This window comes from Thalassobius sp. Cn5-15, assembly GCF_022347685.1.
In the GTDB taxonomy this organism is placed as follows: Bacteria; Pseudomonadota; Alphaproteobacteria; order Rhodobacterales; family Rhodobacteraceae; genus Thalassobius.
Genome location: NZ_JAKRGF010000003.1, coordinates 113,191 through 168,578, shown reverse-complemented (window position 1 = coordinate 168,578; position 55,388 = coordinate 113,191). Strand labels below are relative to the sequence as shown.

The 55,388-nt window shown below is 58.9% G+C and carries 59 protein-coding genes (1 of these 59 running past the window's edge); 25 read left to right on the top strand and 34 right to left on the bottom strand.

What is annotated here, in order from left to right; genetic code table 11:
* Together MHM86_RS08945 and MHM86_RS08940 are read right to left on the bottom strand one after the other, a co-directional pair.
* Positions 1-439: the beginning of a Na+/H+ antiporter NhaA gene (locus MHM86_RS08945; RefSeq protein ID WP_239198093.1), read on the bottom strand. 809 nt of this gene lie to the left of the window's left edge; the window shows 439 of its 1,248 coding nt (coding positions 1-439); the start codon lies at positions 437-439; the stop codon falls past the left edge of the window.
* Positions 440-570: 131 nt separating this feature from the next.
* Entirely contained in the window at positions 571-1,191 is a 621-nt protein-coding gene (locus MHM86_RS08940; RefSeq protein WP_239198091.1) for a uracil-DNA glycosylase family protein, read from the bottom strand.
* A gap of 75 nt (positions 1,192-1,266) precedes the next feature.
* Between MHM86_RS08940 and MHM86_RS08935 the strand changes: the two genes are divergently transcribed.
* Positions 1,267-2,058, top strand: a complete 792-nt coding sequence (locus tag MHM86_RS08935) for an SseB family protein (protein ID WP_239198089.1) — start codon at positions 1,267-1,269, stop codon at positions 2,056-2,058.
* A 70-nt stretch (positions 2,059-2,128) separates the two neighbouring features.
* Here MHM86_RS08935 and MHM86_RS08930 read toward each other — a convergent pair whose 3' ends face one another.
* Both MHM86_RS08930 and MHM86_RS08925 read right to left on the bottom strand, forming a co-directional pair.
* Positions 2,129-3,058, bottom strand: coding sequence for a glyoxylate/hydroxypyruvate reductase A (locus tag MHM86_RS08930; RefSeq protein ID WP_239198087.1), 930 nt, complete (start codon positions 3,056-3,058; stop codon positions 2,129-2,131).
* Positions 3,055-3,477 (bottom strand): VOC family protein, encoded by a 423-nt coding sequence (locus MHM86_RS08925; RefSeq protein WP_239198085.1) that lies wholly within the window; start codon positions 3,475-3,477, stop codon positions 3,055-3,057. The genes MHM86_RS08930 and MHM86_RS08925 overlap by 4 nt, the downstream gene beginning before the upstream one ends.
* A gap of 96 nt (positions 3,478-3,573) precedes the next feature.
* Here MHM86_RS08925 and MHM86_RS08920 point away from each other — a divergent pair, with 96 nt between their 5' ends.
* A complete protein-coding gene (locus MHM86_RS08920) occupies positions 3,574-4,413 on the top strand; it encodes a LysR family transcriptional regulator (protein ID WP_239198083.1) in 840 nt (279 codons plus the stop codon).
* A gap of 30 nt (positions 4,414-4,443) precedes the next feature.
* Here MHM86_RS08920 and rodA read toward each other — a convergent pair whose 3' ends face one another.
* The 5 genes from rodA to MHM86_RS08895 are packed head-to-tail and all read right to left on the bottom strand — an operon-like array spanning position 4,444 to position 10,027.
* On the bottom strand, positions 4,444-5,583 hold the full coding sequence (rodA, locus tag MHM86_RS08915) for a rod shape-determining protein RodA (protein ID WP_239198081.1): 1,140 nt from the start codon (positions 5,581-5,583) through the stop codon (positions 4,444-4,446).
* A complete protein-coding gene (gene mrdA / locus MHM86_RS08910) occupies positions 5,580-7,526 on the bottom strand; it encodes a penicillin-binding protein 2 (protein ID WP_239198079.1) in 1,947 nt (648 codons plus the stop codon). Before mrdA ends, rodA begins: the two co-directional genes overlap by 4 nt.
* Positions 7,523-8,062: a rod shape-determining protein MreD gene (locus tag MHM86_RS08905; protein ID WP_239198077.1), complete on the bottom strand. Its 540-nt coding sequence runs from the start codon at positions 8,060-8,062 to the stop codon at positions 7,523-7,525. Before MHM86_RS08905 ends, mrdA begins: the two co-directional genes overlap by 4 nt.
* The gene (mreC, locus tag MHM86_RS08900; protein ID WP_239198075.1) at positions 8,055-8,951 is read right to left on the bottom strand and encodes a rod shape-determining protein MreC; all 897 of its coding nucleotides are present in this window, start codon (positions 8,949-8,951) and stop codon (positions 8,055-8,057) included. Before mreC ends, MHM86_RS08905 begins: the two co-directional genes overlap by 8 nt.
* A 29-nt stretch (positions 8,952-8,980) precedes the next feature.
* Positions 8,981-10,027 carry a rod shape-determining protein gene (locus MHM86_RS08895; protein WP_239198645.1) on the bottom strand — a complete coding sequence of 349 codons (1,047 nt, stop codon included), beginning with the start codon at positions 10,025-10,027 and terminating at the stop codon, positions 8,981-8,983.
* Between the two features lie 264 nt (positions 10,028-10,291).
* On the opposite strand from MHM86_RS08895, the gene MHM86_RS08890 reads away from it, so the two are divergent.
* Positions 10,292-11,077, top strand: a complete 786-nt coding sequence (locus tag MHM86_RS08890) for a 23S rRNA (adenine(2030)-N(6))-methyltransferase RlmJ (RefSeq protein WP_239198073.1) — start codon at positions 10,292-10,294, stop codon at positions 11,075-11,077.
* A gap of 21 nt (positions 11,078-11,098) precedes the next feature.
* Here MHM86_RS08890 and MHM86_RS08885 read toward each other — a convergent pair whose 3' ends face one another.
* The gene (locus MHM86_RS08885) at positions 11,099-11,995 is read right to left on the bottom strand and encodes a zinc-ribbon domain-containing protein (RefSeq protein WP_239198071.1); all 897 of its coding nucleotides are present in this window, start codon (positions 11,993-11,995) and stop codon (positions 11,099-11,101) included.
* A 278-nt stretch (positions 11,996-12,273) separates the two neighbouring features.
* On the opposite strand from MHM86_RS08885, the gene MHM86_RS08880 reads away from it, so the two are divergent.
* The 4 genes from MHM86_RS08880 to MHM86_RS08865 are packed head-to-tail and all read left to right on the top strand — an operon-like array spanning position 12,274 to position 15,223.
* Positions 12,274-12,951: an ATP-binding cassette domain-containing protein gene (locus tag MHM86_RS08880; RefSeq protein WP_239198069.1), complete on the top strand. Its 678-nt coding sequence runs from the start codon at positions 12,274-12,276 to the stop codon at positions 12,949-12,951.
* Positions 12,948-13,850, top strand: a complete 903-nt coding sequence (locus MHM86_RS08875) for an ABC transporter permease (RefSeq protein ID WP_239198067.1) — start codon at positions 12,948-12,950, stop codon at positions 13,848-13,850. Before MHM86_RS08880 ends, MHM86_RS08875 begins: the two co-directional genes overlap by 4 nt.
* On the top strand, positions 13,850-14,578 hold the full coding sequence (locus tag MHM86_RS08870; RefSeq protein WP_239198065.1) for a 1-acyl-sn-glycerol-3-phosphate acyltransferase: 729 nt from the start codon (positions 13,850-13,852) through the stop codon (positions 14,576-14,578). The genes MHM86_RS08875 and MHM86_RS08870 overlap by 1 nt, the downstream gene beginning before the upstream one ends.
* A gap of 39 nt (positions 14,579-14,617) precedes the next feature.
* Positions 14,618-15,223, top strand: coding sequence for a pyridoxamine 5'-phosphate oxidase family protein (locus MHM86_RS08865; protein WP_239198063.1), 606 nt, complete (start codon positions 14,618-14,620; stop codon positions 15,221-15,223).
* Positions 15,224-15,593: 370 nt separating this feature from the next.
* Here the strand turns inward: MHM86_RS08865 and MHM86_RS08860 are convergent, their stop codons facing one another.
* The 9 genes from MHM86_RS08860 to MHM86_RS08820 form a co-directional block, all read right to left on the bottom strand.
* A complete protein-coding gene (locus tag MHM86_RS08860) occupies positions 15,594-15,944 on the bottom strand; it encodes a hypothetical protein (RefSeq protein WP_239198061.1) in 351 nt (116 codons plus the stop codon).
* A 45-nt stretch (positions 15,945-15,989) separates the two neighbouring features.
* Positions 15,990-17,378 carry a dihydrolipoyl dehydrogenase gene (lpdA, locus tag MHM86_RS08855; RefSeq protein WP_239198059.1) on the bottom strand — a complete coding sequence of 463 codons (1,389 nt, stop codon included), beginning with the start codon at positions 17,376-17,378 and terminating at the stop codon, positions 15,990-15,992.
* Between the two features lie 119 nt (positions 17,379-17,497).
* A complete protein-coding gene (locus MHM86_RS08850) occupies positions 17,498-18,550 on the bottom strand; it encodes a glycosyltransferase family 2 protein (protein ID WP_239198057.1) in 1,053 nt (350 codons plus the stop codon).
* A gap of 6 nt (positions 18,551-18,556) precedes the next feature.
* The gene (gene odhB / locus MHM86_RS08845; protein ID WP_239198055.1) at positions 18,557-20,065 is read right to left on the bottom strand and encodes a 2-oxoglutarate dehydrogenase complex dihydrolipoyllysine-residue succinyltransferase; all 1,509 of its coding nucleotides are present in this window, start codon (positions 20,063-20,065) and stop codon (positions 18,557-18,559) included.
* 3 nt (positions 20,066-20,068) lie between these two features.
* On the bottom strand, positions 20,069-23,035 hold the full coding sequence (locus tag MHM86_RS08840) for a 2-oxoglutarate dehydrogenase E1 component (protein ID WP_239198053.1): 2,967 nt from the start codon (positions 23,033-23,035) through the stop codon (positions 20,069-20,071).
* Between the two features lie 151 nt (positions 23,036-23,186).
* Positions 23,187-24,074, bottom strand: coding sequence for a succinate--CoA ligase subunit alpha (sucD, locus tag MHM86_RS08835; protein WP_058317207.1), 888 nt, complete (start codon positions 24,072-24,074; stop codon positions 23,187-23,189).
* A 5-nt stretch (positions 24,075-24,079) separates the two neighbouring features.
* On the bottom strand, positions 24,080-25,273 hold the full coding sequence (gene sucC / locus MHM86_RS08830) for an ADP-forming succinate--CoA ligase subunit beta (protein ID WP_239198051.1): 1,194 nt from the start codon (positions 25,271-25,273) through the stop codon (positions 24,080-24,082).
* A 342-nt stretch (positions 25,274-25,615) separates the two neighbouring features.
* Positions 25,616-26,578 carry a malate dehydrogenase gene (mdh, locus tag MHM86_RS08825; protein ID WP_058317210.1) on the bottom strand — a complete coding sequence of 321 codons (963 nt, stop codon included), beginning with the start codon at positions 26,576-26,578 and terminating at the stop codon, positions 25,616-25,618.
* 270 nt (positions 26,579-26,848) lie between these two features.
* Entirely contained in the window at positions 26,849-27,169 is a 321-nt protein-coding gene (locus MHM86_RS08820; protein ID WP_239198049.1) for a hypothetical protein, read from the bottom strand.
* Positions 27,170-27,382: 213 nt separating this feature from the next.
* Between MHM86_RS08820 and MHM86_RS08815 the strand changes: the two genes are divergently transcribed.
* The 13 genes from MHM86_RS08815 to MHM86_RS08755 all read left to right on the top strand — a co-directional run bounded on the left by MHM86_RS08815 (position 27,383) and on the right by MHM86_RS08755 (position 36,777).
* On the top strand, positions 27,383-28,237 hold the full coding sequence (locus tag MHM86_RS08815) for a CoA ester lyase (RefSeq protein WP_239198047.1): 855 nt from the start codon (positions 27,383-27,385) through the stop codon (positions 28,235-28,237).
* A 58-nt stretch (positions 28,238-28,295) separates the two neighbouring features.
* Positions 28,296-28,841, top strand: coding sequence for an NnrU family protein (locus MHM86_RS08810; protein WP_239198045.1), 546 nt, complete (start codon positions 28,296-28,298; stop codon positions 28,839-28,841).
* Between the two features lie 38 nt (positions 28,842-28,879).
* Positions 28,880-29,083, top strand: coding sequence for a DUF1737 domain-containing protein (locus MHM86_RS08805; RefSeq protein ID WP_239198043.1), 204 nt, complete (start codon positions 28,880-28,882; stop codon positions 29,081-29,083).
* Positions 29,084-29,088: 5 nt separating this feature from the next.
* Positions 29,089-30,120 (top strand): MaoC family dehydratase, encoded by a 1,032-nt coding sequence (locus tag MHM86_RS08800; protein WP_239198041.1) that lies wholly within the window; start codon positions 29,089-29,091, stop codon positions 30,118-30,120.
* Positions 30,121-30,435: 315 nt separating this feature from the next.
* The gene (sdhC, locus tag MHM86_RS08795) at positions 30,436-30,825 is read left to right on the top strand and encodes a succinate dehydrogenase, cytochrome b556 subunit (RefSeq protein ID WP_239198039.1); all 390 of its coding nucleotides are present in this window, start codon (positions 30,436-30,438) and stop codon (positions 30,823-30,825) included.
* 11 nt (positions 30,826-30,836) lie between these two features.
* On the top strand, positions 30,837-31,208 hold the full coding sequence (locus MHM86_RS08790; RefSeq protein ID WP_239198037.1) for a succinate dehydrogenase, hydrophobic membrane anchor protein: 372 nt from the start codon (positions 30,837-30,839) through the stop codon (positions 31,206-31,208).
* Between the two features lie 19 nt (positions 31,209-31,227).
* Positions 31,228-33,042, top strand: coding sequence for a succinate dehydrogenase flavoprotein subunit (gene sdhA, locus MHM86_RS08785; protein WP_239198035.1), 1,815 nt, complete (start codon positions 31,228-31,230; stop codon positions 33,040-33,042).
* 14 nt (positions 33,043-33,056) lie between these two features.
* Positions 33,057-33,449: a hypothetical protein gene (locus MHM86_RS08780; RefSeq protein ID WP_239198033.1), complete on the top strand. Its 393-nt coding sequence runs from the start codon at positions 33,057-33,059 to the stop codon at positions 33,447-33,449.
* A 119-nt stretch (positions 33,450-33,568) separates the two neighbouring features.
* Positions 33,569-34,351 (top strand): succinate dehydrogenase iron-sulfur subunit, encoded by a 783-nt coding sequence (locus tag MHM86_RS08775; protein WP_239198031.1) that lies wholly within the window; start codon positions 33,569-33,571, stop codon positions 34,349-34,351.
* A 182-nt stretch (positions 34,352-34,533) separates the two neighbouring features.
* Positions 34,534-35,313 carry a 2OG-Fe(II) oxygenase gene (locus MHM86_RS08770; protein WP_239198029.1) on the top strand — a complete coding sequence of 260 codons (780 nt, stop codon included), beginning with the start codon at positions 34,534-34,536 and terminating at the stop codon, positions 35,311-35,313.
* Positions 35,314-35,439: 126 nt separating this feature from the next.
* A complete protein-coding gene (locus MHM86_RS08765) occupies positions 35,440-35,598 on the top strand; it encodes a hypothetical protein (protein WP_239198027.1) in 159 nt (52 codons plus the stop codon).
* Positions 35,599-35,688: 90 nt separating this feature from the next.
* Positions 35,689-35,907, top strand: a complete 219-nt coding sequence (locus tag MHM86_RS08760) for a hypothetical protein (protein ID WP_239198025.1) — start codon at positions 35,689-35,691, stop codon at positions 35,905-35,907.
* A 24-nt stretch (positions 35,908-35,931) separates the two neighbouring features.
* Positions 35,932-36,777, top strand: a complete 846-nt coding sequence (locus tag MHM86_RS08755) for a DUF1989 domain-containing protein (protein WP_239198023.1) — start codon at positions 35,932-35,934, stop codon at positions 36,775-36,777.
* Between the two features lie 131 nt (positions 36,778-36,908).
* Here the strand turns inward: MHM86_RS08755 and deoD are convergent, their stop codons facing one another.
* From deoD to MHM86_RS08735, 4 genes are all read right to left on the bottom strand, one after another.
* Positions 36,909-37,613, bottom strand: a complete 705-nt coding sequence (gene deoD / locus MHM86_RS08750; protein ID WP_239198021.1) for a purine-nucleoside phosphorylase — start codon at positions 37,611-37,613, stop codon at positions 36,909-36,911.
* A 12-nt stretch (positions 37,614-37,625) separates the two neighbouring features.
* On the bottom strand, positions 37,626-38,066 hold the full coding sequence (locus MHM86_RS08745; protein ID WP_239198019.1) for a GNAT family N-acetyltransferase: 441 nt from the start codon (positions 38,064-38,066) through the stop codon (positions 37,626-37,628).
* 45 nt (positions 38,067-38,111) lie between these two features.
* Positions 38,112-38,264, bottom strand: coding sequence for a hypothetical protein (locus tag MHM86_RS08740; protein ID WP_239198017.1), 153 nt, complete (start codon positions 38,262-38,264; stop codon positions 38,112-38,114).
* Positions 38,265-38,339: 75 nt separating this feature from the next.
* Positions 38,340-40,319, bottom strand: a complete 1,980-nt coding sequence (locus tag MHM86_RS08735; protein ID WP_239198015.1) for a protein meaA — start codon at positions 40,317-40,319, stop codon at positions 38,340-38,342.
* A 185-nt stretch (positions 40,320-40,504) separates the two neighbouring features.
* Here MHM86_RS08735 and MHM86_RS08730 point away from each other — a divergent pair, with 185 nt between their 5' ends.
* From MHM86_RS08730 to MHM86_RS08710, 5 genes are all read left to right on the top strand, one after another.
* Positions 40,505-41,866, top strand: a complete 1,362-nt coding sequence (locus MHM86_RS08730; protein WP_239198013.1) for a 1-acyl-sn-glycerol-3-phosphate acyltransferase — start codon at positions 40,505-40,507, stop codon at positions 41,864-41,866.
* A 137-nt stretch (positions 41,867-42,003) separates the two neighbouring features.
* Positions 42,004-43,293: a crotonyl-CoA carboxylase/reductase gene (ccrA, locus tag MHM86_RS08725; RefSeq protein ID WP_239198011.1), complete on the top strand. Its 1,290-nt coding sequence runs from the start codon at positions 42,004-42,006 to the stop codon at positions 43,291-43,293.
* A 119-nt stretch (positions 43,294-43,412) separates the two neighbouring features.
* A complete protein-coding gene (locus MHM86_RS08720) occupies positions 43,413-43,763 on the top strand; it encodes a hypothetical protein (protein WP_239198009.1) in 351 nt (116 codons plus the stop codon).
* A gap of 9 nt (positions 43,764-43,772) precedes the next feature.
* Entirely contained in the window at positions 43,773-45,317 is a 1,545-nt protein-coding gene (locus MHM86_RS08715) for an ATP-dependent RecD-like DNA helicase (protein WP_239198007.1), read from the top strand.
* Positions 45,314-46,033 (top strand): SDR family oxidoreductase, encoded by a 720-nt coding sequence (locus tag MHM86_RS08710; RefSeq protein WP_239198005.1) that lies wholly within the window; start codon positions 45,314-45,316, stop codon positions 46,031-46,033. The genes MHM86_RS08715 and MHM86_RS08710 overlap by 4 nt, the downstream gene beginning before the upstream one ends.
* Positions 46,034-46,042: 9 nt before the next feature.
* Here MHM86_RS08710 and MHM86_RS08705 read toward each other — a convergent pair whose 3' ends face one another.
* The 11 genes from MHM86_RS08705 to MHM86_RS08655 form a co-directional block, all read right to left on the bottom strand.
* A complete protein-coding gene (locus MHM86_RS08705; protein WP_239198003.1) occupies positions 46,043-46,807 on the bottom strand; it encodes a TIGR02186 family protein in 765 nt (254 codons plus the stop codon).
* Entirely contained in the window at positions 46,807-47,733 is a 927-nt protein-coding gene (locus MHM86_RS08700) for a sulfite exporter TauE/SafE family protein (RefSeq protein ID WP_239198001.1), read from the bottom strand. The genes MHM86_RS08705 and MHM86_RS08700 overlap by 1 nt, the downstream gene beginning before the upstream one ends.
* A 204-nt stretch (positions 47,734-47,937) precedes the next feature.
* Positions 47,938-48,948 (bottom strand): ABC transporter permease, encoded by a 1,011-nt coding sequence (locus MHM86_RS08695; protein ID WP_239197999.1) that lies wholly within the window; start codon positions 48,946-48,948, stop codon positions 47,938-47,940.
* Positions 48,949-48,952: 4 nt separating this feature from the next.
* A complete protein-coding gene (locus MHM86_RS08690; protein WP_239197997.1) occupies positions 48,953-50,050 on the bottom strand; it encodes an ABC transporter permease in 1,098 nt (365 codons plus the stop codon).
* Positions 50,050-51,591, bottom strand: a complete 1,542-nt coding sequence (locus MHM86_RS08685; protein WP_239197995.1) for an ABC transporter ATP-binding protein — start codon at positions 51,589-51,591, stop codon at positions 50,050-50,052. Before MHM86_RS08685 ends, MHM86_RS08690 begins: the two co-directional genes overlap by 1 nt.
* The gene (locus MHM86_RS08680) at positions 51,588-51,953 is read right to left on the bottom strand and encodes a nuclear transport factor 2 family protein (RefSeq protein WP_239197993.1); all 366 of its coding nucleotides are present in this window, start codon (positions 51,951-51,953) and stop codon (positions 51,588-51,590) included. The genes MHM86_RS08685 and MHM86_RS08680 overlap by 4 nt, the downstream gene beginning before the upstream one ends.
* 70 nt (positions 51,954-52,023) lie before the next feature.
* Positions 52,024-53,028, bottom strand: coding sequence for a BMP family protein (locus MHM86_RS08675; protein WP_239197991.1), 1,005 nt, complete (start codon positions 53,026-53,028; stop codon positions 52,024-52,026).
* Positions 53,029-53,201: 173 nt separating this feature from the next.
* Entirely contained in the window at positions 53,202-53,624 is a 423-nt protein-coding gene (locus tag MHM86_RS08670; RefSeq protein WP_239197989.1) for a GNAT family N-acetyltransferase, read from the bottom strand.
* Entirely contained in the window at positions 53,624-54,238 is a 615-nt protein-coding gene (tsaB, locus tag MHM86_RS08665) for a tRNA (adenosine(37)-N6)-threonylcarbamoyltransferase complex dimerization subunit type 1 TsaB (protein WP_239197987.1), read from the bottom strand. The genes MHM86_RS08670 and tsaB overlap by 1 nt, the downstream gene beginning before the upstream one ends.
* Complete coding sequence (locus MHM86_RS08660; protein ID WP_239197985.1) at positions 54,228-54,791, bottom strand: NifU family protein; 564 nt, start codon at positions 54,789-54,791, stop codon at positions 54,228-54,230. Before MHM86_RS08660 ends, tsaB begins: the two co-directional genes overlap by 11 nt.
* A gap of 84 nt (positions 54,792-54,875) precedes the next feature.
* Positions 54,876-55,385 carry a ClbS/DfsB family four-helix bundle protein gene (locus MHM86_RS08655; RefSeq protein WP_239197983.1) on the bottom strand — a complete coding sequence of 170 codons (510 nt, stop codon included), beginning with the start codon at positions 55,383-55,385 and terminating at the stop codon, positions 54,876-54,878.
* Positions 55,386-55,388: the final 3 nt, after the last annotated feature.

The following is a 55,388-nucleotide window of genomic DNA, read 5'->3' as shown; positions in this document are numbered from 1 at the left end:
CCACGAGGTAGGAAAAGGCAATATCCGTCGCCGTCGGGATCGCCCAGCCGTTCTTCACCGCTTCATATGTGTCAGAGCCAAAGATCAGCGCCAGACCCAGATAGACAGAGATCGGCCCGACCATGCCACCCACCGTCGCAAATAAAGGCGTTGCCGCCTTCTTGCCGCGCAGCGAGCCGTTTTTCAGGGCGACAGCCTCCCACACTTCTTTGGCCGCGATGGCAAAGAAAAAGGCCATCAAAATATCGTTAACTAGATAGTGCAAAGTCAACGTGCGATGGCCGTGGTGATAATGCCCGATTGGGGCATGATCCCAGATCTTGAATTCGACAAAAGCGTGATAGCTGTGCGGGTCGATGTTGGCCCAGATCAGGGCAATCACCGCCCCAAATATCAACAACAGGGAATAGTTGGTGATGAAATTCCAAACGCGGTACATATTGTCTCCTGCCTCTTGGCCCGCCAGAGCCTATGCTCTTGTTCCAACGGGATATTTAAGGATTAGGCTATTCGTATTGTTGGGGCAAGTTTCCTCGCGTCACCACGCAGTGATCAGCCTGCTTTTTCGGCCTAAACCTGTGCGTTATGGGCGGCGGCAATGTCCGGTTGCAATATCTCAGTTATACGGGCGCGTAACTGCGGCAGCAGCTCTGCCTCAAACCACGGGTTTTTACGGATCCAGCCGGTGTTGCGCCAGCTGGGATGGGGAAGGACAAACACATCCGGCGCATGGTCGCGCCAGTTGCGCACAGTCTCGGTCACGCCGGTGCGCAATCCCAGATGACCTTTATGGGCGTAGCCGCCGACCAATACCGTCAGCCGCACTGACTGCAGTTCTGCCATCACCCGATCTTGCCAAGTCTGGGCGCAGATTTTGGGGGGCGGTAGATCAGATCCCTTGGCGTCATAGCCGGGAAAGCAAAACGCCGCTGGCACACAGGCCACCTGAGCCTGATCATAGAACAGATCGCGTCCAATCCCCAGCCAGTCGCGCAACCGGTCACCAGAGCGGTCGTCAAAGGGCACGCCGCTTTCATGCACCCGCATCCCCGGTGCCTGTCCTGCGATCAACAAGCGCGCCGAGGGGCGAAACCATGGCACAGGTCGCGGGCGATGGGCGGTTTTGGTGACAGCAAACCGGTCGCGGCACAGGCGGCACTCAGCGATGTCTTGTTGCAAGTCCTGTGACATTTTCCGGTCTCCTCCCTTGCCCTAAGCTGACGCGCAGGCTACCGCAGGGCAAATCACAATTGCCGGAAGTCCCCCATGACCGACCTTACAGCACTTGATCAAGCCCACGGCGCAATGATCGCTGATAGCAGCGATGATGCTGTGCGTTTGCGGTTTTATGAACGCCTTGCAGATAGTGAGATGTTCCTGCTTTTGGCGACTGAGGCGGAGGGCGATCAGATCACGCCCGAATTGTTTGAGGTGTCGGACAACCGTTTTGTGCTGATTTTTGACCGTGAGGACCGGCTGGCGCAGTTTGTCGGACAGGAGGCGCCTTATGCCGCCCTGTCGGGTCGGATGATTGCGGCCCTTCTGGCAGGGCAGGGCATCGGTCTGGGGGTCAATCTGGATGTGGCGCCGTCGTCGATCCTGATCCCGGCAGAGGCGGTCAGCTGGCTGCACGACACACTTGGTCAGGCACCCGAGGAGGCAGAGGCGCGCATCGAAGAGATCGGTCGGCCGCTGGGCTTGCCAGAGGCGTTGCTAACTGCGCTTGATGCCAAGCTGGCCATCGCCAGCGGGTTGGCGCATTCTGCCTATCTGGCTGGCGCGACCTATGAAGGGGGCGCGCGCAATCACCTTTTGGCCTTTATCGACGCGGTGCCGGGGGCTGAGGATTCGTTGGCACAAGCCGTGTCCGAGGCGCTGACTTTTTCGGGGATCGAGGCAGGGGCGCTGGACGTCAGCTTTCTGCGCGCCGCAGACCCTCTGGCGGCGAAGCTAGCGCAGTGGGGCCTTCGGTTTGATCTGCCCCAGCCCGAAGAGGTGCAGGAGGTTGGATTAACCGCTCCTGGCATGGATCCCGAAAAGCCGCCGCGCCTGCGTTAGAGGGATTTTGGAATATTTCTGGAGCATTGAAAGGGGTTTCAACGTTCCCCAAATACGCATAATTGCGCGCTCAATACCCTACCGATCGGTCGACCAGATAACGCAGAGGCACACCGCGCTCTGACCGGCTGACATTGTCGGCGATTACCTCGGCCGCGGTTGCAGGGCGTGTGTCAGCGGCGATGTGCGGCGTGACAGTGACGCGCGGGTGCCACCAATAGGGATGATCTGCAGGCAGCGGCTCCACCCGAAACACATCGAGTGTGGCACGTGCGATCTGACCGCTGTCGAGTGCTGCTAACAGTGCATCGTCATCAATGAGCGGCCCACGTCCGGGGTTGATTAGACAAGCGGCATGCGGCAGCCAGGACAATCGTTCTGCATTCAGAAGGTTCTCTGTTCCTGATGTTAGTGGCAGCAGGGTCACCACGATCTGTGCAGTTTCCAGCGCCTGTTTCAGACCTGCATCGCCTGAGAGGCAGGTGATCCCGTTGATCTCTTTAGGTGACCGGCTCCATCCTGTGACGGGAAATCCGAGGGAAGCGAGCGTGGTGGCGCAGGCACTGCCAAGCGCACCGATGCCAAGGATTGTCACTGGCCGATCCCGTGACAGGGGGGGCAGTTTGCGCTGCCATTTGCCCTTCTGATGCTCCAGATTGTGGTCAATCCCAATGTGATAGCGCAGCACATGGCCGGTCACCCATTCCACCATGCCCTGCGTCAGCCCATGGTCGACCATGCGGGTCAGTGGTTGCGTCAGGGTTGGATTGGTGACAATCGCCTCCACCCCCGCCCAGAGGTTCAGCACTGCCTTACAGCGCCTATAGGGCGTGAAATCCTGCAGGTCAGAGTTCGGAGCGTAGATGATGTAGTCCACCACGTCAGGCGCAAATTCCTGTTGCAGGTCCACCTTCAAACCCGCTGCAGCAAATGCGCGGGTCAGTTCGGGGGCGTAGGTGTTCCAGCGTTCGGCGCGGGCGGCAAAGAGAACGTTGATCATGTGGCAAAAACTCCAGCCATATCGGCAAAGCCCTTGATCTCAATCGGGTTGCCCGCAGGATCATGGAAAAACATCGTGTGCTGCTCGCCTGGTTCGCCCTTGAAACGTGTGGTGGGGGCGATGGTGAAGGTGACACCTGCGGCGGTCAGCCTGTCCGCCAGCGCGTGCCACACGTCGGCCTGCAAGATCACCCCAAGGTGGGGCATCGGCACCATATGATCGCCCACCTTGCCTGTATTGGCGGTTGCAAACACCGGCCCAAGGTGCAGGCTGATCTGATGACTGAAGAAGTTGAAATCAACCCAAGTGTCGGTGCTGCGTCCCTCTTCACAGCCCAGAAGCTCACCGTAGAAAGCGCGCGCCTTTTCAAGGTCATCTACATGATAGGCAAGGTGAAAATAGCTGAAGGGTTGGGTCATGCGAGTGGCTCCGTCAGGTCTTGGTTTACTCAGGCATAATGGGGATACTGCCCGAAAGGGTAGCTTATTTTTATATTTTCAAACATAAGTAAATCTATGGATTTGCGGTTTGTTGAAACATTGATTGCAGCCGTCGAAGAGGCCTCGCTTGCTGGTGCGGCGCGACGGTTGGGCGTAACGCCCGCTGCGGTCTCTCAGAGGGTGGATGCGCTGGAGGCGCAGTTGCAGGTGCCGCTGTTGCTGCGCTTTGGGCGCGGGATGGCAGCCACGCCAGAATGCGAGGCACTCTTGCCCGAGCTGAGGCGCATGGTGGCGATCCATGCAGGCCTGCCGCAGATCCTGGCGCGCGATCAGTTGAAAGGGATGTTGCGGTTGGGCGCTGTGTCAACCGCGCTTGCAGATCATGCGGCAGATCTGGTGCAGGGGCTGAAACAGCATGCGCCGGAGGTGGAGTTGACATTGACCCCTGGAGCTTCGGCGGAGCTGTATGAGGCGTTCATGCAGAGACGGCTGGATGCGGCGTTGCTTGTTGCGCCACCCTTTGCTGTGCCGAAGGCTCTGCGGTTTGACCCGCTGACAAAGCAACCTGTCGGATTGCTGATGCCGAAGGACGGGGCAGCAGATCTGCCCTTTTTACTTTATGCTCGGGCGGCATGGGGTGGGGCGATGTGCTACCGCGTGTTGCAGCAGCAGTTTGGCAGCCCGCGTTTCCTATGTGAGATGGACGCGCTGGAAACCATTGCCCAGCTGGTAGAGGATGGCGTCGGCCAAGCGGTGGTGCCAAAATGGGCGGGGCTCCTGCGTCGTCACGCGGGGGTGGATTTCACGCCGCTTGGATCCGCACAGCGGCAGGTTGGGCTGCTGTCATGGCAACGGGACAGCCGCCGACCCGTGCAACAGGTGCTGCGGCAGGTGTTGGGGATCTCGCAGATATAGATCCGTTATCTGGCCAGCTATCTGGGCCAGCTATCTGGGTCTGTGCACATGGGCACTTTGCACAAGGCCAAAGGCGCCCAGCAGGACCAGCATTGACGACCCACCATAGCTGACCAACGGCAGGGGCACGCCCACAACCGGCGCCAGCCCCATAACCATCGACATGTTCACCGCAAAGAATAGGAAAAACGTCACCGCAATCCCCAGTGTCAGCAGCGAAGAGAACCGGTCGCGGTTGGCAATCGCCGATGCAACGCAGAACAGGATGATCAGCACATAAAGAGATAGGAGGGAGAAGCCACCGACAAAGCCGAACTCTTCCGCCAGTGTGGTAAAGATGAAATCGGTGTGTTTCTCGGGCAAGAAGTTCAGCCGTGACTGTGTGCCTTGCATGTAGCCGCGTCCGGTCCAGCCGCCTGATCCTAGCGCGATCTTTGACTGGGTGATGTGATAGCCATCGCCCAAGGGATCACTGGCAGGATCCAGAAAGGTGTCGATGCGGCGATACTGGTAGTCTTTCAGAAGTTGCCATGGCGTACCACGGGTTTGGAACACTGCCGTCACCAGTCCCACCCCGACGCCAATCACCGCTGCAAAATAAGCCCAGTGCACACCAGCGAAAAACATCATCGCCGCGCCGCCAAAGACAAGCAGAAGCGAGGTGCCAAGGTCCGGTTGTTGCAGCACAAAGGCGGTGGGCAGCAGGATCAGGAACACCGGCAGCGCCACCCAGATTGGGTGGGATACCTTTTTCATCGGCAGCCAGTCGTAGTAGGCTGCCAGCAGCATCACCAGAGTGATTTTTGCCATCTCGGACGGCTGCAGGCGCATAAAGCCAAGGTCGATCCAGCGCTGAGCCCCCATGCCGACCGCACCGAAGAGTTCGACAAATAGCAACAAGGCCAGCGAGGCCAGATAGGCCACCCCCGCCAGATTGCGCCAGAACCAGATCGGTACCATAGCGACAAAGAACATCACCGCCATGCCAAGGCCGAAGCGTTTCATCTGCGCCTCTGCCCATGGCTGGAACGATCCTCCGGCCACGGAATAGAGCATCATGAAACCAACTGAACATACCGCCGTCAGCAGCAGCACCAGTGGCCAGTTCAGGTGCAATACCTTCCGCAGGCCGGAAGGCACGGTTTTGACAGCATACTCAAGATAGCTCATGCGCGGTCCTCACGGTTGAGGAACGCGCGGCGTTCGCGGCGCAGGCGGTCCTGTTGGGCCTTTGCCTTGGACCGTGCAGCCTTCGGATAAGCCTCTAGCGGCGGGTCGCCGTTATAAAGCGCCTGCAGCGTGATATCGCGTGCAATAGGGGCGGCAACGGTGGAACCGCCGCCGCCATGTTCGACCACCACAGCCACGGCATATTTCGGGTTGTTATAGGGGGCGAAGTTCACAAACAGCGCATGGTCACGACGCTCCCAGGGCAGATCCTCGTTACGGGTCACGCCACGGCGGCGCTCCTCCGCGGTGATGTTACGGACCTGACTGGTACCGGTCTTGCCCGCCAACTGCATGTCATCTGCGATGATGCGGGATTTATAGGCGGTGCCTTTGCGGTGGTTGCTGACCGCATACATTGCACGGCGCACCATGCGCAGGTGGTTGGGGTTGATGTCCAGCGGTGTGCTGGCCTCGACCACCTGCTCGACGCCATCAACCGATTTGATCAGCCGTGGCGCCACATAGTTGCCGCTGGCCATTCGCGCGGTCATCACCGCCAGTTGTAGCGGTGACGCCAGCACAAAACCCTGCCCGATAGAGGCGTTGACCGTGTCGCCCACCACCCAGTCCTGACCGAAGCTGGACTGTTTCCATTCTTTGGTGGGGGCACGGCCACGGGCGATCGCGGACATTGGCAGGTCATAGCGTTGCCCTAGCCCTAGTTTTTCCGCCATGGCCGAAATTTTCTCGATCCCCACGCGCAGGGCCAGCTCATAGAAATAAACGTCACAGCTTTCGCGCAGCGAGGTTATCAGGTCCACCTGACCGTGTCCCGCGCGTTTCCAGCAGTGGAAGCGGCGGTTCGCGACCTCCATATGACCGGGGCAATAGACGGTTTCGTCTGGCGTGACCTCCCCCGCCTCCAGCGCGGCGAGTATCGTGACCATCTTGAAGGTCGACCCGGGCGGGTAGAGGCCCTGCACAGCCTTGTTGGCCAGTGGTCGATATTTGTTTTCGGTCAGCTCGCGGTAATCGCGGACAGAAATGCCGCGCACGAAGAGATTGGGATCAAAGCTGGGTGCAGACGCCGCGCAAAGGATATCGCCGGTGTCACAGTCAACCACCACCGCGGCAGCACTGTCGCGGCCCAGACGGGCCTGTGCGTAGTTTTGCAGCCGGTGATCAATGGTCAGCTGCAGGTTGGCACCGGGCTGTCCTTCACGGCGGTTCAACTCGCGCATTTCGCGCCCGGCGGAATTGACCTCCACCTGTTTGTTGCCTGCCTTGCCGCGCAGGTTCTCTTCCAGTTTTGCCTCAACGCCGACTTTGCCGATTTGAAAACGTGGGATCAGCAGCAGTTGGTCCGGTGCGTCGATTTTCGACAGATCGTAATCAGACACAGGCCCGACATAGCCCGCCACATGGGCCAGATCAGGGCCGAGCGGATAGTTGCGTGACAGGCCCACCTCCGGTGTGATGCCGGGGAGGGCAGGGGCATTCACGGCGACGCGGCTGATTGCTTCCCAGCTGACCCGATCCGCAAGGGTCACCGGCCGGAAGGGGGAGCCGCGATGCTTGTGAATTTCTTTCCGCGCTTTGGCCAGATCCTCAGGGTCCAGATCAATCAGATGCGACAGGCGGCGGATGACCATATCGACGTCACCAGCATCCTCGGGTGTGATGATAATACGGTAGCTTGGTTCATTCTTTGCGATTACCGCGCCGTTGCGATCATAAAGCGCACCACGGGCGGGTGGGATCAGCCGGACCTTGACGCGGTTTTCCTCGGCCAGCAGGCGGAACTCATCAGCCTGATCGACCTGCATGTAGCGCATGCGCAGCGCCAGCATGCCCCCAAAAGCGACCTGTGCGCCGCCCAGCAGAAGGGCGCGGCGCGTGATGCGGCGGGCGCTGTCGGCGGTGTCACGGGGGGTACGTTTCATAGTTTGTGCCCCCATGCGTCCACCTCACCGGGGGCGACGCGGCGCACCCCGAAAAGCACCTGCGCCAGTGCGGCGACCAGCGGAAAAAAGAGAATAGACATAATCAGTTGGATCAACGTCAGCCCCATCGGTGCTTGGGGAACCGCGACCAGCGCCAGCACCAACCGGTTGCCGAGCATCACCGCCAGCAGCGCGCCAGAAACGGTCAGCCATTCCACCGCGAAGCCTTGATCACGCATCTGACGGGCACGGCGGGTCAGGGTCTGGCTGGCAATCACGGTCAGCGCCGCCAGCAATCCGGGTGGACGTTGCAGCATCAGATCCGCCAGCAATGCAACGCCTGCAATCAGGTAGGCCGGGGCAAATTCCGGCCGCCGCAGTGCCCAAGTCAGGCAAATCAGCAGCACCAGGTCAGGGCCGGTCCAACGGCGCGGTGTGGTTTCCAGCGGCAGCAATTGGAAAAAGAGCACCGCAAGACACAAGCCGGCAAAGGACAGTTGTTTGACCCAAGGTTGGGTGGGGCTGGCTTCACTCATCGGCGGCCTCCACCAATGGGGTGACGGCGCCTTCGGGGGCGATCAGGGCGCCGGGGTCTTTGATAATCTCGGTGCCTTGATTGCGCAGCACGCGCAGGAATTTCAGCCGTTCATAGTCGGCTGACAGGCGCACCCGCAGGCGGCCCGACGGGTCTTCGGCCAGATGGCCCACCAGCACGCCCGCAGGAAAGACCCCGCCATCGCCAGAGGTGACAACGCGGTCACCGGCGCGCACCAGATCGGGGTTTTCCAGAAACGTCACCAGCGGCGCAGCTGTATTGTCACCGCTGAGAATGGCCTGCTGGCCGGCGGGCTGCAGGGTGATCGGCAGCTGGCTGGACGTGTCAGTCAACAGGATCACCCGCGCGGTGCGTTGCCCGACCCCGGAAATGCGACCTACCAGCCCGATGCCATCCATTGTGGCCCAGCCATCCAGAATGCCGTCGCGGGCACCGACATTCAGCAGCACCGACTGACGGAAGGGTGACCCGCTGTCGGCCAGCACCACGCCGGTCACATAGGTCAGGCGCGGATCAAGGCGGACGTTGTTCAGATCCAGCAATCGGGCGTTTTCGTCGCGCAACTGCTGCGCCGCTTCTTTCCACGCTTTCATTTGCTGCAATTCGCGGCGCAGCTCTTGGTTCTGCTCAACGATGCGGCTGTAGCTCTGGAAATCGCGCACCAGATTGACCGCGCCCGTCACCGGCGCCATCGCCCAGTCGAATGAGGGGACAACCTGATCCACCACCTGCGCGCGCAGGCGTTCAACGCGCGGGTTGTCGATGCGCCAGACGATGAAGATGGCGACCAGCAACAGCACCAGAACCGCGGTCAGCAAACGCTTCAGCGGTCCCAGATAGTCTTCGCTCTGTGAACGGTCTTTGGCCACGATGCCCCCTTTACCCAAAGGTGGGGAGATCAGCTGTCGTAGTCAATCGCGTGACGCAGCTGTTTTTCGTATTCCAGCGCCTTGCCGGTGCCCATAGCAACGCAGTTCAGGCTTTCATCCGCGATGGAGACGGACAGGCCGGTCTGTTCGCGCAGGGCCAGATCCAGATCACCCAGCAGCGCGCCGCCACCGGTCAGCATCACGCCGCGATCCACGATGTCTGCCGCCAGGTCGGGGGGGGTCACTTCCAGCGCGGTCATCACGGCTTCGCAGATCTGCTGCACAGGTTCGGCCAGGGCCTCGGCCACCTGGGCCTGGCTGACTTCGGTTTCCTTGGGGACACCGTTCAGCAGGTCACGACCGCGGATCTGCATCGAGGCACCACGACCATCGTCGGGCATCCGTGCCGTGCCGATGGTGGTTTTGATACGCTCCGCGGTGCTTTCGCCGACCAGCAGGTTCTGGTTGCGACGCAGGTAGTTGATGATCGCCTCATCCATGCGGTCACCACCGACGCGCACGGAACGTGCGTACACGATGTCGCCCAGCGACAGAACTGCCACTTCGGTGGTGCCGCCACCGATATCAACCACCATGTTGCCGGTTGGATCGGTGATCGGCATGCCGGCACCGATGGCTGCTGCAATCGGTTCTGCGATCAGGCCGGCGCGACGGGCACCAGCAGAGAGAACGGATTGACGGATTGCACGCTTTTCCACCGGTGTGGCACCGTGGGGCACACAGACGATGATTTTCGGCTTGGAGAAGGTGGAGCGTTTGTGAACCTTGCGGATGAAGTGTTTGATCATCTCTTCGGCCACGTCGAAATCGGCAATGACACCATCGCGCATCGGACGGATCGCCTCGATCGAGCCGGGGGTACGGCCCAGCATCAGCTTGGCGTCTTCGCCCACGGCCAGCACTTTCTTCACGCCGTCTTTGACGTGGTATGCAACAACCGACGGCTCGCTCAGAATGACGCCTTTGCCTTTGACGTAAACAAGCGTGTTTGCCGTGCCAAGGTCGATCGCCATATCGGACGAAAACAGGCCAGGCAGATTGTCGATAATACCCATAGTGGATGGTGCCCCGTGGTAAATAGTCATACACAAATCGCCAACAGGCGTCGGCGCAAGATCGCTTATAGGCGGCTGTGTCCAGTTGGGAAAGGGGACAAGGCTGTGTGATCAGCGCCTTTTTGCCAAGGCTGGCCAATTTCAGGGCATCTGTCGCGAGACCTCTGTGCAATGGGCGATGGCCTGCCACTGAAAACAGCCATTGCCAGCGCACCGTCTAACCCCGTATCAGCGCAGGATCATTGTCGCAAAAGGGTGCAGGCCATGCTGTCCTATCAACATATCTACCACGCCGGAAATCTGGCGGATGTGCAAAAACATGCGCTTTTGTGCCAAATGTTGGCGTACCTGACAGTGAAGGATAAACCGCTCAGCTATTTTGAAACCCACTCGGGCCGTGGACTCTATGGTCTGGACGCCGCAGAGGCGGTGAAAACTGGTGAGGCGGCAGCAGGCATTGATGCCGTTGAGGCCCGCGAGTGGTTCGGCGCGGACCATCCTTACATGCAGGCGCTCAGCGCCGTGCGGGATCAACACGGCGCGCGCAGTTATCCAGGGTCGCCCCTGCTTGCGCGACACCTTCTGCGCGATCAGGATCGGATGTCGCTGGCAGAGTTGCACCCGCAGGAGTTTGCAGCGCTTGATGGCTTGTTCCCGCGCCGTGCCGCCAATTGCGTGAAACAGGACGGTTATGAAATGGTGATGGAACGCACCCCGCCAGAGCCGCGCCGCGGTATGCTGCTGATCGATCCGGCCTACGAGGTGAAATCGGAATATGACGCGATCCCTGCGTTTGTCGCCAAACTGCACCGTAAATGGAATGTCGGCGTCATTGCCATCTGGTATCCGCTTCTGACCACGGGCGCACATCTGGGCATGGTTAAGGCGCTGGAGGCACTGGATCTGCCCAAAGTGCTGCGCCATGAGGTCCGTTTTGGTCCCGCACGCCAAGGCCACCGGATGGTCGGTTCGGGCATGTTTGTCGTGAACACGCCCTTCGGCACGGAGGATGAAGCGCAGCGGTTGAGCACGTTGTTCACTGCGCTCTAAGCCTGTTTGCCAGGGGACGGTTTAGCTGCCGCTTTCTGCCTGTATGTTGATCAACAATTGCCGCACCTGATCATCCAGCGCCGCGCGGGCGCCATCAATGGCGCTGGTGTACTGCATCATCACAGGTGCCAATGCGGGCACAGATGCGCTGATCCGTGGCGCAAAGCTGTAAAGCGCCCAGAGGATCGCTGTCAGCATCAAGGCAAGGGCAAAGCCACGACGGAACCCACTGCCGCCGCGATTGGGGCGGGCTAGGGCGCGGTCATCTCCGTCAAGGAGGTCATGATCATCCGCTGCTGCGGGGCGGTTTTCAGCCGCTGGACGCAGAGAAGAGTTGATCTCGTCAATATCCGGTAGCAGATCGCGCCGCGAGGTCGGGGTACTTTCTTCCAGTTCCTCTGGCTCTGGCGTTGGGGCATCGCCTGCGGTGGCGTCATCCGGTTCACCGCGCATGCGGGCCATTCGTTCACGCACCTGACGCGCGCGTCGCTCCTCAGCGTCCTCAGGCGGGGTCAAGCCCAGATCAGGCTGGCTTTCTAGCGGGGTTGCCTCAGCCGCGCGGGCGCGCGCTTCGCGCTCAGCTTCTTCGCGCAGCACCTCGGCGATAGAAGGATCCAGTTCACGGCGACGTGGCGCGAGATCATCCTCGGCCATCTCTGCGAAATTATCGATCTCTGGCTCTGCTGCCTCAGGGGGCACTGGAGCGACGGCTGTGTCCGGGACGGCGACTCCTTCGGCGATGGGTTGCTCGACCAGACCGCTGGCGATCAGCTCTTCTTGCAGATCGGGGTCATTGTCAGGATGGTGCTGAAACCAGGTATCACCGCAGTTCGAACACTGCACATCGCGCCCCATGTCGGGGATCACGTCGTCGGGCACCTCGTATTGTGCGCCGCAATTCGGGCAGATCAACCGCATTTCCTTGCCTCTCACCGATGCTCGACTGGATAAAGCCTTGGTTTGGTTAACGTTCGTTAACACTATTCATTGACGCAACTATATGAGGGAAACCCACTTTGTAAAAGGCCAAAGCTTGACGGTTTTCCCCCTTACGCGGATGGCTATAGGCGGAAAAGCGGCATTGGTGCGTTATTGAGGGGCTGTCTGCAGCGTTCTAAGGCTGATGGCGCATTGCATCTGCGCAGCGCCTCGTGCAGTAAAAGATGCAGCAGAACGCGCCAGAACAGGAGTAGCCGGTGATTGATTTAGACAATGTGGCCTACAGCTATGGGGGTGGTGAACTCCTGAGTGAGATTTCGCTGCAACTGTCGCCGGGATCGTTTCATTTTCTGACGGGGCCGTCGGGTGCGGGCAAAACCACCTTCATGAAGCTGTGCTACGGCGCGTTGGTGCCCACCGCCGGTCAGGCGCGGCTGTTTGATCGCGATGTGCGGTCACTGGACCGTGACGAAATGGCGATGATGCGCCGCCGCATTGGCGTGGTGCATCAGGACTGTCAGTTTCTGGATCACCTGCCCATTTCGGAAAATATCGCGCTGCCGCTTAACGTGTCTGGCCGCGACAACATCGATGAGCTGGCCAATCTCAAGGAACTGATGGCCTGGGTTGGGCTGAAATCTCGTGCTGAGGCGCTGCCGCCGGAACTGTCGGGTGGTGAACGCCAGCGGGCAGCGCTGGCGCGGGCGGTGATTATGTCGCCTGACGTGATCCTCGCCGATGAGCCCACTGGCAACATCGACTGGGAGATGTCTCAGCGTCTGCTGCGCCTACTGGTTGAACTGAACCGCATGGGCAAGACCGTGATGGTCGCCACCCATGATATGAACCTGATCCGTGCCGCCAAGGGGCAGGTGCAGGCCCGTGTGTTGCGGATCGCCAATCGCCGGGTACAGTTGGCAGGGGCGGACCTATGAAACAGTTGAAAAGTCTCACCGCGCTGTTTATCCCGGACACACAGGCCGACCGTGTGGTGCCGCCCACCGGATTTACCGCGACACTCACCACCTTCAGCGCCGCTGCGATGGCATTTCTGGCGGTGTTTGCGATGGCGCTGACGCTGGCGTCGGGCCGCTTGGCGGATCGCTGGTCGCATGAGCTGGCGCGATCCTCCACATTGCGTATTTCGGCGCCAGAGGATCAAATGCAGGTGCAAATTGCCGCCGCACTGAAAGTGCTGGAAACCACCCCCGGTGTTGCCAGCGCCCGTGCGCTGACAGCCGATGAACAAAAGGCACTGCTAGAGCCTTTCTTCGGTCCCGACCTGCCGGTCGAGGATCTGCCGATCCCGCAGCTCATCGAGGTGAATGAAACCTCCGCTGGATATGACAGCACGGGGCTGCGTCTGCGTTTGGCGGCCGAGGTGCCGGGCGCTGTGCTGGATGATCACACCCGCTGGCGCAAACCGTTGGTCGCGGCGGCAGGGCGCATCCGCCTGCTGGGCTGGGCAGCGTTCTTGCTGATTGGTGGCGCAATGGCGGCAATGATCACGCTGGCCGCGTCTGCCGCCCTGTCGGCCAATGCGCAGGTGATCAAGGTGCTGCGATTGGTGGGCGCGCAGGACAGTTACATCGCCGGGGCCTTCGTGCGCCGCTTTACCTATCGCGGTTTCGTCGGCGCGGCCATTGGCGCGTTTGGCGGCACCGCAGCGGTCTGGCTATTGCCAGAGGCGGAAACCACCTCTGGCTTCCTGACCGGCCTTGGTTTTCAGGGCGCCCATTGGCTGTGGCCGCTGGGCATTCCGGTTCTGGGCGGCGCGGTGGCGTTGGCGGCCACACGATCGGCGGCGCACCGTAAATTGAAGGAGATGCCATAATGGCTTACGCTTGGCGCTGGCTGCGCAGTCTGGTGTTCAATGTCCAGATGTATGTGATGATGTTGCTGATCGGCATCGTGTTTTTTCCGCTGGCGCTGGTCAGCCGCTGGGGCGCGCGACTGGCCTGCAAGAGCTATGCGAACTGGGTCGTCTGGACCGCTGGTTGGATGCTGGGCCTCAAAAGTGAGGTGCGCGGCGAGCCGCCCACCGATGAGGTCATTCTGGCTGCCAAGCACATGTCCTTCTTTGACGTCCTGCTGATTTTCAGTGCCGTTCCAGCGGGCAAGTTCATCATGAAGCGGGAAGTCCTCTTTATGCCGATTATCGGTCAATATGGCGCGCGTATTGGCTGTGTGCCGGTCAAACGCGGCAAGCGCGGCGCGGCGATCAAGCAGATGGTCGAGGATGTAGAAAGCGGCGCAGCAGAACCCGGTCAACTGGTGATCTATTCCCAAGGCACCCGTGTCGCCCCGGGCGAAAAGCTGCCCTATAAGGTCGGCACCTATGTTCTGGCCCGCGAAACCGGTCAGGACGTCGTGCCCGTGGCAACCAACATCGGTGTCTTCTGGCCCAAGCGCGGGGTGTCCCGTCAGGCCGGTGTCGCGGTGGTGGAGTTCCTGCCGCGTCTGGCGCCCGATATGGAGAAAAGTGATTTCATGGCGCAATTGGAAGAGACCGTAGAAACCCGGTCCAATGCCCTTATGCGTGAAGCGGGTTATGAGGTGTGATAGCCGTCTGGTGACATCGACCAGATAGGGGACGGGAAAATGGAATGGGTCAAAGACACAGCTGAGTTGGAGGCGGTCTATGGCACCGCCAAAGGTGCCCCGATTACCAAAGTCGCCAAGCGTCTGACGCCAGAATATCGCCGCTGGATTATGGCATCGCGGTTTTGCGTTGTCTCCACCCTTGGGCCCGAGGGCGCCGATGGCAGCCCGCGCGGTGACGATGGACCGGTTGTGCTGGACCTGGATGACCGTACGCTGGCGCTGCCCGATTGGCACGGTAACAACCGTATCGACACCCTGCGCAACATTGTGCGCGATCCGCGTATCGCGTTGATGTTCATGGTGCCGGGATCTGCCAATGTGGTGCGCGTCAACGGTCAGGCCCGGGTAACCTTTGATGACAGCCTGCGCGCGCGGTTTGAAAAGAAGGGCAAACTGCCCCGATCCGTCGCCGTGATCCGCATCGAAGAGGTCTATGTGCAATGCGCCCGTGCCGTTATGCGGTCCCGCCTGTGGACCGCTGGTGACGAAAGCGGCGAGGTGCCCACCATCGGCACCATCCTGACCGCCATGACCGAAGGTGACATCGATGGTGACGCCTATGACCGTGACTGGCCCGACCGCGCGGTGCAATCTATGTGGTGAGCGCCTGTGAAGGCAGCGATCCAGCCGTGTATCCCCTATGTGGGCCTGACTCGTCTGAACCCAACCGCCATTCAGATCGACAGGGCCATAATCAAACGTTCGTCAGTGATCTGTCGGCTCTCCCACATTTTGTCTCGGGGCTTCCTGCCCTTAACCCTCACTCTCGTGGCAATGTCACCGATAGCATTACGAACGGTTCGCCGACCGTATGCTCCCCAGCCAGCAAGGTCGCGCCCCAGCGTTTGGGGTCGCCACCGCGGGTCGTTTGCCAATTTGTCCACGCGACGAAGCGGTCGTAGGGGTTCAATTTGGCCTTTGGGTCAATGCTGAGGTCTGGCGCGTGTTCGGCCAGAAAATCTGCGGTGCGGGTTTATAGGATGTCCACGGCGTCGATCAGGCGGGTGGCCGTGTCCTGATAGAACTCTAACCCGCAGCGGTGTTTGGTCACGGACAGGATGCCGTTGCTGTCTGTGTCCAGCCACCGCTTGCTTTCGGCACCGCTGGCAACCGCTGTCAGGCCCAACTCATCGCCAGTGGGAAAGGCGGCGGGTGGGGGCGTTTCTATGGCAGAAAGGCAGATAGCTGCGAACCGGTCGAAGGCGCGGTGGGCGTGGCGCTCCAACGCAGAGGGGCTGAATTGGCCCATCAAAGCATAGCCGAGTGTCAGGCCAGCGCAGACAATAGTGGTGTAGCGAAATAGGGATTTGGCGGAGCGCGTCATTCGTCAAAGACCCCCTCCCGACGCATGGGCCGGGAGGGGAATGTTTTAGGCGTGGATGGCGCCGTCACCGCAGGCCAGCGCTGCCTCACGGACCGCCTCAGAGAAGGTCGGGTGGGCGTGGCAGGTCAGCGCGATGTCTTCGGCGGAAGCGCCGAATTCCATGCCAACGCAGATCTCGTGGATCAGATCACCTGCAGCTGGGCCGATGATGTGACAGCCAAGGATGCGGTCGGTTTCTGCATCGACCAGCAGTTTGACGAAGCCGTCACCCTGATGCACGGCCTTGGCGCGGGCGTTGCCCATGAAGGGGAACTTGCCAACCTTGTAGGCGCGGCCTTCTTCTTTCAGCTGCTCTTCGGTTTTGCCGACGCTGGCGACCTCTGGGGTGGTGTAGATCACGCCCGGGATCACGTCGTAGTTTACGTGGCCATGTTTGCCGGCGATGCATTCAGCGGCGGCCATGCCTTCGTCTTCGGCTTTGTGGGCCAGCATCGGGCCGTCGATGGCGTCACCGATGGCATAGATGCCTTTGACGTTGGTTTCCCAGTGGCTGTTGGTTTTGATCTGACCGCGCGGCGACATTTCAACGCCCAGTGTTTCCAGACCCAGACCGTCGGTGTAGGGCTTGCGGCCTGTTGCCACCAGAACCACATCGGCGTCCAGCGTTGCCTCGGACTGATCTTTGCGCAGCTGGTAGGTCACTTTGGCTTTGGACTTGGTGGTTTCCACCTTTTGCACGGCCGCACCCATGATGAAATTCAGGCCCTGCTTTTTCAGCATCTTCTGGAAGTTCTTCTGGATGTCGCCATCCATGCCGGGGGTGATTTTGTCGAGGAATTCAACAACCGTCACCTCGGTGCCCAGACGCTGGTAGACCGAGCCCAGTTCCAGACCGATCACACCGGCGCCGATAACAACCATTTTCTTCGGAATCTTCGGCAGATCCAGCGCACCGGTGGAGGAGACGACCAGTTTTTCGTCAATCTCAACACCTGGGATCGAGGAGGGTTCCGAGCCAGAGGCAACGATGATGTTCTTGGCCTCATGGACCTCATCGCCGACCTTCACTTTGCCCGCTTCGGGGATTGAACCCCAGCCTTTCAGCCAGTCGATCTTGTTCTTTTTGAACAGAAACTCGATGCCCTTAGTGTTGCCTTCGACAACTTCGCTTTTGTAGGATTTCATCTGGTCCCAATCGACCGAGGGGGATTTGCCCTTCAGGCCCATTTTGGCAAAGTTGTGTTCTGCTTCATGCAGGTTGTGGCTGGCGTGCAGCAGCGCCTTCGAGGGGATGCAGCCCACGTTCAGGCAGGTGCCGCCCAAAGTGTCGCGGCCTTCTATGCAGGCGGTTTTCAGGCCCAGCTGGGCGCAGCGGATCGCTGCTACATAGCCGCCGGGGCCGGCGCCGATTACGATGACGTCATATTGTGCCATGAGGTGTCTCCGTCAGGTCTCTTGTTCTAGATGTATGTTTGTGTTGCGGGCGGGGCGGGGGCGGTCTGCCCCCCGGTCCATGCGGGCCGTCCCCCGAAGATATTTGTGGAACAGTGAAGTCATGCGGTCATGGCTCCCTTGGTCCAGGTCTGGCGCTGTGCATCGGTTAGGATGGCAGCGCGGCGTTTGGTAAACCAGTTCTGGCAGTGCTGTTCAGCAGCGGCAACGCCGGGCAGAGCGCGTAAGTCGGCCAGCCGTGCTGTGGTTGCGGGCCAGTGGCGCAGGATGGCGCGGTCGGTGACGTCATTGCGGTTTGCCTGTGCATGCCAGCGGGAGCCGAGGTGGTATTTGTCATCCGTGCGTTTGCCTTGCCCGTCGCCGCGGTCGTTTTTCATTAGGAACAGGTCCTGTGATTTCACCGCGTAGTGGTTGATGCGGGCGGTCTTTGCTTTGCACGGCAGGCCATAGGGGCGGAAGCGCGAGACCTTGGCGCGTTTGAACAGCGGGGCGTTGGCCATTGCGGCGCCATCAGCGGATTTGACCGAGGGGTTGGTCACAGTGGGGTCCAGCGGATTGTGATCGGTGGCGGCGTTGAAGCTGGCGACGCGGAACAGGCATTTGGATTTGCTTTGGCCCGGTTCTGACGCAGCCTCGGCCTGAGTGAAGGCGTTGAGGACGCTATCACCGGCGGTCCAATCCGTCAGGCCGCTGTCGCCGAAATTGCGCCAGATGATCGGCACGCAGTCGGCGTCTGAAACATTCTGCATCAGGTCGGTCAGGTGGCCCTCGCCTGCTTCGATCAGCAGGAATTCATCGCTGTCTATGTGCAGGCACCATGTGGTTTTGATTTCGCGCAGATGGGCAAGGGCAAGGTCCATGCCCTGATCCTGAGGAATATCCCCTTCGGAGAGGGTCTGGCGGATGTGGGTCACAACACCGTGGTCGGCCAGCAGGTCCAGCAGGGTGTCGGAGCCATCGGTGCAGTCGTTGGTTACGATCACCACCCCATCAAACCCAAGGGTCTGATGGTACGCGATCCATTCCAGCACAAAGAGCCCCTCATTGCGCATGCAGGAGGTGAGAGCGATCGTTTCTGGCAGAGGGGTAGGGCCGGACATCGCGTCCTCGTTACAGGCGAAAGGCTGCGCCAACCGCAGGGGCTGGCGCAGCAAGCGATCTTACAGATCCATCAGCAGGCGGCGGGGATCTTCCAGTGCTTCTTTGACGCGCACCAGGAAGGTCACGGCGCCTTTGCCGTCAACGATACGGTGGTCGTAGGACAGGGCCAGATACATCATCGGACGGATCACAACCTGACCGTTGATCGCCATCGGACGGTCCTGAATTTTGTGCATGCCCAGAATGCCGGACTGCGGGGGGTTCAGGATCGGCGAGGACATCAGCGAGCCGTAGACACCACCGTTGGAGATGGTGAAGGTGCCGCCCTGCATTTCTGCCATCGACAGTTTGCCATCACGGGCGCGGCGGCCTTTTTCCGAAATCGCTTTCTCAATCTCCGCAAAGGACATGGCATCGGCGTCACGGATCACCGGAACAACCAGACCCTGCGGGGTGCCGGCGGCTACGCCCATGTGGACGTAGTTTTTGTAAACGATGTCGGTGCCGTCGATTTCGGCGTTCACCTCAGGCACTTCTTTCAGCGCGTGCACACAGGCTTTGGTGAAGAAGGACATGAAGCCCAGACGCACGCCGTGCTTCTTCTCGAAGTCGCCTTTGTACTGGTTGCGCAGCGCCATCACCTCGGTCATGTCCACCTCGTTATACGTGGTCAGCATGGCGGCGGTGTTTTGGCTGTCTTTCAGGCGGCGTGCGATGGTCTGACGCATCTTGGTCATTTTTACGCGCTCTTCACGCGATGCATCGTCGGCGCTGACCGGACCGCGCGGCATGGCGGCCGGTGCGGGCGTTGCGGCAGGGGCTGCTGCTGCAGCGGCTGCGGCGCGGGCCACGTCGGCTTTGGTGGCGCGACCATCACGGCCTGTGCCGGTCACTGCGTCGCGGGCAATACCTGCCTCTGCCATAGCTTTTTCAGCGGCGGGGCCATCTTTAATGTCCTTACCACCGGCTGCGGGGGCAGCAGCGGGGGCGGGGGTAGCAGCGGGGGCTGCGGCTACGGCGGCGCCAGCTCCGGCAGAGATCACGGCCAGTTTGGCGGTGGCGTCCACGGTGGTGCCTTCGGGCGCGACGATTTCGGCGAGAACGCCAGCGGCAGGTGCAGGCACCTCAACCGACACTTTATCGGTTTCCAATTCACACAGCATCTCATCCGCTGCAACAGTGTCGCCAACCTGTTTGAACCAAGTGGAAACGGTTGCTTCGGACACCGATTCACCCAGCGACGGCACCATCACGTCGATGGATTGCGCATCGCCTGCGGGGGCTGCGGCAGGTGCGGCTGCGGCGGCAGGGGCTGGAGCCGCTGCAGCGCCACCTTCGGTGATGTTGGCGAGCAGAGCGTCAACACCTACGGTTTCGCCTTCGGCGGCGACAATTTCTGCCAGCGTGCCAGCGGCGGGGCTGGGCACCTCAACGGTCACTTTGTCGGTTTCCAGCTCGCAGAGCATTTCGTCGGCAGCGACCGCATCGCCCGGCTGTTTGAACCAGGTGGCGACGGTGGCTTCGGTCACGGATTCGCCCAGTGTGGGGACGCGAACTTCAGTCGTCATGGGTTATTTCCCTTCGATGGTCAGCGCTTCGTTTACGAGCGCGGCTTGTTGTGCTTTGTGCTGGCTGGCCAGACCTGTTGCGGGCGACGCCGAAGCGGCACGACCGGCGTAGGTCGGGCGGGTGTGTTTTGCTTTGATGCGGGTCAGGCACCATTCGATGTTGGGTTCGATGAAGGACCATGCGCCCTGGTTTTTGGGCTCTTCCTGACACCAGACCATTTCCGCGTCCTTGAAGCGTTCCAGTTCCTTTGTCAGGGACATAGCGGGGAACGGGTAGTACTGTTCCACTCGCATCAGGTAGACATCGTCAATGCCACGGGCGTCACGCTCTTCCAGAAGGTCGAAGTAGACTTTGCCGGAACACATGACGACGCGCTTGATCTTCTCATCCGCCACCAGATTGGTGTCGGAGTTACCTTTCTGCGCATCATCCCACAGTACGCGGTGGAAGGAAGACCCAGTGGTGAAATCCTCAGCTTCCGAGATGCAGAGTTTGTGACGCAGAAGCGACTTCGGCGTCATAAGGATCAGCGGTTTACGGAAGGTCCGGTGCAGCTGACGGCGCAGAATATGGAAGTAGTTTGCAGGGGTGGTGCAGTTTGCAACGATCCAGTTGTCACCACCGCACATCTGCAGGAAGCGTTCCAGACGACCTGACGAGTGTTCAGGACCCTGACCCTCAAACCCGTGCGGCAGCATGCAGACGAGGCCGGACATACGCAGCCATTTCGATTCACCCGAAGAGATGAACTGGTCGAACATTATCTGCGCACCGTTGGCGAAGTCACCGAACTGTGCTTCCCACATGGTCAGCGCGTTCGGTTCTGCCAGTGAGTAGCCGTATTCAAAACCTAGAACCGCATATTCGGACAGGGCTGAGTCGATCACCTCGTAGCGGGGTTGACCTTCGCGGATGTGGTTCAGCGGGTAGAAACGTTCCTCGGTTTCCTGGTTCACAATGCCAGAGTGGCGCTGAGAGAAGGTGCCGCGGGTGGCGTCCTGACCAGACAGTCGCACAGGGTAGCCTTCGGTCAGAAGAGAGCCGAACGCCAATGCCTCTGCAGTGGCCCAGTCGAACCCTTTGCCAGTTTCCAGCATTTTGGACTTGGCGTCCAGAATACGGGCAACGGTTTTGTGCGCGGGAAACCCTTCGGGCAGGCGGCTCAGTGCGGTGCCGACCTCAGACAGGGTTTCCGGTTTGATCGCAGTTTGACCACGGTCATAATCGGCATCCTGTTTGTCCAGATGGGACCAGCGGCCGTCCAGCCAGTCGGCCTTGTTTGGCTTATACTCTTTGCCGATCTCGAACTCTTCGTTCAGATAGGCTTGGAACGAGGCTTTCATATCCTCGATCTCGCCCTCGGGGATCAGGCCATCTTTGACCAGACGATCGGTGTAAAGCTGCAGTGTGGTCTTATGCTTCTTGATGGTTTTATACATCAGCGGGTTGGTGAACATCGGCTCATCGCCTTCGTTGTGACCAAACCGGCGGTAGCAGAAAATGTCGATAACCACGTCTTTGCGGAACTTCTGACGGAATTCGGTCGCGACCTTGGCGGCGTGAACCACAGCCTCGGGATCGTCGCCGTTCACGTGGAAGATCGGCGCCTCAACCACCAGTGCGTTGTCGGTGGGGTAGGGCGAAGAGCGCGAGAAGTGCGGCGCAGTGGTGAAACCGATCTGGTTGTTCACCACGATGTGGATCGTGCCGCCGGTTTTGTGACCGCGCAGACCTGACAGGGCGAAACATTCAGCCACGACACCCTGACCTGCGAATGCAGCATCACCGTGCAGCAGGATCGGAATGACCGAGGTGCGGTCTGTGTCGTTCATCTGGTCGGTTTTGGCGCGTGCCTTGCCCAGAACAACCGGGTTCACCGCTTCGAGGTGCGAGGGGTTCGCGGTCAGCGAAAGGTGCACGCTGTTGCCGTCAAATTCACGGTCCGAAGAGGCACCAAGGTGGTATTTCACATCACCGGAGCCATCGACATCCTCAGGTTTAAAGCTGCCGCCCTGAAATTCGTTGAAGATGGCGCGGTAGGGTTTGCTCATCACGTTGGCAAGGATGTTCAGGCGGCCACGGTGGGGCATGCCGATCACGATATCTTTGACGCCCAAGTTGCCGCCGCGCTTGATGATCTGTTCCATCGCGGGGATCAGCGCTTCGCCGCCGTCCAGACCAAACCGTTTGGTGCCCATGTATTTCACATGCAGGAACTTCTCAAAACCCTCGGCTTCAACCAGTTTGTTCAGGATCGCTTTGCGGCCCTCACGGGTGAAGGTGATCTCTTTGTTGTACCCTTCGATGCGCTCTTTCAGCCATGACGCCTCTTCGGGGTTAGAGATGTGCATGTACTGCAGCGCGAACGTGCCGCAATAGGTGCGCTTTACGATTTCCATGATCTGACGCAGGGATGCGATCTGCAGACCCAGTACGTTGTCGATGAAGATCGGGCGGTCCAGATCGGCATCGGTGAACCCGTAGGATTTATAATCCAGTTCCGGATGCGGGGTCTGGTCGCGCATTTTCAGCGGGTCGATGTCAGCAATCAGGTGACCACGGATCCGGTAGGCGCGGATGATCATCAGCGCACGGATCGAATCCAAGACAGCGCGTTTGATCGCCTCGTCAGTGACCTCAACGCCTTTTTCGGCTGCTTTTTCTTTGATCTTCTTGCCAGCGCCTTTCGCCTCTTCGGGCGCGGGGGCGGGCCATTGACCGTCCAGTGCGGCGGTCAGATCATCGTTGGGGACTGGCGGCCAGTCATTGCGGGCCCAGGAAGGGCCAGCGGCCTCTGCCTTGACGTCCAGTTCTGCATCGCCCAGCTGGCGGAAAAATTCCTGCCAGACCTCGTCCACCGCATTGGGGTCCGCGGCGTAACGGGCGTACATTTGTTCCAGATACTCAGCATTATGCCCCTGCATAAAGCTGGAAGCATGGAAGAGGTCGTTCGGGCTTTGATCGTTCATTTTTGCATTCCTTGTGTCCGACCTGAAGCAACAGGAGAGGGACCCGAGTGATACGGTTTACCGGTCCCTGCCGCGATGCTTCGCAGGTGTCTCATCGTAAAGTGACAATAAGGGCGGGATGTTAACAACCCCGCCCCAATTCAACTTTTTATCAGCCGAGCTCGATAGCTTTCTGCACGGCTTCACCCAGGGTTGCAGGGCTATCTGCAACAACGATGCCAGCCGACTTCATTGCTTCGATCTTGTCTTCTGCACCACCTTTGCCGCCGGCAACGATTGCGCCTGCGTGACCCATGCGGCGGCCCGGAGGCGCCGTGCGGCCAGCGATGAAGCCTGCGGTCGGTTTCCAGCGGCCTTTTTTCTTCTGTTCCTTCAGGAACTCGGCTGCTTCTTCTTCCGCAGAACCACCGATTTCGCCGATCATGATGATCGAGGTGGTCTCATCATCGTCCAGGAACATGTCCAGTACGTCGATGTGCTCGGTGCCTTTGATCGGGTCGCCACCGATACCAACGGCGGTCGACTGGCCCAGACCGATGTCGGAGGTCTGTTTCACAGCCTCATAGGTCAGGGTGCCGGAGCGGGACACAACGCCAACCGAACCACGGTTGTGGATGTGGCCGGGCATGATGCCGATCTTACAGGCGCCGGGGGTGATCAGGCCGGGACAGTTCGGACCGATCAGACGGCTGGTGCTGTCTTCCAGCGCACGTTTCACGCGCATCATGTCCAGCACCGGGATGCCTTCGGTGATGCAGACGATCAGTTCCATTTCCGCGTCGATCGCTTCGAGGATCGAGTCGGCCGCGAAGGGCGGGGGAACATAGATCACCGATGCGTTTGCTTCGGTCTTGGCTTTGGCTTCGTGTACGGAGTTGAACACGGGCAGGCCCAGATGTTCGTTGCCACCTTTGCCGGGGGTTACACCGCCGACCATTTTGGTGCCATAGGCAATCGCCTGTTCCGAGTGGAAGGTGCCCTGCGAGCCGGTGAAGCCCTGACAGATGACCTTGGTGTTTTCATCTACGAGAATAGCCATTGGTCTTAACCTTTCACCGCTTTAACGATCTTCTCAGCGCCGTCCGACAGGTTGTCGGCTGCAATGACGTTCAGGCCAGAGGTGTTGATGATCTCTTTGCCTTTTTCGACATTGGTGCCTTCCAGACGGACAACCAGCGGAACCTCAAGGCCCACTTCTTTCACAGCCGCAACAACGCCTTCTGCGATCACATCACAGCGCATGATGCCGCCGAAAATATTGACCAGAATGCCTTTGACGTTGGGGTCAGAAGTGATGATCTTGAACGCCTCAGTCACTTTCTCTTTGGTGGCGCCGCCGCCAACGTCGAGGAAGTTTGCAGGTTCTGCACCGTAGAGTTTGATGATGTCCATGGTGGCCATCGCCAGACCAGCACCGTTCACCATGCAGCCGATTTCACCGTCCAGAGCGATGTAGTTCAGGTCGTATTTCGACGCTTCCAGCTCTTTGGGATCTTCTTCGGTTTCGTCACGCAGGGCTGCAACGTCGGCGTGGCGGTAAACTGCGTTGCCGTCAAAGCCCAGTTTTGCGTCCAGAACCTTCAGCTCGTTGCCAGGCATGACGATCAGCGGGTTGATTTCCAGCATCTCCATGTCCTTCTCAACGAAGGCTTGATACAGCTGGCTCATCAGTTTGACGCACTGTTTCACCGCAGTGCCTTCCAGGCCCAGAGCGAATGCGATGCGACGGCCGTGGTAGGGCTGGTAGCCGGTGGCCGGGTCTACGGAGAAGGACAGGATTTTCTCAGGGGTCGCTTCCGCAACCTCTTCAATGTCCATGCCGCCTTCGGTCGAGCAGACGAAGGAAATACGCGAGGTCTGGCGGTCTACCAGCAGAGCCAGATACAGCTCACGCTCGATGTCCGAACCATCTTCGATGTAGATGCGGTTAACCTGCTTGCCTGCGGCGCCGGTCTGGTGTGTGACCAGAGTGCGGCCCAGCATTTTCTTTGCTTCTTCAGCGGCTTCTTCCACCGACTTGGCCAGGCGGACACCGCCTTTTTCGCCAGCGTCTGCTTCCTTGAAGGTGCCTTTGCCGCGACCACCTGCGTGGATCTGAGCTTTAACAACCCACAGAGGGCCGTCCAGCTCACCAGCTGCGGTTTTTGCATCCTCGGCCTTCAGGACAACACGTCCATCAGAAACCGGGGCGCCGTATTCGCGAAGCAGAGCCTTCGCCTGATACTCATGAATGTTCATGAAACTGTCCCGTCTTGCTACGATTACGCAGATATACGCACAGGGCTGACAGTTCTTTAAGCAATTTTTATGCGCAGGGGCGGTTTTGCGCTGTTTTTCCGAAGTTTGTGATCACGCATTTCAGGGCTGTGATCACAAATCAAAAGTCGTGATAACAGCCGTCGACTTGTGGTGCCGCTCATTCTTGGGTGGGCTATGGATCCGACGACTCATTGCCTTTGGGGTGCGTGAAGCGACTTTTGAGCGCTAACGGGCGACCTTTTCTGTTTTGTCTGTCTTCGCATGGTCGCGCAATAAAAAAGGCCCGCCAATGGCGGGCCTTCAATGCGCGCTCTATCTGGCTTAGGCCAGCGAGGGGTCAATCTCTTTACAGGCGTCGACCAGACCTTTAACGGCGTCTACCGATTTGTCGAACATCACTTGCTCTTCTTTGTTCAGCTTGATGTCGACAACTTTCTCGATGCCACCAGCGCCGATCACGGTGGGCACGCCCACATACATGTCTTTCACACCGATCTCACCGTCACAGTAGGCGGCGCAGGGCAGAACGCGTTTCTGATCTTTCAGGTAGGCTTCGGCCATTTCGATGGCGCTTGTGGCCGGTGCGTAGTAAGCGGAGCCGGTTTTCAGCAGGCCAACGATTTCGGCGCCACCGTCACGGGTACGCTGCACCATGGCGTCCAGTTTTTCCTGCGTGGTCCAACCCATTTCGATCAGGTCGGGCAGGGGGATGCCGGCAACGGTCGAATAGCGAACCGACGGAACCATGGTGTCGCCGTGGCCGCCCAGAACGAAGGCAGTGACGTCCCGCATGGAGACGTTGAACTCTTCGGCAAGGAAGTGACGGAAACGGGCGGAGTCCAGAACGCCAGCCATGCCGCAGACTTTGTTCGCGGGCAGACCCGAGAATTTCTGCAGAGCCCAAACCATCGCGTCCAGCGGGTTGGTGATGCAGATCACGAATGCGTCGGGCGCGTGGGCTGCGATGCCTTCGCCAACCGACTTCATCACTTTCAGGTTGATGCCCAGCAGGTCGTCGCGCGACATGCCCGGTTTACGTGCCACACCTGCGGTCACGATGCAGACGTCGGCGCCAGCGATGTCCTCGTAGGACTGGGTGCCGGACATTGCTGCGTCAAACCCTTCCGAGGGGCCCGATTCCGCGATGTCGAGGGCTTTGCCTTCGGGCAGGCCTTCTGCGATGTCGAACAGGACAACGTCGCCCAGTTCTTTCAGAGCTGCGAGGTGGGCAAGGGTGCCACCGATGTTGCCTGCGCCGATGAGGGCAATCTTGGGTCTGGCCATGGAAATTCTCTCCGGTCCGTTTTGAAATCGGAGATGGGGTAGTCGTTTCCGGCCTTTCGCGCAAGGGTGCTGCGATGCAGCGGGCAGGGTCTCACTGGGTTTTTGTACCAAAAAACCCTGTATCTATTGACTGGTGGCGCTAACGCTCTCTTTGTCGTATTTTTGTGATCAGACTGCGTTTTTGCCTTGTCTGCACTGCCCGCGCGCCTTCGGGCGAATGACGCAGTGTGCAGATTCGCGGTCAGGATGTAGGCTGGGCGCATCAATGCACTAAAGCGCCGATCCTTGGACTGGCGCTGCTTCCGCCAGGGTTTCAAAGGCCTGACCGCTGGCGACAAGGCAGGTCATCCCGTCGGCGCGGGTGACGGTGATTGTCCAGGTGCCAGAAGATGTGGAGGCAAAAACCTCAACGACTGCATTGTCCCGGCCAAGGCCGATGGACTGACGGCTTTCACCGTAATCTGTGGCCAATTTATCGACCACCTTGTCGCGTGGAGCGCAGATGTTGGTCGCGGTGGCCTGCGCTGACTGAGCACTTAGGAGGAGGGCGGCACAGCATAGCGCTGCGGGCTGGAGTAGGGGATGTGACATATCAGATGTCCTTTCGGGGAACGAAGAGCTAAGGACAGGCTGATGCTTTGGGCTGAAGATCCGGTTAACGGTCCGCGCGGCTTGCCTATATTCAGCCAATTGTGGAGCCGGATCCGCTGGACGTGGCGTTTTCTGCATTGCGGCGAGATTTGCCTTGAACTTTTTTGGCGATTTTGGTCTTTACAGCGCAACATTCTTGCGAGGAGATCTGAAATGGATATGGCCGCCCGCCCTTACCGCTCTGTACTGTATATTCCTGGGTCCAAGGACCGCGCGCTGGAAAAGGCCCGTGGTCTTGCCGTTGACGCGATCATCTTCGACCTCGAAGATGCGGTGGCCCCTGATGCCAAGGTCGGCGCGCGTGACACGCTGAAGGCCGCGCTGGCGGACGGCGGCTATGGCAACCGCGCCAAGATCATCCGCATCAACGGTCTGGACACCGAATGGGGTCAGGGCGACGTTGAGGCACTGCGTGGTGCGGACGCCGATGCCTTTTTGCTGCCCAAGGTGAATTCTGCCGCAGATGTGCAGGCGCTGGCCGATCTGCTGGGCAATAGCACCCCGATCTGGGCGATGATCGAAACGCCGCTGGGCGTGCTGAACGCGCTGGAGATTGCTGCCCACCCGCAGCTGCAGGGTTTTGTGGCTGGCACAAATGATCTGGCCAAGGAACTGAACTGTCGCTACCGCGCGGATCGTTTGCCGATGCAGATGGCGCTGCAGACCATGTTGCTTGCGGCACGCGCCCACGGCGTTGTGGCTGTGGACGGAGTGTACAACCAGTTCAAAGACGAAGAAGGCCTGAAAGCGGAATGCGATCAGGGCCGCGATCTGGGCTTTGACGGTAAAACGCTGATCCACCCCGCACAGGTGGAGGTGACGAACGTGGCCTTCGCCCCGTCGGAGGCAGAGATTGAGCTGGCCAAACGCCAGATCGCCGCCTTTGAAGAATGCGAAGCAGCGGGTGAAGGCGTGGCAGTTGTCGACGGGAAAATCGTTGAAAATCTGCACGTTGAAACTGCGACAAAACTGCTGGCCAAAGCGGCCGCTATTGCAGAACGTATGTAATCGGCGTTAGCTGCGCCCAGAATGAAATCCAAGACCCACGTATATACGGAGGCAACTTATGATTTGGCTTATTCTGGGCGTGCTCCTCTGGAGCGGCACACACCTCTTCAAACGACTGGCACCTGAGGCGCGCGCAAAACTGGGTGAAAAGGGCAGGGGCCCGATCGCCTTGTTGATCATGCTGTCCATCGTCCTGATGGTCATTGGTTATCGCGGTGCGGATGGCGCGTTTTTCTGGGGGCGCAGCCCGATGTTGGCAGGCATCAACAACCTGTTGATGCTGTTTGCGGTCTATCTGTTCGCCGCGTCGGGTCTGAAAACCCGTATCACCAAGGTGATCCGCCACCCGCAGCTGACCGCGATGAAGGTCTGGGCATTGGGGCACCTGATCGTGAATGGCGATACGCCGTCCTTTGTCCTGTTCGGTGGCCTTCTGGCCTGGGCCGTGGTGGAGGTGATCGTGATCAACCGCGCTGAACCGCGGCCTGCGCCACAGGATGACTACCCTATCGCCAAAGAGATCCGCGCCCTGATTGGCACTGTGATTGTGTTCGGTGGTATGGCTGGCGTGCACATCTGGCTGGGCTATAACCCCTTCGGATAAGGCCCATTGGCTAAGCTGGTTTGAATGAGGATACGACCATGAAACTTTATCGGATGCTGACCGAAGACGACACCTCGGCCTTCTGCCACAAAGTGACCGACGCGCTAAACAAAGGCTGGGAGCTGCACGGCGATCCCACCTATGCCTTTGACGCAGCCAACGGGGTGATGCGGTGCGGGCAGGCCGTGGTGAAAGAGGTCGACGGCACCTACACACCTGACATCAAACTGGGAGCTCAGTAAACACAATGGCAAAGACCAACGCAGGCCGCTTTTTTGAGGATTACAAACTGGGCGACGTGATCGTCCACGCGGTGCCGCGCACCGTCGCTGAGGGCGAGCGCGCGCTGTATCACGCCCTCTATCCGGCGCGTCATGCGCTCTATTCCTCGGATGAATTTGCGCGTGACTGCGGTCTGGAAGGCAGTCCGCTGGACGATCTGGTGGCGTTCCATGTGGTCTTTGGCAAAACCGTGCCGGATGTGTCGCTGAACGCGGTTGCGAACCTCGGTTATGCCGAAGGGCGCTGGCTGAAGCCGGTGTTCCCCGGCGATACCCTGCGGTCTGTGTCTGAGGTGATCGGCCTCAAACAGAACTCCAACGGAAAATCCGGTGTGGTCTGGGTGAAAACCCGTGGCTTCAACCAGATGGGCGAAGTGGTACTGGAATACGTACGCTGGGTCATGGTGCGCAAGAAAGATCAGGACCTGCCCGCCCCCGAAACCGTGATCCCTGACCTGAAACAGGTCATTCCGGCAGAGGATCTGGTGATCCCCGAAGGTCTGGATTTCAGCAACTATGATTTCGATCAGGCGGGTGAACCGCACCGCTGGGGTGATTATGAAGTGGGCGAGAAGATCGACCACGTTGATGGTGTCACCATCGAAGAGGCGGAGCATATGCTGGCCACTCGCCTGTGGCAGAACACCGCCAAAGTGCACTTCGACGCCACCTTCCGTCCTGATGGTCAGCGCTTGATTTACGGGGGGCACATCATTTCCATGGCGCGCGCCCTGTCCTTCAACGGTCTGGCCAATGCGCAGATGATCGTTGGTCTGAACGGTGGTGCACATGCGAACCCCTGCTTCTCCGGCGACACGGTGAAGGCATGGACCGAGGTGTTGGATAAGGCGAAAACAGATGCCCCGGGTGTTGGTGCGATTCGTCTGCGTCTTGTGGCCACGAAGGGTGGTGAACCCTTTGATCTGAAAGGCGAAGATGGCAAGTATAAGCCTGAAGTACTGCTGGATCTGGACTACTGGGCCTTGATACCGATGTGATGTTTTGGCGTGGTTTCCCTGTGATCACGCAGCTTTCCGTACGTGAAAACGACGCCAAACGCCCCTTCGCACCGGAGGGGCGTTTTTGCATCTACGACGGTTTAGACGTGCTGCGCGGCAGAATCATTTTCTAAAATCTGACCAAAAAACTTGGAAAAGTCTTTGTGATCACGCCCGCCACCACTGTGATCACAAACGATAGAAAAACTGTAATTTGTTAAACTATTAGCGCAACCGTGACGTCCCTACGTCGTGACATGCATGTAAATTCCGCTATGAAAGTAGCCAAGCAAAGGAACCTAGAAAGGAACTGGTATGGCTGATGTGAACCGCGGCAATCGTCCGCTCTCTCCGTTTATGATCGGGCCATATTACCGCCCTCAGATCACGTCGACTTCGTCGATCTTTGTGCGGATCACGGCCATCGCGTCGCTGGGCACTGTGACCTTGTTGGTCTGGTGGCTCTTGGCGGCTGCAACATCTGAATCGGCGTTTGGCTTCATCAACTGGCTGCTGACCAGCCTTGTTGGCGATCTGGTCCTGTTTTTGGCAACCTGGGCGATCTGGTACCACATGCTGGGCCGTCTGCGTCACGTTGTCTGGGACTTTGGCTACTGCCTAGACATTAAGACGTCTGAAAAACTGGGCTGGGGCATGTACGGGGCGGCAACCGTCCTGACACTGCTGACCGCTCTGGTTCTGTAAGGAGATTGGCGATGAGATTTCTCACGGATCGTAAACGCGCTGAAGGCATGGGTGCCGGCGGCGCAGGCAGTCAGCACCACTGGAAAATGCTGGTATCCTCGATTTTGATGGTGGTCATGGTGCCGCTGTTTATCATCGTAATGGGATCAGCCATTGGCCGCGATCACGCGGATGTACTGGCCTATTTCTCGCGTCCTGTTCCGGCACTGGTTGCGGGTCTGGGCCTGATTGTGGGCATTCGCCACCTGATGATGGAAGCTAACGAAGCAGTCGAAGACTATGTTGGTGGCGTGAAACGCAAGCTGACAATCGTTGCCGTAACAGCGTTCTGCTACTCGCTGATGGCGGCAGGTCTTCTGGCGCTGCTGAAACTCGCCGTATAAGCGCGGGAAGGATTTGAATATGACAACGTCCTACGAATACGAAACCCATGATTATGATGTGGTTGTGGTCGGCGCTGGTGGCGCGGGCCTGCGCGCGACGCTGGGCATGGCCGAACAGGGCCTGCGCACCGCTTGTGTGACCAAGGTGTTTCCGACCCGCTCGCACACTGTTGCGGCGCAGGGTGGCATCGCGGCTTCCCTTGGCAACATGGGGCCGGACAGCTGGCAGTGGCACATGTATGACACCGTCAAAGGCTCTGACTGGCTGGGTGACACCGACGCGATGGAATACCTCGCCCGTGAAGCGCCTAAAGCGGTTTACGAACTTGAGCATTATGGTGTGCCCTTTTCGCGCACCGAAGAAGGTAAAATTTACCAGCGTCCCTTCGGTGGCCATACCACCGAATTTGGCGAAGGACCGCCCGTACAGCGGACCTGTGCGGCAGCAGACCGGACCGGTCACGCGATCCTGCACACCCTTTACGGTCAGTCGCTGAAAAACAACGCAGAATTCTACATCGAGTATTTCGCGATCGACCTCTTGATGAGCGATGACGGCGAATGCCAGGGTGTTCTGTGCTGGAAACTGGACGACGGCACCTTCCACGTGTTTAACGCCAAGATGGTTGTTCTGGCGACCGGCGGTTATGGCCGCGCTTACTTCTCCGCCACGTCGGCCCACACCTGCACCGGTGACGGTGGTGGTATGGTGATGCGTGCGGGTCTGCCGATGCAGGATCTGGAGTTCGTGCAGTTCCACCCGACCGGTATTTACGGGTCTGGCTGTCTGATCACCGAAGGCGCACGTGGTGAGGGTGGTTATCTGACCAACTCCGAAGGCGAACGCTTCATGGAGCGGTATGCGCCGAACTACAAAGACCTGGCACCGCGCGACTATGTTTCGCGGTCGATGACAATGGAAATCCGTGAAGGTCGCGGTGTTGGCGCCGAAGGCGATCACATCCACCTGAACCTCAGCCACTTGCCGCCAGAGGCGCTGGCCGAACGTCTGCCGGGTATCTCGGAATCGGCCAAGATCTTTGCCGGTGTTGACGTGACCAAGGAGCCGATCCCAGTTCTGCCGACAGTGCACTATAACATGGGCGGCATCCCCACCAACTATTGGGGTGAGGTGCTGAACCCGACAGAGGAAAACCCAACCGGCGTTGTGCCCGGCCTGATGGCTGTGGGTGAAGCGGGTTGTGCCTCTGTGCACGGTGCGAACCGTCTGGGCTCCAACTCGCTCATCGACCTTGTTGTGTTTGGCCGCGCTTCGGCGATCCGTGCCGGTCAGGTTGTCGATCGTGAAGCCGCGATCCCGCAAGCACCGAAAGCACAGATCGACAAGGCGTTCGCTCGCTTTGATGGCCTGCGTTACGCCAAAGGTACGATCCCGACCGCGGATCTGCGTCTGGAAATGCAGAAGTGCATGCAGGCCGACGCCGCCGTATTCCGTACTGCCAAAACCATGGCTGAAGGCGTCGAGAAGATGACTGCGATTGCGGGCAAGATGGGCGATCTTAAGGTCACCGATACGTCGCTGGTGTGGAACTCTGATCTGATGGAAACGCTGGAGCTGACGAACCTGATGCCCTCCGCCATTTCGACCATCGTGTCGGCAGAGGCCCGTCAGGAAAGCCGTGGCGCCCACGCGCATGAGGACTTCCCTGAGCGTGACGATGAAAACTGGCGTGTGCACACCGTCAGCCGTGTTGATGAAACCGGCACCAAGGTGGACCTCAGCTACCGTCCGGTGATCACTGATCCGCTGACGCATGAGGATCAAGGTGGCATCAGCATGAAGACCATCGCGCCCAAGGCACGGACGTTCTGATGCGGATGGCCGTCGTGACATCCCTACTGGCAGGCGCAACCCTGATGGGCTGCGCTGTGCCTGACAAGCCTTGGCCTCTGGCCAAGACGGTAGAAGAATGTCGCTACGAGCACCGCAAAGAGGACGTACGGATCCGCAACATTCGGGCCACCACACCGCACCAAAACGCGGGGCCTTGGTGGATCACTCCAGTTGCCAGCGGTATCGCTAAAGGCGTTAGCAACAGCCAGAACGATCAGATGTTGGCCGCTTGTCTGACCCGCGTTGGGGCAACCTCAGCGGACGGCAACGGATTCTACACTACCCCCGGCAGCGTCAAAGCGGAGAATCGTGGATACGAGCCCTTGGCGGGATGTCACCAAGAGTCCTCGGTGATGCAGGGCGGGTCCAGCTACTGCGTCAGGTAGAATAAGATTTCGGTTCCGCCCGAATGCGGCGGGACCCTTTTGAACAGGGGCCTTTGGGTCCGACACACCTGTAACAGCGCCAGGGAAATCCCAGCGCGAAACAAGTAGGAGATGCGAATATGGTCCAGCTGACGCTCCCCAAGAATTCGAAGGTTAAGGTTGGTAAAACCTGGCCGAAGCCGACCGGTGCCAACAACATCCGCAAGTTCCAGATCTACCGCTGGAACCCTGATGATGGCGAAAACCCGCGGGTGGACACCTATTTCATTGATCTGGACAAATGCGGCCCGATGATTTTGGACGCGCTGATCAAGATCAAGAATGAGATTGACCCGACGCTGACATTCCGGCGCTCCTGTCGTGAAGGGATCTGTGGGTCCTGCGCGATGAACATTGACGGCATCAACACCCTTGCCTGTATCTACGGCATGGATGAGGTTCAGACCGATGTGGTCAAAATCTACCCATTGCCGCACATGCCGGTGGTGAAGGACCTGATCCCTGATCTGACCCACTTCTATGCGCAGCACGCATCGATCATGCCGTGGCTGGAAACCAAAACCAACCGCCCTGCCAAAGAGTGGAAACAGTCTATCGAGGACCGTAAGAAACTGGATGGCCTCTATGAATGTGTGATGTGTGCCAGCTGCTCTACCTCTTGCCCCAGCTACTGGTGGAACGGTGACAAGTATCTCGGCCCGGCAGCGCTGCTGCACGCTTACCGTTGGATCATCGACTCGCGCGATGAAGCGACCGGCGAGCGTCTGGATAACCTAGAAGATCCGTTCAAACTGTATCGGTGCCACACCATTATGAACTGCGCCAAGACCTGCCCGAAGGGTCTGAACCCGGCAAAAGCCATCGCAGAGATCAAGAAGCTTCAGCTAAGCCGCGCTGTTTGATCTTATTGACCGAACTACGAAAGGCCCGCCGGTTCGGCGGGCCTTTTTCGTTTCGAGATATGGCAGAGGCGGCAGATTTCTCTTGTTATTGACCGTAAACTCATCAATCGTCCGCGCAATTATCCCGGGGCAAGACCTCAGGTCAAAACCTCAGGACAGGCCGCTAAAGATGGAGCGCTGACATGACCCTCACCAACATTGTAGATTTGGATACTTATCCGATCGCAGATCCCGCCTTTCGCGCCGCCTGCAAGGCGGAGTTTGACAAGGACGGGGTATTTGTGATGCCTGATTTTGTCCTGCCGGACGCTATCACTGCGATCCGCGATGAGGGGGAGGCGAACCGGGATAAAGTCTACGGCAATGCCGAGCAGCACACGGTCTACCTGTCGAAAGCCGATCCTGCGTTCGCGCCAGATCACCCGCGCAACCGACTAGTTACTTCGTCAAAGGGCTGCCTCACCGATGATCGGGTGCCTCAGGCGTCAAGCTTGCGCGCGCTTTACGATGATCCGACCTTCCGCAGCTTTCTTTGTGACGTCTTGGGCGAAGAGGCACTGTATGAATATGCCGACCCGCTGTCATCGATCAATCTGCACTTTCATGAAACGGGGCAAGAGCTGGGCTGGCATTTCGACAATTCGTCCTTTTCGATCACCTTGATGGTGCAGACGCCAGAGGCGGGCGGGCAGTTTGAATATGTCACTGCCGTGCGTGATGCTGATAGCGGCGAGATGGGGTTTGATCAGGTGCGTGATATCCTGGATGGCAAGGCACCGGTGAAAACCATGCAGGCAGAAGCGGGGACGCTGGTGTTTTTCCGTGGCCGTAATTCTATCCACCGTGTGGCACCGAATGCAGGCGATCGCACCCGCATGCTGGCAGTGCTGGCCTATAACGCTGAACCCGGCGTATCGCTGTCGGAATCGGCGCGAATGACCTTTTACGGGCGTCTGGACTGAGATGAGGGGCTGCCGTTGCGGAAATATGCAATTTCTGCATGGCAGCATTCAGGGAATAAGGGGGTCTCGTCCAATCAGGAATCGTTTATGCTGCATTGCAGAAACGATTAGATAAAGGGGCCTCCGATGACCGATACACGCACCGCAGTAGCGGCCGAAAGATCCGCAGCAGACTTGGCGCTTGAGGCGCTGAATCAGGCGTTTGAATATTACACCCCCACCCCTGTTCTTGCCAAAGACGAGGACGAGCTGGTCGAATATTACGAATACGCCGCCGCTGCTTGATCCACATCCTGCCGTGTGAACCCCGCTGAAGCGTCCCCTTGGGGCGCTTTTGCGTTTTGCCTTTCCTTACTGGGAACGCTCTGGCACATCATGCCTATGATTATCATTGCTGGTTTGATCCTCGCCTTTGTGCTGATGATGCTTTTTGGCAATCGAACCACCCGCCAGTGCAAGTGGCGGATGGATCGCGCCCGCGATCAAGATGGACAAAGCTTCTATCGATGTGCCGTCTGTGGCGAGATCCGCTTTACAAATGATGGCAGGCCACCAAAACTCTGCGCAACAGAGGTGCCGCCGCCTAGCATGTGAGCACCGGTCAGAAAGAGGTGTTCCATGTCCATGCCCCCCAATGATGCCAAGGCCCGCCGCGCAGTGCCGCCGGTGATTTGCTATCCGGTGGAAACCCTGCCTAGGCCCAACCTCGCGCTGTACCGTGAGGCGCGTGCCACTGCTGAGAAAGTGGATGAAGTGGTTGTCGATCCCCGCGATGCAGCCAGTTTCACCGTGAAGGCGGGGCAGTTTTTCCGTATTTCGTCCATCGAAGGACCGCAGGTCGGGGATCTGAACCTGTTCAACGCAAACGACCTGTCAGAGAGGTTTTACTCTGGCAAGACGCGCGCCCTGCACCGCACCCATATCACTACCGGTGATCGCATGTGGTCCTGCCACCCATATCTGCGGCCGATGGCAACAATCATCGAAGATACGCTTAACTGGTATGGCATGGATGAGTTTGGCGGATCCGTCCATGATGTGATCGGGACGCGTTGTGATCCGTACACCAACAACCTCCTCAGTGGGGGGCAGTATCACTATTGCTGTCACTCAAACCTCACGCGCGCCTTGGCGGATTATGCGGATCTGCCATTGGACGAGGCAGAGCGCGCGGTGCATGACGTGCTGAACGTGTTTATGTGTACAGGCTTTACCCGTGACACCGGGCAGTATTTCATGAAGGCCAGCCCCGTGCGCCCCGGCGACTATCTGGAGATGTTTGCCGAGATTGACGTACTGGGTGTGCTGTCAGCCTGTCCGGGTGGGGATTGTTCGACGGTGCATTCGTCAGATCAGGCGGCCTGCTATCCGCTGTTGGTGGAGGTGTTTGCGCCCGCGAAGGGTGCATTGGGTGATTGGACCAGCCCGCCGGTTAACGGGTATGACCGTAGTCACGGGCGGTGAGACAAACAGATTTTGGCGCGGGTGTTAGCCGGGATCGCGCCCGGGTTTCCACCGGGAGGGCGCGACCCTTAACGCAAAACGCCAGCCCTGGGCGGGGGCTGGCGTTGGGTCATTCCAAGTGGATTGCGAAATCAAGCAAAGGCTGCTTCGAGGGCAATCTCGACCATATCACCAAAGGTCTTTTCACGGTCCTCAGACGGTAGCGCCTCACCGGTCAGCAGGTGGTCCGATACGGTCAGCACGGCCAAACCCCGCACATTGTAGCGGGCAGCAAGGTTGTAAAGCTCTGCCGCTTCCATCTCGACGCCCAGAATGCCGTGGCGGGTCATTTCCTTGTCCAGATCAGGGCGTTCCGAATAGAATACATCGGATGAATAGATGCCGCCCACGTGGGTGGCGACCTCTTTCGCCTCGGCAGCCTCAACCGCTGCCTTCAGCAGTGACCAGTCGGCGCAGGGGGCGAAGTTCAGTTCCTTGAACATGCCGCTCGAAGGGCTGTTCAGCGTGCTTGCGGTCATTGCGATGATCACATCGCGCACTTTCACTTTGTCCTGCATGCCACCGCAGGACCCGATACGTATCAGTGTTTTCGCGCCGTAGTCGCGGATCAGCTCATTAGCATAGATCGAAAAGGATGGCATTCCCATGCCCGATCCTTGGATGGTGACGCGGTTGCCCTTGTAAGTGCCGGTGAAACCCAGCATGCCGCGCACTTCATTGACCAGAACAGCGTCGTCCAGAAACGTTTCTGCCGCCCAGCGGGCGCGGTAGGGGTCGCCCGGCATCAGGACGGTTTCTGCAATCTCACCGGGTTTGGCACCAATATGTACGGTCATCTCTCTCAGCTCCTATCGGCTGTATTTCACGAAGGGCGTCAGCTGCGCGATACGGTCATATAGCTGACGCGCTGTTTTGTTAAACTCTTGAGTCATCCAGTAGACCTTCGGCGTGCCATTGTCATCCGCTGCTTTATAGACCGCCTCGATCAACGCGCGACCGATGCCTTGGCCACGGACGCTGGGGGCGGCGTAGAGGTCCTGTAGGTAACAGCAGTCTTCCACCTGCCAATTGTGGGCGTGATAGATGTAATGGACCAGCCCAACAGGTGCCCCGTCCAGCAGTGCGATCATCCCGTTTTGCTGCGTGCGTGCGGGGTCAATCAGGCGGGCGAAAGTGGTTTCAGAAACCGCCTCGGATACGGTGCTTTCGTAGAATTCCAGATAAGCGGTCCACAGGCGGTGCCAGTCGGCCTGATCAGCGACGTCGAGCGGGCGGATGATAAGTGTCATGGCATTGCTTTCACATAGGGCGTGATGCGGACAGCCTAAGCCACATCACCACACGAGGTTATAGAGCCATATCCAGAAGAATATGCTGGCAGGGATGGCCAGCACCATAAAGCCGCCCTTTAGCACGGTCATGCCAAAGCGTACGCGCAGCACAACCACCATCAAGGCCATAAAACTGAGGACTATATACCAGAACAATCGACATCCCTTTCAGGAGTCGATTGCTACTGTATTTATCGCTGGGTGCAAAGGGCGATGCAGTGCCCTCGCGGCTTACTCTGCGGCAACTGCCGTCGGATCAACCAGCTGTACCACATCACGCATGATGGCATTCAGCTCAAAGTCCTTGGGCGTGTAGACCCGCGCCACGCCCTGCTCCAACAGACGTTCAGCATCTGCGTCTGGAATAATGCCGCCGACGATGACCGGAATATGGCTGAGACCGGCGTTTTGCATCCGCTCCAGCAGATCCTCGACCAGTGGCATGTGAGAGCCGGACAGGATCGACAGACCGACCACATGCGCCTTCTTCTCCTGGGCGGCTGTGACCAGTTCCTCTGGCGTCAGTCTGATGCCTTCGTAGTCGATGTCCATGCCGCAATCACGGGCACGGAAAGCGATCTGTTCCGCCCCATTCGAGTGACCGTCGAGGCCGGGTTTGCCAACCAGGAACTTCAGGCGGCGGCCCAATTTGTCGCTGACCACATCTACCGCTTCGCGGATGTCTTCCAGACCTTCGGTCTTGTTGCTGATGGATTTTGACACGCCGGTCGGGCCACGGTATTCGCCGTGCACTTTGCGCATCTGGGTGGCCCATTCACCGGTGGTGACGCCAGCTTTGGCCGCTGCGATCGACGCGGGCATGATGTTGTCACCCGCTTCAGCCGCAGCGCGCAGGTCTTTCAGCGCTTTCTCTACCGCTTGTTGATCACGGCCTTCTTTCCATTCGGTCAGGCGCTGGATCTGTTCGGCCTCAACCGCCGGATCCACAACCATGATGCCGCCATCGCCAGTCATCAGCGGCGAGGGTTCGCCTTGGGTCCATTTGTTTACGCCCACAACGATGGTTTCGCCGGCTTCGATACGGTTCAGGCGGTCGGCGTTGGATTCCACCAGACGGCCCTTCATGTAGTCAATCGAACTGATCGCCCCACCCATCGCGTCAAGGTTGGCCAATTCAGAGCGCGCGCCTGCCTTCAACTCTTCAACCTTGCGGTCGACGGCAGGGTTGTTGTCGAACAGGTCGTCATATTCCAGCAGGTCGGTCTCATAGGCCATGATCTGCTGCATACGCATCGACCACTGCTGATCCCACGGGCGCGGCAGGCCCAGTGCTTCGTTCCATGCGGGCAACTGAACGGCGCGGGCGCGGGCTTTCTTTGACAGGGTTACCGCCAGCATTTCAATCAGGATGCGGTAAACGTTGTTTTCCGGCTGCTGTTCGGTCAGACCGAGGGAGTTCACCTGAACCCCGTAGCGGAAGCGGCGGGATTTCGCGTCAGTGACGCCATAACGCTCCACCAGAATTTCATCCCACAGATCGACGAAGGCGCGCATTTTGCACATTTCGGTTACGAAACGGATGCCCGCGTTCACAAAGAAGGAGATACGCCCGCACAGCGCTGGGAAATCCTCAGGCGCCACGCGCGGTTTCAGCGCGTCCAGAACCGCAATCGCGGTGGCCAGCGCAAAGGACAGTTCCTGCTCCGGTGTCGCGCCTGCCTCCTGCAGGTGGTAGGAACAGACGTTCATCGGGTTCCATTTGGGCACGTTGGTGTAGCAGTATTCGGCCACATCCGCGATCATCTTCAGCGACGGTTTCGGCGGGCAGATATAGGTGCCGCGGCTTAGATATTCCTTGATCAGGTCGTTCTGAACGGTGCCCTGCAGTTTGGACACATCGGCGCCCTGCTCTTCGGCCGTCGCGATATAGAGCGACAACAGCCAAGGTGCGGTCGCGTTGATCGTCATCGAGGTGTTCATCTGCTCCAGCGGGATCTGGTCAAACAGGGTGCGCATGTCGCCCAGATGGCAAACAGGGACGCCCACCTTGCCCACCTCACCGCGCGACAGAATGTGGTCACTGTCATAACCGGTCTGCGTCGGCAGGTCGAAAGCGACGGACAGGCCGGTCTGACCTTTTTGCAGGTTGGAACGATAAAGCGCATTCGATGCTTTGGCAGTGGAGTGACCTGCGTAGGTCCGGATCAGCCAGGGGCGGTCTTTCTGGCGCTCTGGGGTGGTCTCGGTCATGGGCCTCTCCTACTCGCTGGATGGATGAATCACATCGGCAATAATATTTCGTCGCGCAATAGATACGTGGAATAATCCAACTTTGTCAATTCGCCGCATCGCAGCGTCACAATTTGCTGCACTGCATCTAAAGAGGTGGCCTCTGGCCCATTTACCCCGACAGAGTTTCGCGGCATTGTGCGGCCATGACACGAAACGTTGAAATGCCGCTCTGGGTGCTGCTTTTACTCCTAGGGTTTGCGGCGGTAACTTTTGCATCCCACTTTCTATTCCCTTCTGTCCGCTGGTTCTTCCGCAAGCGGATGGAGCGGCTGGTCGCGCAGCTCAACACGCGCCTAAGCCGGCCAATCCAACCGTTCAAGCTGGCGCGACGTTACGATATGATCGAACGGCTGATTTATGACCCTGAGGTGTCGCAAGCGGTTTCAGATTATGCCAAGAAGAACGGGGTGCCAGAGGCGGTGGCCTTTGAAAAGGCGCGCAGCTACGCGCGTGAGATTGTGCCCGCCTTCAGTGCATGGACCTATTTCCGGTTTGGATCGCGCATCGCGGAACTGGTCAGTCGTAGCTTTTATCGCGTGCGGGTGTTGAACCGCGACCTAAAGAAGATTGACGGGCTGGATCCGAACGCCACTGTTGTTCTGGTGTCTAACCACCGGTCTAACATGGACTATGTGCTGCTGACTTTTCTGGCGTCACGCAACGGTGCGCTGTCCTATGCAGTGGGCGAATGGGCGCGCGGTTGGCCATTGGGTCCGCTGGTGCGGGCGATGGGCGCTTATTTTATTCGCCGCCGCGATGGCAACGACCTCTACCGTCAGGTGTTGGAGAAGTATGTAGAACAGGCCACTCATGCAGGTGTGACACAGGCGGTGTTCCCGGAAGGGCGCCTGACGCTGGATGCCCGGCTGGCCAAGGCGCGGCTGGGGATCCTGAAATATATCTATGACGCCAATGCTGATGGGGATCGGGATGTGATCTTTGTACCAGTGGCGATGAATTACGACCGCCTGCTGGAAGATGAGGTGCTGATTGCAGCCCAGACCGCTGGGCGTGGCAGCTTTCGGGTCAAGTTCCGCCGTGTGTTCTGGGGGGCGCTGAAACTGTGGTGGGTGGGGCGCCGTGAACGTCGTAGCCGTTATGGCAATGCGGCGGTGCGCTTTGGTGACCCGATTGCGCTGAATGATTTTGACGGCGACGTGCAAGGGCTGGCGGACGGGCTGATGGGGCAGATCGCTCGCGATATGCCGGTGCTGCCGGTGCCGTTGATTGCTTATCTTTTGCAAACCGAAGGGGACGGCGTCGATCTGACCGCGCTGGAGGCGCGTTTGGACAGCGCGATGGCGTGTTTGCCAGAACGAAATATTTATTTGCCGCGACGTCGCACAAGCCTTGCTGTGCAACAGTCGATCACTCTTCTCGAAGGGCGGGGTGTTGTCACGCTGGAGGAGGAAAAGGTTAAAATTGTTGAGGAAAAGCGCGAAATCCTTACTTTTTACGCCAATTCTATCGACCATTTATTTCGCGCATGCAGCGCTGATCTCTAGCGCAATGCTGCATTTGCAGGGTTATAAAATTTCAAAACCTCCATAATCGACATTGCTTTGTTGCGCGGCCATCTTTATCTCTCGGGTCAGAGACGCGATTCTGCATCGCGGCATAAACGGACTACATGGAGGCTCAGATGGCTCTGGATACCAACACCGGCACCGCATCCTACGATGCGCCAGAAAAAGATCTCTACGAAATCGGTGAAATGCCCCCGATGGGCTATGTTCCCGAAAAGATGTACGCTTGGGCGATCCGCCGCGAGCGTCAGGGTGAACCCGATCAGGCCATGCAGGTCGAAGTGGTAGACACCCCCAAGCTGGACAGCCACGAAGTGCTGGTTCTGGTTATGGCCGCGGGTGTGAACTACAATGGCATCTGGGCGGGTCTCGGTGTTCCGATCAGCATGTTCGATGTGCACAAGCAGCCTTACCACATTGCAGGCTCTGATGCCTCGGGGATCGTTTGGGCTGTTGGTGACCGCGTTAAGAACTGGAAAGTGGGCGATGAGGTTGTCATCCACTGTAACCAGGACGACGGTGACGATGAAGAATGCAACGGCGGCGACCCGATGTATTCGCCCAGCCAGCGTATCTGGGGGTATGAAACCCCCGATGGCTCCTTTGCTCAGTTCACCCGCGTTCAGGCACAACAGCTGCTGCCGCGTCCCAAACATCTGACCTGGGAAGAGAGCGCCTGCTACACCCTGACTTTGGCCACTGCGTACCGCATGCTGTTCGGCCACCACCCGCATGAACTGAAGCCGGGCCAGAATGTTCTGGTTTGGGGCGCGTCGGGCGGTCTGGGTTCCTATGCGATTCAGCTGGCAAACGCGGCCGGTGCCAACGCGATCGGCGTCATCTCGGGCGAAGACAAGCGTGATTTTGTGATGGGTCTGGGTGCCAAAGGCGTGATTAACCGCAAGGACTTCGACTGCTGGGGTCAGCTGCCTACTGTGAACACCCCCGAATACGATGCATGGTTCAAAGAAGCCCGTCGTTTCGGCAAAGCGATCTGGGACATCACTGGTAAGGGCAACAACGTAGACATCGTGTTCGAGCACCCCGGTGAATCGACTTTCCCGGTGTCGAACCTGGTCTGTAAGAAGGGCGGCATGGTTGTGATCTGCGCCGGCACCACCGGCTTTAACTGTACCTTCGACGTGCGTTATACGTGGATGCATCAGAAACGTCTTCAGGGGTCGCACTTCGCCCACCTGAAACAGGCGGCTGCCGCGAACAAACTGATGATCGAACGTCGCATCGATCCCTACATGTCCGAAGTGTTCCCTTGGGCCGAAATCCCCGATGCACATATGAAGATGTATAAAAACGAGCACAAGCCCGGCAACATGTCGGTGCTGGTTCAGGCCCCGAAAACCGGCCTGCGCACGCTGGAAGATGTTCTGGAGGCAGGTAAGGCCTAAGCGCCTTTCCCCTTCATTTCCCTCGACCGCATCCCTGCAAAGGGGTGCGGTTTTTTGTGGGCGGGTCTGCGTACGCAGCGTTTCCGGTTTGGTGAGGTGGTGGCGCTAGACCTCTGCCCATGCTGCGGTGGGAAACATATACGCGGACAGAGAGGTATCTGATCTGGGAGGACGCGGCGTTTCGTGCGCAGGGCTGGCTGTTGCTTGATCACCGGCATGGCGCATGGCAAATGGACGGCGATCTGCGCCTTAGCCCGATCTGTGACACGCAGGCTGCGGCGGCTTTGGCATTGGCGGCACAGGTGTTATCTGCGCAGGGTTCAGCCCGGAAAATCAGACATCTACAGGCGCTGGGCGTGCCTGCGCTCACCCGTGTTTCGCGCTGTTCCTTATCTCAGATTTGGCGTTGGGTGGCTGTTCCCCATGTCAGCCATGCAATGCCTCTGGCCCTTCCACCGCCCCCCATGTAGGGTCGCGCCATGACTGTTCCCGCGCTGCAATTCTCCGATGATCAGGCCGCTGCCTTTGATCGAATTACCGACATCCTGCGCGCTGCGGGGGTGGACCTGAATGATGATGACGGTGACCTCCTGCGCCCGCCAGAGGATGGCCGCAGTCGTGTCGTCGCGGTGACGGGTAAGGCAGGATCCGGTAAGACGCTTTTGCTGTCGCAACTCTACAAAGCGCTTGAGGCGGCGGGGGTTGAGGTGGTCTCCGGCGACTATGAGGGTAAAAAGCGCAAAGAACGTCGTACCTTGGCGATCCTTGCACCAACAAACAAAGCGGCCAGCGTGTTGCGGATGCGCGGCGTGCCTGCGACGACCATTCACCGTATCCTCTATACCCCCGTCTACGATCCCGAATATGAGAAGATTGCCGAGTGGTTGGCCGGTAGCGGAGACAAACCCGATATAGAAGAGCTGACCGATGAAGCGCTGGAACGCGCCAAAGCGTTTTATGAACTGCATAAATCCATTCCCGGCGCTTTGGCCGCTGCGGGTCTGCGCGGGTCCGACTTTATCACCGGCTGGAAACGGCGGGACGAACCGCTGGACATTGGATTTATCGACGAAAGCTCGATGCTGGACGATAAACAGGTCACAGATCTGAAAGAGATTTTCCCAACGCTGGTGCTGTTCGGCGATCCCGCCCAGTTGGCACCGGTGGGGCAGTCGGGGCAGATGGTCTTTGACACCATGCCACCACAGGCGGTGATGAATCTCAGTCGTATTCACCGTCAGCAAGCGGATAACCCGATCCTTGATCTGGCCCACGCACTGGCGGATCCTCAGATCGGGTTTGAGGACTTTGAACGCTTGGTCGAAGACAGTGCCAAGCGCGATGACCGCGTGATCTGGGGCCAGCGGGTAGAGGTGGACCTGATGGCACGTTCCCCCGTCCTTGTTTGGCGCAACGCCACGCGGATCCGGCTGATCAACGCCTTCCGCTCTGTTTACGGCGCGCCGGAGGATGAGTTGTTGTCCGGTGAACCGCTGATTTGTGACGGGATCGAACTGCCGTTGAAACACCGCAAGAAGCGACTGGATCTGGAGGCTCGCGGCCTGATCAAGGGCGCGCAGGTGGTGTTTCTGGGCAAGGGACGCAAACCCGGATTCTCTCGCCTGCATGTGATGGGGGCAGAGGATCCGCAGGTTTCTGCAGCCTCGATTGTGAAGATTGAAAAACCTGATGAGGAAGAGCCGTTCATCCCCTTCGCCGCCCGTATGGGCGCTGTGTTCCTGCATGGTGCGGCGGTGACGATCCACAAGGCGCAAGGCTCACAATGGCAGAACGTGCAGGTCTTTGCCCCTGACCTCTACGCAGCCGCACGTATGGGACGGGTGGAGGCAGGGCAACCTCTGTGGAAACGTCTGGCTTATGTCGCGATCACCCGCGCCGAAGAGCGCCTGCATTGGGTGGTGCGCCCACGTCTGTCAAAACCGTCAGAGCCGCTGCGCATCGACGACCTGAAAGCCAAGGCCGCCCCGACCCTCACCCTGACGCAAGAGGAGAGCGAGGCATGAAAACCATCCTGATCACCGGCGCCAGCGCGGGCATCGGCGCGGCCTGCGCACGTGCCTTCCTAGAGGCGGGTTGGCAGGTGGGCCTGTTGGCCCGCCGCGCAGAGGCATTGGCAGATGTGGCTGGCGGTCTTGAAAATGCGGTGATCCTACCTTGTGACGTAACGGATGCCACAGCGGTTCGCGCGGCGTTTGATACCTTCGTGGCGCAGGCGGGGCGGCTTGATGTGCTGTTTAACAACGCAGGCACGTTTGGAACCGCGGGCACGGTGGATGCGATCGCGCCCGAAGACTGGGATCGGGTGCGGGCGGTGAACTTGGACGGAATGCTCTACTGCGCACAGGCGGCGTTTGGCCAGATGCGGCGGCAGGTTCCGCAGGGCGGACGGATCATCAACAACGGCTCCATTTCGGCCCATAGTCCGCGTGAGGGGTCGATCTGTTATACTACGACGAAACACGCGATTACTGGGATGACCAAATCGCTGTCGCTGGACGGACGGCCTTTCGGGATTGCCTGCAGTCAGATCGATATCGGCAATGCGCGCACAGAATTGTTGCAGGGCATCATGGATCAAGACCCGGAAAACGCGCCGCCCACGATGGATGTTACTCATGTCAGTGACGCGGTTCTGCATATGGCGGGCCTGCCGGCAGAGGCGAACGTGCAGTTCATGACGCTTATGGCCACCACGATGCCCTATGTCGGGCGTGGCTAACGCGTTGCTTTAGCCGTCACGGATCAGTCGGAACAGGGCAGAGGCACCCCAGCCGCAGAACACCGCAATCACGATCGACAACAATCCATAAATCGGTGCCTGATCTTGGGCCAGATTGAATAGGAACCGTTCCAGCCCGACCTTGCGCACGTCAATTATCGTTGTCATATCCGCTACTACATTGCCGTCGCGCAGCAGGAAAATCCGCGCGTTATAATCGCCCTCTGTCAGGTTGGATGGCAGTGCGATAGAGGCGCGGAACAGCGTTTGCTGATCCACTTTTACCGCATCCTCCAACAGTTGGTAGGATCCGTTATTGGCCTGAATCCGCATCAGGGCATCGGTAAAGGCCTGTGTGTTACCAAAGGCGACAGTGGCGCTGACCGACTGGATCGCCTTGTCTATGGTAATGGCGTAGCGTTCGTTTTCGATCCGGCGCAGAATATCCTCCAGCGGGGCGGAGGAAGCCACCGCGTAGAAGGCCGGTGCGCGCTCCACCTCCAGTGTCGCGCCGTTCATCCAGATGCCAAACCGGCGCTCTTTGCGGCGGACCTCGACAGGGCCAGTGGGACCTTCGATGGCGATGATGACGTTCAGATCGCTCTCAGGGATCGCCACTTCACGTTTCACCGCGCCGAAGATCAGGATATCGGAGCCATCAAACTGCGCGGTGATTGCCACCTGGTCCTGACTGAGGCCGAGCACGATCGCTTCCTCGGCCTGCGCGGCGAAGGTGAGGGTGAGCAGCGTGATCAGCGAAATGAGCCAGCGCATCACCGCCCCCCTGCCGCAACGCGGCTGATGGAATAAAGCTCTCGTGGTTCCAACAGCAGGTCCAGAGCAATCTTGCCACAGACCGACAGCACGAGAAGCGCGAGCAGGATGCGCAGTGTCTCTGCCTTCAGCTTAACCCCGATGGAACTGCCAAACTGGGCCCCGATGACGCCGCCGATCAACAGGAACAGGGCCAGCGGCAGGTCCACAGTTTTGTTGGTGATCGCGTGCAGTAGCGTGTTGAAACCGGCAACAAAGATAATCTGAAACAGCGAGGTGCCGACAACCACTTTGGTCGGCATGCCAAGGATATAGATCATCGCAGGGACCATGATAAACCCACCCCCAACGCCCATCACCGCCGACAGAACCCCAACGGCGGCACCGACCAGTAACACCGGAATGACAGAGATATAGAGGCCAGAGGCGCGAAAGCGGATCTTGAACGGCAGACCATGCACCCAATTGTGCTGGCTGCGCTTGCGGCGTGCGCCGCCTGCCTTGCGGGCGCGACGAATGGCACGCAGGCTTTCTATGAACATCAGCCCGCCGATAATGCCAAGGAAGACAACATAGCAGAGCTGCACCAGTAGATCGACTTGGCCCAGAGATTTCAGATAGTTGAACAGCAAGATGCCAAGTGCTGATCCGACAAGACCACCGGCCAGAAGGTAGGTGCCCATTTTCAGGTCTACTGTCTTGCGTTTTAAGTGCGCAAAGAGGCCAGAGACAGAGGAGGCAACGATCTGATTGGCTGATGTGGCCACCGCGACCGCAGGCGGGATGCCGACAAAAAACAGCAAAGGCGTGATCAGAAACCCGCCACCAACGCCGAAAATGCCGGATAAGACCCCCACAAGCCCACCAAGTCCGAACAACAGGAAAATGTTTACCGAAACCTCGGCGATGGGGAGGTAGAACTGCATATGTTTTCCTAGCGTGAGCTTGGTCGTTCTCGCAAGGGAAAGCTGTGAAATTTTGACGCAGGTGTTGCTGGAGGGGCGCTGCCGCCCTTATGGGTCATATGATATGACCCAATTCACCATGGGATGTTTGGTGACAGTGAACGAAAATATAGCCCGGGCGGTTGGAACCGTCCGGGCTGCTGTCTTTGGGATGGGGGGGCGTGTTTAGCGTTCCTTCACGTAGGGTTGCCCACCGGCACGTGGTGGGATCGCCTTGCCAACAAAACCAGCGAGGATCACCACCGTCAGGATATAGGGTAGCGCGCCCAACAGCTGTGCCTGAACGGCAACGCCAGTGACGTTTTCGATCATGTCAGGGCGCAGTTCCAGCGCCTGAAACAGGCCGAACAGCAGGGTCGCGGATAGCGCGTACCAAGGCCGCCATTTGGCAAAGATCAGTGCCGCCAGGGCGATATAGCCGCGCCCTGCGGTCATATCCTTGACGAAGCCTGCCTGAAGCGCGGTGGCCAGATAGGCGCCCGCAATGCCGCAGAGGACGCCGCAGATCATCACCGCCGCATAGCGCAGGCCGACGACAGACACACCGGCTGTGTCAACAGATGCGGGGTTTTCTCCAACAGCCCGCAGGCGCAGGCCGAAACGGGTGGCGTAGAGCACCCACCACGTCAGCGGCACCAGTGCAAAGGCGATATAGACAAGGATCGAGTGACCAGAGATCAGCTCTGAATAGATCTGCTGAAGCGGACCCGCCTCTGCGATCAATTGCGACAGCGGGCGGCCTGCAGCCTCTGCCTCTGTCGGGCCGATCGCGAAGGGTAGCTCAATGCCAATGAAACGGCTGTCATCTGTGAGGGACGGCGTGCGCCCACCTTGGGCAAACCAGCTTTGCGCGACCAGAACGGTCATCCCGCTTGCCAGCATGGTGATCGCGAGGCCAGAGATTAGCTGGTTGCCGCGGAAGGTGATCGAGGCAAGGCCGTGGATACCCGACAGCACCAGCGAAATACTGATGCCTGCCAGAAGGCCCATCCAGACGGACCCCATGCTGTAGGCAATCGCCGCCGAGAAGAAGGCGGCGGCCAGCATCTTGCCTTCTAGTCCAATATCGAAAATGCCGGCGCGTTCTGAATAGAGGCCCGCCAGACAGGCCAGCAGCAGCGGCGTAGCCAGACGGATGGTTGTGTCGAAGAGTTGGATCAGATCAAGGAATGCCATGTGCTCAGCCCTCCTTTCTAGTGTTGAGGGCTAGGAAAACCCGTTCCAGTGGCATCCGCACCATATTGTCCAGCGCCCCAGTGAACAGGATGACCAGCGCCTGAATGACGACGATCAGCTCGCGTGGGATATTGGTCCACAGCGCCAGTTCCGCGCCGCCCTGATAGAGGAAGCCAAAGAGGATCGCGGCCAGAAATACTCCGAACGGGTGGTTGCGGCCCATCAGTGACACGGCGATACCGATGAAACCGGCGCCTTCCACCGCGTTCAGGACCAGTCGTTCGCTTTCACCCATCACGTTGTTGATCGCCATCATCCCTGCCAGACCGCCGGAAATCAGCATGGTTACGATGGTGATTTTGAATGGCGAAATACCTGCGTAGCGCGCCGCGCTTTCAGATTTCCCGAAGGCACGCAATTCAAACCCGAAACGGGTGCGCCATATCAGCGCCCAGACGCCGATACAGGCGGCAATGGCGATCAGCAGACTGATGTTGGCGGGGGCGTGTTTGGAAAACTCAATCCCGACAGTGCCCAGAATGTCATGCAGACTGGGCAAATGTGTTGACTCTGGGAACTTCGCCGATGCCGGATCCATCGCGCGTGGGGGGCGCAACTGGTTTACCAGCACGTAGTTCAGCAGCGAAAAGGCGATAAAGTTGAACATGATGGTGGTGATCACCACGTGGCTGCCGCGCCGCACCTGCAGGTAAGCGGGTATCAGCGCCCATGCTGCGCCAAAGAGTGCCGCCCCGCCGGAGGCTGCGATGAGGGCGATTGACCAATGCGGCCATGGGATGAACAGGCAGATCAGCGCGACGCCCAGACCGCCCAGCATCGCCTGACCTTCGCCACCGATGTTGAACAGGCTGGCATGGAAGGCAATCGCCACCGCAAGGCCGGTGAACATGAAGTTGGTTGCGTAATACAGCGTGTAGCCCCAGCCGTTGCTGGAGCCCAGCGCGCCCTGCACCATCAGTTTTACCGCCTCAATCGGGTCCTCGCCGATGGCCAGGATCACCAGTGCAGAAATCGCCGTCGCCAGAATAAGAGAAATCAGCGGGATCAGGACCACATCGGCCCACTTAGGCATCTTATCCATCAGGCCGCTCCTTCACTTGCGGTCACGCCAGCCATCAGCAGGCCCAGTTCTTGTGCGTTGGTGTCTTGGGGCAGGCGCTCGCCCATGATCTCGCCATCAAACATCACCGCGATGCGGTCTGACAGCGACATGATCTCATCCAGTTCGACCGAGACGAGGAGGATCGCCTTGCCCTGATCACGCAGCTCGATGATTTGTTTGTGGATGAACTCAATCGCGCCGATGTCGACACCACGGGTCGGCTGACCAATCAGCAAGAGGTCGGGGTTCCGCTCAATCTCTCGCGCGACAACGATTTTCTGCTGGTTGCCACCAGAGAAATTTTTCGCCGCCAGCCACGGCAGCGGCGGACGCACGTCGAACTTGTCCATCTTGGCCTGTGTGTCGGCCCGCAAGGCAGCGTTGTCCATGAACAGGGCGTTCTTCTGATACTTCGCATCGTGATGATAGCCGAAGGCGACGTTTTCCCAAGCGTGGAAATCCATGATCAGACCTTCGCTCTGACGATCCTCCGGTACGTGGGCAATGCCACGCGCACGACGCGAGCGGCCATCGGAATGCTTGCCAGTCAAGTCTAGCGCATCACCGTTCAGGCGCACAGTCCCCTGACCTGTGATCATGCCGCCCAGAACCTCCATCAATTCCGATTGACCATTCCCTGCCACACCGGCAATGCCGAGGATTTCACCCGCGCGGATGTTGAGCGATACGTTCTTCAGGCGCTCAACGCCGTTATCATCGGTGACGGAGAGGTTCTCCACCTCTAAAATGGTTTGGGCAGGCTGGGCTGGTGCCTTTTCCACCTGTAACAGAACCTTGCGGCCAACCATCAGCTCGGCCAGCTGTTCTGGGTCTGTTTCAGCGGTTTTCACCGTGGCGGTCATCTGGCCCCGACGCATCACACTGACGGTGTCGGTGGTGTCCATAATTTCTCGCAGTTTGTGGGTGATCAGGATGATGGTCTTGCCCTCGTCACGCAGGCGGTCGAGGATGCGGAACAGCTGATCGGCCTCTGCTGGGGTCAAAACGCCGGTGGGCTCATCAAGGATGAGGATGTCGGCTTTGCGATAAAGCGCTTTCAGGATCTCCACCCGCTGCTGATGCCCGACCGAGAGGTTTTCAATCAAAGTGTCAGGATTGACGTTCAACTCATATTCTTCGGCCAGATGGCGCAGCTCTTTGCGGGCTTTGCGTAGCGAGGGGCGCAGTAAAGCACCATCTTCGGCGCCTAGTACGATGTTTTCCAGCACGGTGAAGTTTTCCACCAGCTTGAAGTGCTGGAACACCATACCGATGCCGGCCGCAATCGCCGCCTGACTGTCGGTGATTTGGGTTTTCTGACCCTTGATGTAAATCTCACCCGCATCCGCCTTGTAGAAGCCGTAGAGGATCGACATCAGGGTCGATTTCCCTGCGCCGTTTTCCCCGATAATGCCGTGGATTGTTCCCGGCTGGACTGAGATCGAGATGTCCTTGTTTGCCTGGACAGGGCCAAAGGCCTTGGAGATACCTTTGAGTTCGATGGCCGGTGCTGACGTCACTGATTGTCCCCCATTCCGGTAAAACCGACCAGTCGGGATAATGTCCCCCCCTCCAGTTCGGCAAAATACTGACCGCGCATCAGCACGGTCTCATTATTGATGAAATCCACCGTGGCGCGGGCAAATCCATGATGTGTGTCAACTGTGAGAACACGGGCGGCTGCGCCGGGCATCTGGATGGAAAACATTGAAACATAGTCGATCACCGCCTCTGCACCCACCAGCGGGGCAGGGGTGTTGGGATCGGCATAGGTGCAGTTGGGCGACAAGACGGCGGACAGAGCGGCCCGTTGGGCGCTACCCTGCGCATCGGCATCATCCTTGCGCCAAGCGGCAAAAAACTGGTCTAGGGGATGTGTCATCTGATTTCCCTATAACAGAAGGCCGCGCCGATCTGGCGCGGCCCCCTGATCTTTGACGATAGGTGCCGGATTAGAATTTGTGAACCGGGCAGCTGTCGTTGGTGTAGTAGGCTTCGACTTTCAGATCGCCGGAAATGATCTTGGCGCGCGCTTCTTCTACGGCGGCCTTCATGTCGTCGGTGATCAGCGCGGCGTTGTGTTCGTCCATCGCGACGCCAACACCCTCATCGGCCAGACCCAGAATGGTGAAGCCGCCAGTTTCCAGACCTTCGCCCGCTTTCATCGCGTTATAAACGGCAACGTCCACGCGTTTCAGCATCGAGGTCAGAACCTTGCCCGAGTGCAGGTGGTTCTGGTTGCTGTCCACGCCGATCGACAGGATGTTTTCATCCGCCGCGGTCTGCAGAACACCAACGCCGGTGCCGCCTGCCGCGGCATAAACAACGTCTGCACCTTGGCTGATCTGTGCTTTGGTCAACTCAGAGCCTTTTACCGGATCGTTCCATGCGGCGGGGGTGGTGCCGGTCATGTTGGTGATCACGGTGATGTCGGGGTTTACGGCCTTCGCGCCTTGCGCGTAGCCACAGCCAAAGTGACGGATCAGCGGGATGTCCATGCCACCGATGAAGCCAACGGTGCCGGATTTCGACGCCATCGCGGCCATCATACCGACCAGATAGGAGCCTTCATGCTCTTGAAAACCCACCAGTTGTACGTTGCCCGGAACTTCAGGCAGCCAGCCGTCGATGTTGACGAATTTGGTGTCGGGATAGTCGCCGGCGACAGCTTCAACCGGGGTTGCAAAGGCGAAACCGGTGGTGATGACCGGGTTGGCGCCCGCTTCGGCAAAACGGCGCAGGGCTTGCTCACGCTGGGCTTCGGATTGCAGTTCGATCTCAAAGAATTTGCCGCCAGTCTCTTCGGCCCAACGGGATGCACCGGTAAAGGCTGCTTCGTTGAAGGATTTGTCAAACTTGCCACCCAGGTCGAAAATCAGGGCGGGCTCAGCGGCCACGGCACCGGCGGTCAGGGCCACAGTGGCGGCAGCGCCGAGGAACTTCTGCATCAGAGTCATAATACTCTCCCATAATGTTGAATGCGGGGGCTTTTCCTAGCCCTCCAGCAAATGAGCAGATCAGGTCTGTCCAATCCAGATTTAGGCCGTAGCCTAACGTGAGGGTCAACAGGAAACTGAGGGCTCCCCTTTGACTACTCGGTCAAAAGGGGGCTGTGCAACGGGATTCGCTATTATAGGATGCGGTTCATGATGATTGCGGCGACCCTTTGCCCTTTCTGCATCCGGTAGTAATCCGGTCGCAACGCAGCACGCGTATAGCCAGCGGTTTCATATAGTCGAATCGCTGCGATATTTGTCTCGGCCACCTCAAGGAAGGCGGTCGCAGCGCCGCGCGCCTGCGCGGTTGCGTGATAGGTAGCCAGCGTTGCCCGGCCCAACCCGCCCCCCTGTGCGTCAGGGTCTGTGGCCAAGGTCAGCAGTTCGGCCTCCCCTGCGATCACGCGGCCAAGGGCAAAGCTGGTGGTATCCCCGATGAGAAACACATGGCGCGAAGATAGCAGATCGGCGATTTCTACCGCCGACCAAGGACGCTGATCGGTGAAGGCACGTGCGTGCGTCTGTGCCAGCGCGTCAGGGTAAACTTCGGTGGTCATCAGACCGAACCATCCGGCAGGATGGTCGGCGCCGGATCACGTGGCGGCGCGGCATCGGCGGCCTTGATGTAAAGGGGGGCAGGGGCGTCAAACTGCCCGCTGGGATCCTTGCTCAGCTTTTGTGCTGCGGCCTGCGCGATCTGGATCGCTATTGTGGCGGCCTGTGGCGTTTTCAGCGGGGCGTCCTGCATGATGTCCAGCATCTCATCCGCAGTGGCCAGATAGGGCGTGCCGCCTTCGGGGGACAGATACGCCTGCCCACGTGGGCCGGGCACCGCGCTGATGCCTATGGCAGGATCTTGCGCCAGCGCCTCGAAACTGTTCACCCCAATCGCCGGAATACCCAATCCCAGCGCCAGACCGCGGGCGGCAGAGACTGAAATGCGAATGCCGGTGAAATTGCCGGGTCCGATGCCCACGCCAATCGCGTTGAGGTCGCCCCAAGCCTTGCCAGCCTCTGCCAGCACCTGTTCCAACAGCGGCATCAGGTGTTCGGCCTGCCCGCGCGACATTTCAACATGGGCGCTGGCCAGCACCTGATCCCCTGACAGCAAAGCGGCCGCGCAATGCGCGGCCGATGTGTCAAATCCCAGTATCACTGCGTCAGACGGCAACGGGGCGTACCTCTGTCACTTCGGGGATGTAGTGGCGCAGCAGGTTCTCGATCCCCATTTTCAGCGTCAGGGTCGAGGATGGACAACCAGCGCAGGCGCCTTGCATGTGCAGGTAAACAACGCCGCGGTCAAACCCGTGGAAGGTGATGTCACCACCATCCTGAGCCACCGCAGGACGCACGCGGGTGTCCAGCAGTTCCTTGATCTGATCGACGATCTCGCCATCTTCGCCGGTGTGTTCGGCGTGGCCAGAGGCGGCGGTGGCCTCACCCGCCATAACCGGATCGCCGGACTGGAAGTGCTCCATGATCGCACCCAGAATGCCGGGTTTGATATGATCCCATTCAACACCCTCTGCTTTGGTCACCGTGACGAAATCTGCGCCGAAGAACACGCCGGTGATGCCGGAAACCGCAAAAATGCGCTGCGCCAGTGGTGATGCGTCAGAGGCTTCTGCGCTGGGGAAATCGGCTGTGCCGGTGCCCAGAACAGCCTGACCGGGCAGGAATTTCAACGTTGCGGGGTTCGGGGTGGATTCGGTCTGAATGAACATAGCGTGCAATCCTCATGGCTTGACAGAGATATGCGCCCGGCCTCGCGCAGAGTCAAGGTTTAGAATAGTTCTAACTTTGATGTTTCAGGTGGGTTTCAGCTGATTTAAGCGACGGCGAAGATATTTGCGTGCGGAACGGTAGTGGGATGCGCCGGCAGCCTCTGCCCAACGCCCTGTGGGCCACTTGCTGTTACCTCCCTTCATAGGGGCGGCATAAAGCTGATGGTCATCCAGCGCGCCAATCAATTCAACCAGTTTACGATGATTGCCTGACAGCAACTGGCGGGCTTCACCCCATGTCATGTCACGCTGCGTGACCCGCAGATCCGCATTATAGACTTTGAGCATATTCCATTTGTACCCCGGTGCCGGGATGGCGGGGTGTTTGCCCGCTTGCCCATCCGCGTACCAGCCCAAAAACAATTCGATCCAATGGGCGCGATGGGCGACGATGTCCTTGGGGGTTGTGCCCTCTGCATTTGGGTCTGGTGTGGTCTGTGCACTGCGCGCCACAGTATCAAGCAGCGATGTGAGGGCGGTAAATTCAGTTTGGGTGGCTGAAAGCAAGTCTGCTTTGCAGGTGGCTGCGGTCATGAA

What these genes read in the sequence shown, in the direction of transcription:
- MHM86_RS08865 (WP_239198063.1), top strand. Translation starts at nt 14,618, where the DNA reads ATGGAATGGGTCAAAGACACAGCTGAGTTGGAGGCGGTCTATGGCACC.
- MHM86_RS08940 (WP_239198091.1), bottom strand. Translation starts at nt 1,191, where the DNA reads ATGTCACAGGACTTGCAACAAGACATCGCTGAGTGCCGCCTGTGCCGC.
- MHM86_RS08810 (WP_239198045.1), top strand. Translation starts at nt 28,296, where the DNA reads ATGATTTGGCTTATTCTGGGCGTGCTCCTCTGGAGCGGCACACACCTC.
- MHM86_RS08890 (WP_239198073.1), top strand. Translation starts at nt 10,292, where the DNA reads ATGCTGTCCTATCAACATATCTACCACGCCGGAAATCTGGCGGATGTG.
- MHM86_RS08655 (WP_239197983.1), bottom strand. Translation starts at nt 55,385, where the DNA reads ATGACCGCAGCCACCTGCAAAGCAGACTTGCTTTCAGCCACCCAAACT.
- MHM86_RS08760 (WP_239198025.1), top strand. Translation starts at nt 35,689, where the DNA reads ATGCCTATGATTATCATTGCTGGTTTGATCCTCGCCTTTGTGCTGATG.
- odhB (WP_239198055.1), bottom strand. Translation starts at nt 20,065, where the DNA reads ATGACGACTGAAGTTCGCGTCCCCACACTGGGCGAATCCGTGACCGAA.
- MHM86_RS08815 (WP_239198047.1), top strand. Translation starts at nt 27,383, where the DNA reads ATGGATATGGCCGCCCGCCCTTACCGCTCTGTACTGTATATTCCTGGG.
- sucC (WP_239198051.1), bottom strand. Translation starts at nt 25,273, where the DNA reads ATGAACATTCATGAGTATCAGGCGAAGGCTCTGCTTCGCGAATACGGC.
- MHM86_RS08905 (WP_239198077.1), bottom strand. Translation starts at nt 8,062, where the DNA reads ATGAGTGAAGCCAGCCCCACCCAACCTTGGGTCAAACAACTGTCCTTT.
- MHM86_RS08755 (WP_239198023.1), top strand. Translation starts at nt 35,932, where the DNA reads ATGTCCATGCCCCCCAATGATGCCAAGGCCCGCCGCGCAGTGCCGCCG.
- MHM86_RS08820 (WP_239198049.1), bottom strand. Translation starts at nt 27,169, where the DNA reads ATGTCACATCCCCTACTCCAGCCCGCAGCGCTATGCTGTGCCGCCCTC.
- mrdA (WP_239198079.1), bottom strand. Translation starts at nt 7,526, where the DNA reads ATGAAACGTACCCCCCGTGACACCGCCGACAGCGCCCGCCGCATCACG.
- MHM86_RS08660 (WP_239197985.1), bottom strand. Translation starts at nt 54,791, where the DNA reads ATGTTCATTCAGACCGAATCCACCCCGAACCCCGCAACGTTGAAATTC.
- MHM86_RS08930 (WP_239198087.1), bottom strand. Translation starts at nt 3,058, where the DNA reads ATGATCAACGTTCTCTTTGCCGCCCGCGCCGAACGCTGGAACACCTAC.
- MHM86_RS08885 (WP_239198071.1), bottom strand. Translation starts at nt 11,995, where the DNA reads ATGCGGTTGATCTGCCCGAATTGCGGCGCACAATACGAGGTGCCCGAC.
- lpdA (WP_239198059.1), bottom strand. Translation starts at nt 17,378, where the DNA reads ATGGCACAATATGACGTCATCGTAATCGGCGCCGGCCCCGGCGGCTAT.
- MHM86_RS08705 (WP_239198003.1), bottom strand. Translation starts at nt 46,807, where the DNA reads ATGCGCTGGCTCATTTCGCTGATCACGCTGCTCACCCTCACCTTCGCC.
- MHM86_RS08840 (WP_239198053.1), bottom strand. Translation starts at nt 23,035, where the DNA reads ATGAACGATCAAAGCCCGAACGACCTCTTCCATGCTTCCAGCTTTATG.
- MHM86_RS08670 (WP_239197989.1), bottom strand. Translation starts at nt 53,624, where the DNA reads ATGACCACCGAAGTTTACCCTGACGCGCTGGCACAGACGCACGCACGT.
- sdhA (WP_239198035.1), top strand. Translation starts at nt 31,228, where the DNA reads ATGACAACGTCCTACGAATACGAAACCCATGATTATGATGTGGTTGTG.
- MHM86_RS08680 (WP_239197993.1), bottom strand. Translation starts at nt 51,953, where the DNA reads ATGACACATCCCCTAGACCAGTTTTTTGCCGCTTGGCGCAAGGATGAT.
- MHM86_RS08935 (WP_239198089.1), top strand. Translation starts at nt 1,267, where the DNA reads ATGACCGACCTTACAGCACTTGATCAAGCCCACGGCGCAATGATCGCT.
- MHM86_RS08695 (WP_239197999.1), bottom strand. Translation starts at nt 48,948, where the DNA reads ATGGCATTCCTTGATCTGATCCAACTCTTCGACACAACCATCCGTCTG.
- MHM86_RS08710 (WP_239198005.1), top strand. Translation starts at nt 45,314, where the DNA reads ATGAAAACCATCCTGATCACCGGCGCCAGCGCGGGCATCGGCGCGGCC.
- rodA (WP_239198081.1), bottom strand. Translation starts at nt 5,583, where the DNA reads ATGAGCTATCTTGAGTATGCTGTCAAAACCGTGCCTTCCGGCCTGCGG.
- MHM86_RS08745 (WP_239198019.1), bottom strand. Translation starts at nt 38,066, where the DNA reads ATGACACTTATCATCCGCCCGCTCGACGTCGCTGATCAGGCCGACTGG.
- MHM86_RS08870 (WP_239198065.1), top strand. Translation starts at nt 13,850, where the DNA reads ATGGCTTACGCTTGGCGCTGGCTGCGCAGTCTGGTGTTCAATGTCCAG.
- MHM86_RS08700 (WP_239198001.1), bottom strand. Translation starts at nt 47,733, where the DNA reads ATGCAGTTCTACCTCCCCATCGCCGAGGTTTCGGTAAACATTTTCCTG.
- MHM86_RS08735 (WP_239198015.1), bottom strand. Translation starts at nt 40,319, where the DNA reads ATGACCGAGACCACCCCAGAGCGCCAGAAAGACCGCCCCTGGCTGATC.
- MHM86_RS08675 (WP_239197991.1), bottom strand. Translation starts at nt 53,028, where the DNA reads ATGACTCTGATGCAGAAGTTCCTCGGCGCTGCCGCCACTGTGGCCCTG.
- MHM86_RS08770 (WP_239198029.1), top strand. Translation starts at nt 34,534, where the DNA reads ATGACCCTCACCAACATTGTAGATTTGGATACTTATCCGATCGCAGAT.
- sucD (WP_058317207.1), bottom strand. Translation starts at nt 24,074, where the DNA reads ATGGCTATTCTCGTAGATGAAAACACCAAGGTCATCTGTCAGGGCTTC.
- MHM86_RS08805 (WP_239198043.1), top strand. Translation starts at nt 28,880, where the DNA reads ATGAAACTTTATCGGATGCTGACCGAAGACGACACCTCGGCCTTCTGC.
- sdhC (WP_239198039.1), top strand. Translation starts at nt 30,436, where the DNA reads ATGGCTGATGTGAACCGCGGCAATCGTCCGCTCTCTCCGTTTATGATC.
- MHM86_RS08790 (WP_239198037.1), top strand. Translation starts at nt 30,837, where the DNA reads ATGAGATTTCTCACGGATCGTAAACGCGCTGAAGGCATGGGTGCCGGC.
- ccrA (WP_239198011.1), top strand. Translation starts at nt 42,004, where the DNA reads ATGGCTCTGGATACCAACACCGGCACCGCATCCTACGATGCGCCAGAA.
- MHM86_RS08895 (WP_239198645.1), bottom strand. Translation starts at nt 10,027, where the DNA reads ATGGGTATTATCGACAATCTGCCTGGCCTGTTTTCGTCCGATATGGCG.
- MHM86_RS08690 (WP_239197997.1), bottom strand. Translation starts at nt 50,050, where the DNA reads ATGGATAAGATGCCTAAGTGGGCCGATGTGGTCCTGATCCCGCTGATT.
- mdh (WP_058317210.1), bottom strand. Translation starts at nt 26,578, where the DNA reads ATGGCCAGACCCAAGATTGCCCTCATCGGCGCAGGCAACATCGGTGGC.
- MHM86_RS08860 (WP_239198061.1), bottom strand. Translation starts at nt 15,944, where the DNA reads ATGACGCGCTCCGCCAAATCCCTATTTCGCTACACCACTATTGTCTGC.
- MHM86_RS08920 (WP_239198083.1), top strand. Translation starts at nt 3,574, where the DNA reads ATGGATTTGCGGTTTGTTGAAACATTGATTGCAGCCGTCGAAGAGGCC.
- deoD (WP_239198021.1), bottom strand. Translation starts at nt 37,613, where the DNA reads ATGACCGTACATATTGGTGCCAAACCCGGTGAGATTGCAGAAACCGTC.
- MHM86_RS08875 (WP_239198067.1), top strand. Translation starts at nt 12,948, where the DNA reads ATGAAACAGTTGAAAAGTCTCACCGCGCTGTTTATCCCGGACACACAG.
- MHM86_RS08925 (WP_239198085.1), bottom strand. Translation starts at nt 3,477, where the DNA reads ATGACCCAACCCTTCAGCTATTTTCACCTTGCCTATCATGTAGATGAC.
- MHM86_RS08775 (WP_239198031.1), top strand. Translation starts at nt 33,569, where the DNA reads ATGGTCCAGCTGACGCTCCCCAAGAATTCGAAGGTTAAGGTTGGTAAA.
- MHM86_RS08765 (WP_239198027.1), top strand. Translation starts at nt 35,440, where the DNA reads ATGACCGATACACGCACCGCAGTAGCGGCCGAAAGATCCGCAGCAGAC.
- MHM86_RS08800 (WP_239198041.1), top strand. Translation starts at nt 29,089, where the DNA reads ATGGCAAAGACCAACGCAGGCCGCTTTTTTGAGGATTACAAACTGGGC.
- MHM86_RS08730 (WP_239198013.1), top strand. Translation starts at nt 40,505, where the DNA reads ATGACACGAAACGTTGAAATGCCGCTCTGGGTGCTGCTTTTACTCCTA.
- MHM86_RS08720 (WP_239198009.1), top strand. Translation starts at nt 43,413, where the DNA reads ATGCTGCGGTGGGAAACATATACGCGGACAGAGAGGTATCTGATCTGG.
- MHM86_RS08715 (WP_239198007.1), top strand. Translation starts at nt 43,773, where the DNA reads ATGACTGTTCCCGCGCTGCAATTCTCCGATGATCAGGCCGCTGCCTTT.